Source organism: Jatrophihabitans sp., assembly GCF_036000465.1.
Lineage (GTDB): Bacteria > Actinomycetota > Actinomycetes > Mycobacteriales > Jatrophihabitantaceae > Jatrophihabitans.
The window spans coordinates 1-45,472 of the sequence record NZ_DASYFV010000025.1; the positions used below are offsets into that span (position 1 = coordinate 1).

The window sequence follows — 45,472 nt, forward strand, 5'->3', positions numbered from 1 at the left end:
ATCGAGACCTCGGCGACGGTGACCTCGATCCTCTGCGGTTCGCACGGCGACTCCGGCTTCGGCCTGGACGAGGCGCGGCGCAGCGCCCGCGCCGGGATCGGGACGAGTCATCTCAACGGCAACACCCGGCTGTGAACACGAAAGCGGGCCCGGTCACCCGGGCCCGCTCTCGTGGATGGGTTGGTCAGGAACCGGCCGGCACGTCGCCGCGCCACGATCCGGTCTCGCTGCCCCGGCTCTCGATGAACCCCTTGAAGCGGTCGAGGTCCGACTTGACCTGTCGATCGTCGAAGCCCAGCGCGGAACCGGCCTTCTCGACGACGCCTTCGGGCTCCCAGTCGATCTGGGCCGTCACCCGGGTCGTGCTCTCGCTCAGGCGATGGAACGTGACCACGCCGGCGTGGGTCGTGCCGTCGGTGCTCGTCCAGGCGATCCGCTCGTCCGGATGCTGCTCGGTGATCTTGGTGTCGAACTCGCGGTGCTGGCCGCCGATCTCGGTCACCCAGTGGGAGTGGGTGTCGTCGACCTGGGTGATCGACTCCACCCCGCCCATGAAGTGCGGGAAGGACTCGAGCTGGGTCCACTGGTTGTAAACGGTCGAGATCGGGGCCTCGACGTCGACGGACTGCGTCACAGAAGTCATGTTTTCCTCTCGGTTGTCGGTCGTGCTCTGTCGGTCGTGGCTATCGGGCCTGCTCGTCCTCGAGGGCCTGCTTGGCGCGCACCTCGGCCTGCACGCGGCGGATCTCCTCGTCGGCGAGCTCGCCGGTGAACACCTCGTCCCCCTGGGCGTCCAGGTAGGCCTCGGCCCGGTCCTGGACGCGCGTGCGGTCGAGGGTCGGACGCGACGGTGGGCGCGGGGCGAAGCGGCTCACCACGGCGTCGATCCTGCGCGCGCTGCGCACGATGACGCGGTGCGGGACCGAGTCGGAGCCGAGCACCGGGACGACCACACGGTCGAGCAGGTGCAGCGGTCGCAGGATCAGTGCGCGCTCGGCCCGGCGGGTCGCGCGAGTCAGATTTCGTTCCAGCGTCATAGCAACGCCGTACCCGCGGAACCGCATGACTATCGCGACCGCGACACGGATTACTGCTCGCGTACCGATGGGGAGCCTCATGACGTCCCCCGGTCAGCGCGAACGCGTGCACCTCACGAAAGGGTTGTCGATGCGTCTCGGAACCGCCCTCACCCTGATCGCCCTCGGAGCGATCCTCGAATTCGCCGTCGCCGTGCGCGACACGCACGGCTTCGACGTCAACCCGGCCGGCGCCATCCTCATGGTCGTCGGCATCGTGGGCCTGCTCGCCGAACTCGCCCCTGTGAGCATCCGTCGCCGCACCGACGTGATCGGACGAACGCCGGTCGCCCCGACCGCCTACGAAGCGCGTTATTGAGCGGCGGCACGATGCCTACCGCCGTGATCATCGGCGCCGGCCACAACGGTCTGGTCGGCGCCAACCTGCTGGCCGACGCCGGGTGGGACGTGCTCGTGCTGGAGAGCCAGGCGCGCGTCGGCGGCGCGGCGTTCTCCGACCGATCCGTCCACCCCGATTTCGTCACCGACTGGTACAGCGCGTTCTATCCGTTCGGCGTGGCGTCGCCCGTCCTGGCCGAACTGGATCTGGGGTCGCACGGCCTGAACTGGACGCACGCTCCCAGCGTGCTGGCGCACGTATTCCCCGACGACCGCTGCGCCGTCCTGTCGCGCGATCTCGACACGACCGCGGCCTCGCTGGACGGTTTCGCCGCGGGCGACGGGGACGTGTGGCGCGGGCTGCACCGGCAGTTCGAGGACCTGCGCGAACCGCTGCTCGACGCGCTGCTCCGGCCCTTTCCCCCGGTGCGCGCCGGCCTCAGACTGGCCCGCGCCCTCGGCACCGCCGAACTGGTGCGCTTCGCCCGGTTCGCGGTGCAGTCGGTGCGGCGGGCGGGCGACGAGCTCTTCCGCGGCGAGGGCGCGCCGATACTGCTCGCGGGCAACGCGCTGCACACCGATCTAGCGCCCGAGGCCGCCACCAGCGCTGTCTACGGTTGGTTGCTCGTCATGCTGGGGCAGAGCGTCGGCTTCCCCGTGCCCGAGGGCGGGTCGGGGCGCATCACCGAAGCCCTGGCGAGCCGCCTGGTGGCCGCGGGTGGTTCGATCCGCACCGGCGCAACGGCAGCCCGCCTCGACGTGCACGACGGCCGGGTGCGGGCGGTCGTGCTGGACGACGGCGAACGCCTGGCGGCCGACACCGTCCTCGCCGACGTGTCCGCCCCGTTCCTCTACGGAAGCCTCATCGCGGCGCAGCACCTGCCGCGGCGTCTGCTCGAGGACATCGACCGCTTCCAGTGGGACAGCCCCACGCTGAAGATCGACTGGGCGCTGGACCGGCCCCTGGGGTGGACCGCGAGCGAGGCCCGGGGCGCGGGCACCGTGCATCTCGGCGTCGATCTGGACGGCCTGACCCGCTTCGCCGGGGACCTCGCCACGCGCACCGTGCCCGAGCGGCCGTTCGTCCTCCTCGGCCAGATGACGACCGCCGACCCCACCCGCTCGCCGGCCGGCACCGAATCCGCGTGGGGCTACACGCATCTCCCCGAGGGCATCGACTGGACCCAGGACCTCGTCGACGAACACGTCGGGCGCGTCGAGGGCCTGATCGAGCGGCACGCGCCCGGTTTCGGCGCGAGCGTCTCGGCCCGTCGAGTACTGGGACCAAGCGCGCTGCAGGACTCCGACGCGAACCTCGTCGGCGGCGCCGTGGGCGGGGGCACCGCGAGCATCCACCAGCAGTTGATCTTCAGACCCGTCCCCGGGCTGGCGCGGGCCGAGACACCGATCGACGGCGTGTACCTGGCCAGCGCCTCGGCCCATCCGGGAGGTGGCGTGCACGGCGCGCCCGGCGCCAATGCCGCGGCGGCCGCCCTCGCGCGGGCACGACTCACCGGACGGCTCAAGCGGGCCGCGATCGACACCCTTCTGGGCCGGATCTACGCCGACCCCGACTCCACACCACACCGACAGCTGAGGAAGCCGACATGAGCGAGAACACGATTCACATCGACACCGAGCGCGAGACCGTCTTCGCCGTGCTGTCCGACGGCTGGAAGTACACCAACTGGGTGGTCGGCACGTCGCACATGCGAGCGGTGTCCGCCGACTGGCCGGCCCAGGGCGCCAAACTGTTCCACTCCGCCGGCGCCTGGCCGCTCATGACCCGCGACGAGACCGAGGTGCGCTCGGTCGAACCCGGGCGACGGCTCGTGCTCGAGGCGCACGGCGGACCCCTCGGCTCCGCAGTGATCGACATGGAACTCGACGACGAGGGTTCCGGGTGCCGCCTCACGCTGCGCGAGGAGCCGATCGCGGGCCCGGGCAAGTGGCTGCACAACCCGCTGGCGGAGGCCCTGCTGCACCGGCGCAACACCGAGTCGCTCGCCCGGCTGGCCGCGCTGTGCGAGCGTCGCACCGAGCCGAGCGAGTGAGCCGGTCGGACTCGTCCGTATCAGGTCCCGGACGTGTCGGTGCTGCCGGTCAGGGTCAGGAACCAGTGCCGGAGACCCGTCACGAGTCGTCCGGGCCCGACTGCTCGCGTTGCTTCATCTCGGCCTCGTACAGGTGGGGCGGCGCGTCGAACTCCGCCCGGGCGGCTGCCTCGGCCGCCCGGAACACCGACAGGTAGTTCGCGTCGTAGTCCTCGACGATCTGGAACGTCCACATGCCGCGGACGACGTCGCGCCCGACGAGGACCTCGGCGATGCGGTCGGCGAGCTGCGGGTGCCCGGCCTCCCTGAGGTCGCCGAGCGCCTCCTGCAGGCCGAGATCGGCATGCCCCGAGAGGCGATGGAAGGCATAGAGATGACCTCGGGCGTCCTCGGCGGCTTCGAGCGCCGCGCCGAGACGCCCGAGGGCGGCGACGGTGTCGTCGTCGAGGCCGTCGGGGCGCGCGTGCACGGCGGCACGATCGTGCCGGGCGGAGCCGAACCGCGCGAGCAGTCCGTCGATACGGTCCGCCGGCGGATCGGTCGGGGGTGGAACAGCGGCTTCTTGCGGGCTGGTCATGGGGGCAGCTTTCCCGGCGCTCGGGCTCGATCACGCCCGGTTGCGCCGAGTTGTGTCACTTGCCCCCTTGGCGGGTAGACCTCGACAGGGCCGACAAGACGGCCCTGCCCACCTGCGAGGACCACCGTCTTGACCACGATCGCCGACGACGTCTCCACCGCTCTCGTCCGCTTCGTCATCGCACGGCTCGACGACGACGACGAATCCCTCCGGCGACACACCGATCGCCTCCCGCCGAAGGTGGCCGAGCGGTTTCGGGCCGACGTACTGGCCAAGCGCCAGATCCTCGGCACGGCGCAGCGGCTGCTCATCCTGCACGACATGCCCCAGCAGCACGACGTGCGCACCCAGGCGATCGAGATCCTGCGGTCGCTGGCCACCTCCTACGCCGACCACCCCGCGTTCCGGGACGAGTGGCGCATGGGGCGCAAGGCACGGAATCGGGCGTCAGGCGAGTAGCACGATCGCGCAGGGGATCATGCCGACGCAGGCGACGCGCTGAACCACCGGGCCCTAGGAACCCGCTCGGCGGGCTTGCCTCCCGCCCGGGACGTGCGGTCCTTGCCGTCTCCCATCGTCGGTGTTCGAATGGGCCGGGGCTCGAGCACGGGTCCGACTTGCCTGGAAGTGGGTGCGTGATGGCCCGAAGTGTGGGCCGTTGGAACGCCGCGACGCCCGGTCGGCCGCAGGCCATGACCGCCGTGATGGAGCGTCGCGGGGTGAGTACCGACCGCCTGTTCGTCCACTACCTGTCCATCGGCGGGTCCTGCGACCACCTCGAGATCGACGCCTGGCTGCACGACGTTGCGACTCTCCCGACGTTCGAGCAGCAGCGTCTGGCCCATGCCCTCTGGGAGATCGTCGAGTTCTGACCCGAGTCGATGCCGGGCGATCAGGTGCCGAGCGAGTACGGACTCTCGCGGGGCCCGCGGGATCCGACACACCGAGGTGAGGCGAGCCGCGATCTGGGTAGCTCGTTCACGGTTGCGCTCGTCGAACAAAGGGGAAGCGCGACCGGAACCGGAAGGCACAGCCGTGACGGATGACACCACCACCCGGGACGTCGTCGACGTCCTGACCGAGGACCACCACAGCGTCCTCAACCTCATCGCCGAGATTCCCACCACCAGCGACCCGGCGGAGAAGCGAGCGATCGCCGACATCGTGATCGCGGAGATCGTTCGCCATTCGGTCGCCGAGGAGATGCACGTGTACCCCGCGATCCGCAAGCACCTGCCGGACGGCGAGAGCAAGGTGGAGCACGACGTGCAGGAGCACAAGGAACTCGAGGCGACGCTCAAGCAGTTGGAGGGCGCCGACGCGTCGGAGCCAGGCTTCGCTGAATTGGTGAGCGACGTCGAGCGGCAGTTGCGCCACCACGCGAGCGAGGAGGAGAAGACCCAGTTCCCCGAACTGCGTCAGCACCTGCCGGCCGAGGAGTTGCAGCGGCTGGGCAAGCAGGTCGAGCTGGCCGAGCAGATCGCGCCGACCCGACCCCACCCGTCGGCACCGAACGCCGCGCTCTTCCACAAGACCGTCGGGCCGGGCGTCGGGATGATCGACAAGCTGCGCGACGTCCTGTCCCGGCGTCCGACCTGACGCCGGTCACCTGACTCCGAGGTCGCCGATACACGCCGGCTCGTCGGCGACGTCGCGAGCTCCGCGACATCGCCGCCGATCTCGGGTACACGGGCGAGGAGCCGGCCCGTGCCGCGTGATCGCGGGGCCCTGCTGGAAGCGGACACGCGACTCCCGGGTGCCTATCGTCCGCGGCGACGGTCGGTGGCCGCGCCGAAGGCGCCCCGCGGCGGCGGGCGATCGAGCGATGCCGCCGATGCCCCCGAGAAGCAGAAACACCCTCCGACGATCGGAGGGTGTGACTTGTAGCCCCGACCGGATTCGAACCGGCGCTACCGCCTTGAGAGGGCGGCGTCCTGGGCCACTAGACGACGGGGCCCCAGAAACTTCACTTGTCCTGCGCTGGGGTACCAGGACTCGAACCTAGACTAACTGAACCAGAATCAGTTGGGCTGCCAATTACCCCATACCCCATGGGATGACCTGTCCGATTTTCATCGCCAGGGCCAGCGTCAGACTCTACCCGACGCCGTGGAGCAGGAACAAAACGCGGGGGGGTGCCCGGGCGCGTCAAGCGGTGCGGCCGAGCCAGATGTTGCGGGCCAGCGGCGCCGGCGCCGGGTGCACCGGCGGCACGATCTCGGCCGGCAGATCACCGCAGACCGCGCAGTCGATGCGGAAGGTGACGGTCGTGCGGGCAAGATCGCCGGTCGAGGTGGCACTCGAGTGCCAGTCGGCGTCCCCGGCACAACTCGGGCACGGAGCCGAGTAGGCCGCGCTCTGCATAGCGGTCATGACGACCTCCACGGTGCTCCGGTGCGCGGCCCGTTGCCGCGCACCCGGATCAATGCCGCAGATGTCCTGGCGAAACGCTCTCGTCGAACGAATGCGGCACAGATCTCCTACCCGCTTTCATCGGCCGCACCGGCCGAGCCGTGAGGTTCGACCAACATTCGATGCGAATGCACCATCGCCGTGCAGTTCGGGCGCACCGTCAGAGGAATCGCGAGATGATCTCCTTCATGATCTCGTTGGTGCCGCCGTAGATCTTCTGGATGCGCGAGTCGGTGTACATCTTCGAGATCGGGTACTCCTGCATGTATCCGTAGCCCCCGAACAGCTGCAGGCATTCGTCGGCGACATCGCACTGCATCTGCGTCGTCCACCACTTCGCCATGGACGCGGTCGGGATGTCGAGCTCGCCGTTGATGTGCTTCACGATGCAGTCGTCGAGGAAGACGCGCGCGATCTTGGCCGTGGTGGCCACTTCGGCCAGCTTGAACTTGGTGTTCTGGAAGTTGAAGACGGGCTTGCCGAACGCGTGCCGGTCCTTCGTGTACTTCACCGTGTGGGCCAGGGATTCCTCGATCGCCGCGACGGCCGCGACCGCGATGGCCAGGCGCTCCTGCGGCAGCTGCTGCATGAGCTGGATGAAGCCCTGCCCCTCCTCCGTCCCGATCAGGTTGGACGCCGGAACCCGCACGCCGTCGAAGAAGAGCTCGGCCGTGTCCTGCCCGTGCTGCCCGATCTTCTTCAGCACGCGCCCGCGGCTGAACCCGTCGAGGTCATCGGTCTCGACGACGACCAGCGAGATGCCCTTGGCCGCGTTCTCGGGGTCGGTCTTGGCGACCACGATGATGAAGTTGGCCAGGTAACCGTTGGTGATGAAGGTCTTCGAGCCGTCGATGACGTACTCGTCGCCGGTGCGGATCGCCTTGGTCTTGATGCTCTGCAGGTCCGACCCGGTGCCGGGCTCGGTCATGGCGATGGCGCCGACGAGCTCGCCGCTGGCGAGGCGGGGCAGCCACTTCTGCTTCTGCTCCTCCGTGCCGTAGCCGTACACGTAGTGGGCCACGATCGTGCTGTGGACGGAGGTGCCGAGGCTGGGCGCCATGGTGCGGGTCTGCTCCTCCATCAGCACCGCCTCGTGCGCGAACGTGCCGCCGCCGCCGCCGTACTCGGTCGGGATCGAGGGGCACAGCAGGCCGAGCGCGCCCGCCTTGTTCCAGATCTCCCGGTCGATGTGCTGCTGCTCGCCCCAGCGCTCCTCGTGCGGCGCGCACTCCTTGGCCAGGAAGGAATGGGCGAGGTCGCGGAACGCCTCGATGTCGTCGTCACTCCAGGACGGGCGGGGGGCAGCGCACATGGGTCGGAGAGCCTCTCAGTCGGGTTACCGGGACAGTATGTCTCGACAACCCGGGCGCCGCGGTGTGACGCGGGCTACTCACGCGGTCGCAGCGTGCTCCCCGGTGTCCGACTCGCGCCGATCGTGCAGGAACGGGACCACCTGCGACAACAGGGCGTCGGGCTGGTCGATCTGCGGGCAGTGGCCGCAGCCGGGCAGTACCACCGCTCCCCCGGGCCGGCCGATGCGGCGCATCACCCGGGCCGGGGTCAGCACGTCGCGCGAGCCGAACACCAGCAAGGCCGGCGCCGCCAGCTCACCGACGCGTGTACCGAGCCGCGCGGTGCGCAGCTCGGCGAGCAACTCGCGACCGATGGGCAGCAACGCGGTGACGCTTGCAGGGGCGGCGTAGGGCGTCGAGAAGCCGAGCCGCGCGGCCGGATCCAGCTTGCGCGGATCGGCGGCGGCGATGCGGCTGTAGGCCCATCCCAGACCCACCTGGGCCGCCCGGTCGGGGACGAAGCGCAGCGCCGCCTTCAGGCCCAGCTCGGCCGGGCGCGACATCGCGAACCGCCACACGCGCGGCACCGAGTGCAGCCCCGGCATGTCGATGAGCACGACCCGATCGGTGCGGTGCGGATGCCGGGCCGCGAACAGCGTCGACACGACCGCACCCATCGAGTTGCCCATCAACGTGACGGGATGGTTCACGCCCTCGGCGCTGAGCACCCGCCGCACGACGTCGACGTACCCCGGCAGCAGCGGACGGTGCCAGGGGCGGGTCGATCGACCGAAGCCCGGCAGGTCGATGGCGATCACCCGGTGACTCACGGCCAGCCGCGGAACGACGCGGTCCCACGTCGTCAGATTGTCGGAGAAGCCGTGCAGCAGGACGATCGTCTGCGGCCCGGCGCCGGTGACCGTGTAGTGGATGCCGTCGATGCCCGCCTGGGCAGCGCTCGGACGCGCGTGATGCATCCCCTATCCATACCCGGGAGTACGGCGCATCGAACAGAAGCAATCGAACCGTGATGTCGACCTACGATGGCACCGTGGTCCTTCCGTCCAACTCACGCCGACCGTCCCCCGGAAGCTGGATCTCCTCGTGGCTGTTGCAGCGTCGGCATCCGGACGCGTTCGGCTGCGGCGTGCGGGTCGTCGAAGGTGCTGTCGCGGGCGAGTCGTCGCGCTGGCGTTTCCGGGACAGCGCGATCGACCGGCACGCCTCGGGCGAGGTCATCGCCCTCAACCACGGCAGCAAGGTCTCGTTGCGGCTGCGCGTCGGCGAACCGCTCGACCTGCGCACCCGTCCGAACCACGTCGTGCTGTCGGCGGTCGAGGTGACGGCGGGCGCGCTCGTGCAGATCAGCGTGCCGTTGGGCGAACTCGCGACCTTCGGCATCGATATCTGAGCAATCGTTGGGCGTTCGGGCGAATAAAGAACGGCCAGGATCGAAAGGCAGGGCCCGATGACTGCAGAGAACTCAGCTCGACCGGAGTCGGGCCTGACCGACGGCGACTTCGCACCCGGCTGGGCCGACGACGACCGGCCGCGGATCCCGCGCGTGGCGGGTGAGCGCGAGGCGCTCGCGGCCTACCTGGAGTACTACCGCGCGACGGTCGCGATGAAGTGCCGCGGCGTGTCCGCCGACCAGGCCAGGACGCGGTCGATGCCGCCGTCGACGATGTCGCTGCACGGCCTCGTCCGACACCTCGCCGGCGTCGAGCGCTGGTGGTTCCAGCAGAACTTCGAGCGCCGTGACGTGCCGTTCCTGTTCTTCACCGCGGACAACCCCGACCTCGACTTCGACCCGCCCGCGGACGCCGATTTCGGCGACGACCTCGAGACGTGGCGAGCGGAGTGCGCGATGTCCCGCGAGATCTACGCCGCCCACCACCTGGACGACACCGCGCGGCCGTTGGACTGGCAGGAAGACGTCGATCTCCGCTGGCTGGTGCTCCGGATGATCACCGAGTACGCCCAGCACTGCGGGCACCTCGACCTCCTCCGCGAGGGCATCGACGGCAGTACCGGCAGCTGAACCGCGGAAACCGGGTGACTGCGGGTGGCTGGGGCAGCAGGATGGGCGGATGGCGTCCGACGACCTGCGGGTTGACAGCTCGATCGACCGCGTCGATTGGGATCGCGCGAAGGCCGACCTGGTGGCCGACGACTTCGACAACGGGCGCTCGGCGGCGGCCCTTCGGCGCTCGTTCGAGCAGTCGCAGCACGTCGCGTTCGCCTGGTCGGACGGCGAGCTCGTCGGCATGGCGCGCCTGCTGTCCGACGGGGTGTGCAACGCCTACCTGATCGATGTGTGGACCCGCTCCGACGTCCGGCGCCGCGGCGCCGGGAGAGCGATGGTCGAGCACCTGGCGGCGCAGGTTCCCGGCCAGCACATCGGGCTGCAGACCGATGACGCGCAGGAGTTCTACGCGCGCCTCGGCTTCCGACCCCAGCCGGAGTTCCTGAGCCGGGTCGTCGGGAAGTGGCTCGACAACGACGCCAACCGCTAGGCGATCCCCGCGGCGGTGGTGAGCGCCCGCCGGGTGAGCAACCGGGCCAGGTGCCGGCGGTACTCGGCGTCGGCGTGCATGTCGGCGACCGGTTCGGTGCCCTCGGCGGCCAGGTCGGCGGCCTCGGCGACGGACGCTCCGGAGGCGAGCGCCTCCTCGGTGGCGCCGGCCCGCAGCGGCACGCTGCCCATGTTCGCGAGCGCCACCCGGTTGCCCGCGACGGCAACCGCGACGATGGCCCAGTCGTTGGCCCGGCGCACGAACTTCTCGTAGGCCCAGCCGGCGCCGTCACCGCGCGGGATGCGGATCTCGACCAGCATCTCGTCGGGCTGCAGGGCCGTCTCGAAGTAGCTCGTGAAGAAGTCGGCGGCGTCGATGCGACGCCGACCGTCGGGCCCCTGCACGACCAGCACGGCGTCGAGCGCGCGCACGGCGGTCGGCAGGTCGGCAGCGGGGTCGGAGTGCACCAGGGAGCCGCCGATCGTGCCGCGGTGGCGCACCTGCCGATCGCCGACGAGCCGGGCCACATGCGGCAGCAGCGGCGCCTCTCGGCGCAGCTCCGCCGAGCGGGCCAGCGTCTCGTGCCGCGTGAGCGCGCCGATCGCGACCTCGTCGCCCTCGACCCGCGTGTAGGAGAGATCGCGCAGGCCGCCGATGTCGACGAGGACGGACGGGACGGCGAGGCGCAGCTTCATCATCGGCAGCAGCGAGTGGCCGCCGGCCAGCAGCTTGGCGTCGTCGCCGTGCTCGGCGAGCGCGGCGACGGCGCTGTCGGCGTCGGTCGCGCGGACGTAGTCGAACGCGGCGGGGATCACGCGGAGGCCTCCGCCGCGGCCAGCACGGCGCGCACGATGTTGTGGTAACCGGTGCAGCGGCACAGGTTGCCCTCGAGCCCCTCACGCACCTCGGTCTCGGTCGGTTTCGGGTTGTCGCGGATCAGTGCCGCCGCGGCCATCACCATGCCCGGGGTGCAGAACCCGCACTGCAGGCCGTGCTCGGCGCGGAACGCCTCCTGCACCGGGTGCATCTTCCCCTCGACGCCGTCGGACAGGCCCTCGAGCGTGACGACATCGGCCCCCTCGGCCTGCACTGTCAGCACGGTGCACGACTTCACCGACTCACCGTCGACGTGCACGGTGCAGGCGCCGCACGAGGTGGTGTCGCAGCCGATGTTGGTGGCCTTGAGCCCCACGGTGTCGCGCAGGTAGTGCGCGAGCAGCAGCCGCGGCTCGACGTCGTCCTCACGGGGTTGGCCGTTGACGTTCAGGGTGACGCGCATCAGTTTTCGGCTCCTCGGGCGGCAGCGGTCTGGATCGCCTTCCACACCCGGTGCGGGGTGGTGGGCATGTCGATGTGTCGCACGCCGAGATGGGCGACGGCATCGATCACCGCGCTCTGCACGGCCGGGGTGGCGCCGATGGTGCCGGCCTCGCCGATGCCCTTCGCCCCGAGCGGGTTGTACGACGTCGGCGTCGCCATGTCGACGAGTTCGAAGCTCGGCACCTCGGTGGCCGACAGGAAGCCGTAGTCGGCGAGCGTCGCCGTGGTGGGGTTGCCGTCCTCGTCGTAGAGGACCTCTTCGAGCAGGGCCTGCGCCGCGCCCTGCGCCAGCCCGCCGTGCCGCTGTCCCTCGGCGAGCAGCGGATTGAGCACCGTGCCGGCGTCGTCGACCGCGACCAGGCGGGTGAGCACCGCCTTGCCCGACTCGACATCGACCTCGGCCACCGCCACGTGGGCGCCGAACGGGTAGGTGGCGCCGGGCGCGCTGAAGACCGACTGCACCAGCAGCGGTTCCCGCTCGGCGAGCTGGGCGAAGCTGATGCCGGTGTCGGGCACGCCGGCCACGACGAGACCGGCCCGCTCGGTGTCGAGCACGAGGTCGCCCGGGTCGACCTCCAGCACCGCCGCCGCGCGTTCCTTGGCGAGCTCGACGAGCTCCTGCGACGCCTGCTGCACCGCCGCGCCGCCCTGCTGCAGGCTGCGCGACCCGCCGGTGCCGCCGCCCTTCGGCACGAGGTCGGTGTCGCCCCACTTGACCGTGATCCGGTCCATCGGGATACCGAGCTCCTCGCTCGCGAGCATCGCCCACACCGTCTGGTGGCCCTGCCCGTGCGGCGACGTACCGGTGAGGATGGTGGCCGATCCGTCGGGGTGCACCTCGACGGTCGCGTTCTCGTTCGGCGGCCCCGACTCGTCGCCGCCGCCGGTGATCTCGACGTAGGTGCAGACACCGATGCCGAGCTGCACCGGGTCGCCGCTCTCGCGTCGCTTCGCCTGCTCGGCCCGCAGATCGGCGTAGCCGGCGGCGGCGAGCGCGCGGTCGAGCGCCTCCTCGTACGCGCCGCTGTCGTACTTGGCGCCGGTGACCGTGGTGAGCGGCTCGGTGAACGGCGGGCGCAGGTTCACCCGCCGCACCTCGGCCGGGTCGAGTCCCAGCTCGGCTGCGAACAGGTCCATGGCCCGCTCGATCGCCGCGGTGGCCTCGGGCCGCCCGGCGCCGCGGTAGGCGCCCATCGGCGTGGTGTTCGTGACGACGCTGCGGGCGCTGACCTCGATGCGCTCGATGTCGTAGACGCCGGGTGCCATCAACGCGGTCAGGGACGGCAGCAGCGTGCCGATGCGGGCGTACGCTCCGGCCTCCTGGAGCACGCCGAGCCGGTACGCCGCGACCCGGCCGTCGCGGTTGCCGCCGATCGACACCGTCTGCACCTGACCCCGACCGTGGGTCATCGCCAGCATGTTCTCCGAGCGGGTCTCGACCCAGCGCACGGGCCGGCCCACCTTGCGGGCGGCCAGCGCCACCACCGAGTGCTCGGGGTCGACGCCGAACTTCGCGCCGAACGCGCCCCCGACGTCGGGCGTGATGATGCGGACGAGGTCGGGCTCGAGCCCGAGCGCGCGGGCGAGGCCGGCCTTCGACCCCTGCGCCCCCTGGTTGGGGCACCACATGGTCAGCCGGCCGTCGATCCACACGGCCGCGCCGGCGCGCACCTCGAGCGGCGCGACGGCCACCCGCTGGTTGACGATCTCGTGCTCGACCACGACCGCGCAGCCGTCGAAGAAGGTGTCACTCGATTCTACCGGGACGGTGAACGCCACGTTGGTGCCCGCGTCGGGGAACAGCAGCGTCTCGTCCCGGAGCGCCTCGCGCGGGTCGACGACCGCGGGCAGCGGGTCGTAGTCGACCTCGACCTGTTCGGCGGCGTCCTCGCCCTGGTACTTCTCCTCGGTGATCACGACGGCCACGGCCTCGCCCACGTAGCGCACCGTGCCGATCGCGAGCAGCGGTTGGGCCATCGCCGCCGGGAACATCGGGAACTGGGGCTTCTGGGCCGGGGCGTCGTCAGCGAGGTCGGCCGCGGTGAAGACGGCGACGACGCCGGGCGCACTCGCGGCCGCCGCGGTGTCGATCGAGCTGATCTTCGCGTGGGCGATCGGCGAGCGGACGAACGTCACGTGCAGCGCGCCCGCCAGGCGGTCGTCGACGACGTCCTCGGTGTAGGTCGCGCCGCGGGTCAGGAACCCCGGATCCTCAGTACGGACTACTCGGGTACCGAGAATGCTCATCGACCGTGCTCCCCTTCGTCGCGACCTGATTGCGACGCTAGCACCGGGTCTGTCGGCTCTACCCCGCGGTGATCGCAGCGCGCAGCCGGGCCAGCGACCGCTCGCGGCCGAGGATCTCCATCGACTCGAACAGCGGCGGCGAGACGGTGCTGCCGGTGATCGCCACGCGGACCGGTCCGAAGGCGAACTTGGGTTTCAGGCCCAGGCCCTCGACGAGGGAGTCGCGCAGCGCCTGCTCGATCGCCGCGGCGCTCCACGCCGGCAGCGCCTCGAGCGCGGCGAGCGCGGTCGTGACCGTCGGCTGCTGGTCCGGCGCGAGCTGCTTGGCCGCGGCCGCCTCGTCCACCGCGAATTCGTCGTCACCCGCCACGAGGAACGACAGCATCGCCGCGCCCTGGGCCAGGGTGTCGGTGCGCTCCTGCACCAGCGGCGCACCGGCGCGCAGCAGCGCGACGGCATCCGCGGCGATCTCCCGCTCGCGGGCCACGAACTCGACGACGCGGTCGGCGAACTCGTCGACGGACAGCGCACGGATGTAGTGGCCGTTGAGCCAGTCCAGCTTCTTCAGGTCGAAGACCGGCCCGACGGTGTTCACCCGCGACCACTCGAAGCTCGCGCTGAACTCGGCGAAGGGGAAGATCTCGGACTCGCCCGGCTGGCCGTAGCCCAGCAGCGCCAGGAAGTTGAGCAGCGCCTCGGGCAGGTAGCCCTGCTCGCGGAACCAGGTGAGCCGCGCTGCCGGGTTCTTGCGCTTGGAGATCTTGGACTTGTCGGTGTTGCGCAGCAGCGGCATGTGCGCAAAGGCCGGCTCGTCCAGCCCGAGCCAGCGGTAGAGCAGCACGTGCTTCGGCGTGGACGAGATCCACTCCTCGCCGCGCACGACGTGGGTGATGCCCATCAGGTGGTCGTCGACGACGACGGCCAGGTGATACGTCGGGAAGCCGTCGGCCTTGAGGATCACCTGGTCGTCCGGACGCGGCGCCGACACCTCGCCGCGGATGACGTCGGTGAACGTCAGTGGCGGGTCGTCGGGGATCAGCATGCGCACGACGGGCGTGTCGGTGGCGCCGCCGAGCGCCTGCCGCTCCTCGGCCGTCTTGCCGACGCAGAGGCGGTCGTACCCGGTCGGCAGCTTCTCGGCCCGCTGCTTCTCGCGCATCTCGGCCAGCCGCTCCGAGCTGCACCAGCAGTGGTAGGCATGGCCGTCGGCCAGCAGTTGGTCGACGAACGGCCGGTAGGTGTCGAGCCGCTCGGACTGCCGGTAGGGCGCGTACGGGCCGCCGACCTCGGGTCCCTCGTCCCACTGCAGATCCAGCCAGCGCAGCATGTCGAAGATCTGCTGCTCGCTGTCGGCGCGGAAGCGCGCGCGGTCGGTGTCCTCGATGCGCAGCACGAACTGCCCGCCGTGACGGCGCGCGAAGCCGAGGTTGAACAGCGACATGTAGGCGGTGCCGACGTGCGGATCACCCGTCGGCGACGGCGCGACGCGCACGCGAGGGGTCTTCATTTCTTGGCCGCCGCGACCGGGTTCGTCAGCGTGCCGATGCCTTCGATCTCGACGCTGACGGTGTCGCCGGCGACGATGGGGCCGACCCCCGCCGGCGTGCCGGTGAGGATCACGTCGCCCGGCAACAGCGTCATGATCCCGGAGACGAACGCGATCTGCGTCGCCAGGTCGTGGATCATCTGGCTGGTGCGGCCGTCCTGCTTGATCTGGCCGTTGACGCGGGTGACGACGCGCAGGTCGGCGGCGTCGAGCACGGTCTCGACCCACGGGCCGAGCGGGCAGAACGAGTCGTAGCTCTTCGCCCGGGTGAACTGGACGTCGGCGCGCTGCTGGTCGCGCGCGGTGACGTCGTTCGCGGCGCAGTAGCCGAACACGTGCTGCAGCGCGTTCTCGCGGGTGACGTTGCGGGCCGGAGTGCCGATCACGACAGCGAGCTCGCCCTCGTAGTGCACCTCCTCGCTCGACGCGGGCAGCCGGATCGCGTCGCCCTCGCCGATGACCGAGGTCGACGGCTTGATGAAGATCAGCGGCGTGGTCGGAGCCTCGCCCCCCATTTCGGCCGCGTGGTCGGCGTAGTTCTTGCCGAACGCCACGACCTTGCTGGGCAGGAACGGCGACAGCAGCCGGACGTCGCCGAAGGCCCACCGGTCACCGGTGAAGGTGAGCGGGCCGAAGGGGTGGCCCTCGATGGCCGCGACGGTCAGCGAGTCGGGTCCCGCGCCGGGCGGGCCCTCGACGGTGCCCCAGGCGACTCCGCCAGGAGTGTTGGCCGAACCGGGATGGACGAAACGAGCGATGCGCACGAAGTCCGAGGCTACTCGGACGCCCGGGACGTCCCGAACCACCGCGGAACCGTGCGCGGTGCCACACACCGGGTCACGGTCGAGTCGTCAGCCGGGAGGCCCGTCGCGCATAATTCGACGTGTGTCCTCCTCGCTCTCCGGAATCGCTGTAGAGAAGCGCCGCCAGGTCGCGGCGACCCTCGGCCTGTTCGCGATGCTGTTCATCGCGGTGGGCGCGGTGGCCGCCACCGGGCCGGGCACGGCCGTCATCCACGCCTTCGTCATCGTGTCGCTGCTGGTCGCGCTCCTGCTCGCTCTGCTGGCCTGGGGCGTGCTGCAGTCGGTGCGCAACGACGTCGCCGAGAGCCGGCTCGACGCCGTGATCGAGGACGCCGTCAAGGCGCAGGGCGGGTCGATGTGCGACTGCGGCCACGAGCACGACCCGACCGAGTTGCACGTGCCCGACGACCCGTGCGAGCGCGACGGCCACGGTGACGGCTGCACGCACTCCTGCGACACGTGCGTCCTGGCGATGATGCGCAAGGCGACCCGCGAACCCGAGCCCGCCGTCGCGGCCGCTCGCCCGTCGCCGCGGCCGCGGCCCGACGAGTCCGGCCGCCGTCCCTCCCCCGTTCCGCGGGGCTAGACGCTCTTACCGCCGAGCAGGCCGTACCGCACGGCGTCGTGCAACGCCAGCCAGGACGCTTCGATGACGTTGCCGTGCACGCCGACGGTCGTCCATTCGCGCTGGTGGTCGGTGGTCTCGATGAGCACGCGGGTGACGGCGTCGGTACCGTGCCGCCCGGGCATGATGCGCACCTTGTAGTCGGTCAGCTCCATCTTGGCCAGCTGCGGGTAGGTCCGTTCGAGAGCCCGGCGCAGGGCGCGGTCGAGCGCGTTGACCGGACCGTTGCCCTCCTCGGTCGAGATGACCCGGCGGCCGCCGGCCGAGAGCCGCACGGTCGCCTCGGACACCATCGCGCCGTCCTCGCGGCGGTCGACGATCACCCGGTACGACTCGACGATGAACGGGGCGGGCCGCTCCCCCTCGGCGAGCTCGTCGCGCAGCAGCAGCTCGAAGGACGCGTCGGCCGCCTCGTAGGACCAGCCGTCCGCCTCGCGCTGCTTCACCCGCTCGACGACCCGGGAGACGACCTCGGGGCGGCCCGACACGTCGACGCCGAGCTCCTGCGACTTCAGCTCGACCGACGCGCGGCCGGCCATCTCGGTGACCAGGATGCGCTGGTCGTTGCCGACCACCGAGGGGTCCAGGTGGTTGTACAGCTCGGGTGACACCTTGATCGCCGACGCGTGCAGGCCCGCCTTGTGGGCGAAGGCCGAGGCGCCCACGTAGGGGGCGTGGGTATCGGGCGCGAGGTTGGCGATCTCGGCGATGGCGTGGGCAACCCGCATCATCTCGGACAGGCAGCCCTCGGGCAGCACGTCGCGCCCCATCTTCGTCACCAGCCCGCCGATGACCGAGAAGATGTTGGCGTTGCCGGCCCGCTCGCCGTAGCCGTTGGCCGTCCCCTGCACGTGCGTCGCGCCGGCATCCACAGCGGCCAGGGTGTTGGCCACCGCGCAACCCGTGTCGTCCTGGGTGTGGATTCCGAGCCGGATGCCGGCGCGACGACGCACATCGGAGACGACGTCATGCACGCCCATCGGGAGCATGCCGCCGTTCGTATCGCACAGGACCCCGACATCGGCGCCGGCCGAGGCCGCCGCGTCGAGGACCCGGACACCGTAGTCGGGGTCGTGCTTGTAACCGTCGAAGAAGTGCTCGCAGTCGACGAAGACGCGGCGCCCCTCCGCCCGCAGGAAGGCCACCGTGTCGCGCACCATCGCGAGGTTCTCCTCGAGCGTGGTGCGCAGCGCCTGCTCGACGTGGAAGACGTCGGACTTCGCGACGAGGGTGACGACCGGGGCGCGCGAGTCGAGCAGCGCCCGCACCTGCAGGTCGTCCTCGACGCGCACGCCCGCCTTGCGGGTGGCGCCGAACGCGACGAGCCGGGCGTGCCGCAGGGCGAGCTCGCCGTTCGCCGCGCGGGCGAAGAACTCGGTGTCCTTCGGCATCGCGCCGGGCCAGCCGCCCTCGATGAAACCGACGCCGATCTGGTCGAGCAGTCGTGCCACGGCGAGCTTGTCGGCCACCGAGTAGGTGATGCCCTCGCGCTGGGCGCCGTCGCGCAGCGTCGTGTCGAAGACATGGAAGTCGTCGGTCTGCATCTGCTTCGTCCTTCGGTCGGGCGGCGTTCGGCAAACAAAAAACCCCCCGCATGGGATGCGGAGGGTTGCGCGTCGGTGTCTGGCTGGGACCGACGCGCTAACTGATAATCACGGTGAAACGCACGGACGCAGTGTGCCACAGACCGGCAGCCCCGCGCGAGGCTCAGCCGGCGGCGGCCTTGGCCAGCCGCTCACCGATCTCGCTCGTCGAGCCGGGCTGCTTCGGATCGCGCTCGGCGAGGTCGGCGGCGACCGCGGCCTCGACGCGCGCCGCGGCGTCGTGCTCGCCGAGGTGCTCGAGCAGCATCGCCACCGACAGCACCGCGGCCGTCGGGTCGGCCTTGCCCTGGCCGGCGATGTCGGGCGCCGAGCCGTGCACCGGTTCGAACATCGACGGGTTGGTGCGGCTGACGTCGAGGTTGCCGCTCGCGGCCAGCCCGATGCCACCGGCGATCGCGGCGGCGAGGTCGGTGATGATGTCGCCGAACAGGTTGTCGGTGACGATCACGTCGTAGCGACCCGGGTCGTTGACCAGGTAGATCGTCGCGGCGTCGACGTGGTTGTAGGCCACGGTGACGTCGGGGAACTCCTCGCCCACCCGCGCGACCGTGCGGAACCACAGGTCGCCCGCGTTGGTGAGCACGTTGTTCTTGTGCACCAGGGTCAGGTGCTTGCGCGGACGAGCCTGGGCCCGGCCGAACGCGTCGCGCACGACCCGCTCGACGCCGAAGGCGGTGTTGACGCTGACCTCGGTGGCGATCTCGTGCGGGGTGCCCTTGCGCAGGACGCCGCCGTTGCCCGTGTACGGCCCCTCGGTGCCCTCTCGGACCACGACGAAGTCGATGGCCGGCTCGCCCGCCAGCGGCGTCGTCACGCCCGGGTAGAGCTTCGCCGGCCGCAGGTTCACGTGGTGGTCGAGCGCGAAGCGCAGCTTGAGCAGCAGGCCCCGCTCGAGCACACCGGCGGGGACGTTCGGGTCACCGACGGCACCGAGCAGGATCGCGTCGTGGCCGCGGATCTCCTCGAGCACCGAGTCGGGCAGCACCTCGCCGGTGCGGTGCCAGCGGGCGGCCCCCAGGTCGTAGGTCGTGGGGGCGACCCCGGGATGCACCGCGTCGAGCACGCGCAGCGCCTGCTCGGTGACCTCGATACCGATTCCGTCGCCCGGGACGACCGCAAGTCTCATGGCGCGAGGGTATCCGACGACCCGACGTCACTCCCAACAGGTGGGCACTGCGTCCCACCTGTTGGGAGGAAGGGTCAGCGCGCGGCGGTGCCCTCGGTGTAGTCGTCGTCGGAGGTCACCCAGGACATGAGACCGCGCAGCTTGCGCCCGGTCTCCTCGATCGGGTGGGTCTCGCCCTTCTTGCGCAGCTCGGCGAACTCGGGCGCGCCGGCGTCCTGGTCGGCGATGAAGCGCTCGGCGAACTTGCCGGACTGGATGTCGGCGAGCACCGCCTTCATGTTCTCCTTCACGTGCGGGTCGATGACCCGCGGGCCGGAGACGTAGTCGCCGTACTCGGCGGTGTCCGAGATCGACCAGCGCTGCTTGGCGATGCCGCCCTCGTACATGAGGTCGACGATCAGCTTGAGCTCGTGCAGGCACTCGAAGTAGGCGATCTCCGGCGCGTAGCCGGCCTCGATGAGCGTCTCGAACCCGTACATGACGAGCTGCGACGCGCCGCCGCAGAGCACGGCCTGCTCGCCGAAGAGGTCGGTCTCGGTCTCCTCGGTGAAGGTGGTCTTGATCGCGCCGGCGCGGGTGCCGCCGATGGCCTTGGCGTAGGACAGCGCGAGCGCCTGCGCCTTGCCCGTGGCGTCCTGCTCGACGGCGATGAGCACCGGCACGCCCTTGCCGTCGACGAACTGGCGGCGGACGAGGTGACCCGGGCCCTTCGGCGCCACCATCGCGACGTCGACGTTGGCCGGCGGCTTGATGTAACCGAAGCGGATGTTGAAGCCGTGACCGAAGAAGATGGCGTCGCCGTCGTTCAGGTTCGGCTCGATCGCCTCGGCGTAGAGCTTGCGCTGGGCCGGGTCGGGGGCCAGCACCATGATGAGGTCGGCCTCGGCCGACGCCTCGGCCGGAGTCAGGACGCGCAGCCCCTCCTCCTCGGCCTTGGCCCGGCTCTTCGAGCCCTCGGGCAGACCGACCCGGACGTCGACGCCGGAGTCCCGCAGCGACAGCGCGTGCGCGTGCCCCTGGCTGCCGTACCCGAGCACGGCCACCTTGCGGCCCTGCACGATCGACAGATCGGCATCGTCGTCGTAAAAGATCTCCACGGCCATTGCTACGTCTTCCTCTTCTCTGGACTTGCTGGGTTGGGTGTTGGTCAGGCGGTGCGCTCGACGGAGCGCAGCGCGGCTAGCGTCATCGAGCGGTTGCCGCGCCCGAGCGCGACCATGCCCGACTGCACCATCTCGCGGATGCCGTACGGCTCGAGCATCCGCAGCATGGCCTCGAGCTTGTCCGGACGGCCGGTGAGCTCGACGGTGACGGCCTCGGGTCCGACGTCGGCGACCTTGGCCTTGAACAGGTCGACGATCTGCAGGACGTCGCGCCGGTTCGTCTCGTCGGCGCGCACCTTCACCAGCAGCAGCTCGCGCTGGACGGCCTGGCCCTGCTCGAGCTCGACGATCTTGAGCACGTTGACGAGCTTGTTGAGCTGCTTGGTCACCTGCTCCAGCGCGGCACCCTCGACGCTCACCAGAATCGTGATGCGCGAGATCTCCGGGTGCTCGGTGGGTCCGACGGCGAGGGACTCGATGTTGAAGCCGCGGCGCGCGAAGAGGCCGGCGACGCGGGTGAGGACCCCCGGCTTGTTCTCGACGAGGACGGACAGCGTGTGCGTGCTCATAGCGGGTCAGTCCCCTTCGAAGACCGGGCGCATGTCGCGCGCGGCCTGGATGTCGTCGTTGCTCGCCCCGGCGGCCACCATCGGCCACACCATCGCATCCTTGCCGACGGTGAAGTCGACGACGACGGGCTGGTCGTTGATCGCCATGGCCTTCTCGATGGTCGAGTCGACGTCGGCCTTGGTCTCGCAGCGCAGCCCCACGCAGCCGAGCGCGTCGGCGAGCTTCACGAAGTCGGGGATGCGGTGCTTGTGGGTGCCGAGCTCGGTCTGGCTGTAGCGCTCCTCGTAGAACAGCGTCTGCCACTGGCGCACCATGCCGAGGTTGCCGTTGTTGATGACGGCCACCTTGATCGGGATGCCCTCGATGGCGCAGGTGGCGAGCTCCTGGTTCGTCATCTGGAAGCAGCCGTCGCCGTCGATGGCCCAGACCAGCTTGTCCGGGCAGCCGACCTTGGCCCCCATCGCGGCCGGCACCGAGTAACCCATCGTCCCGGCCCCGCCCGAGTTCAGCCAGGTGTAGGGGTTCTCGTACTTGATGAACTGTGCGGCCCACATCTGGTGCTGGCCGACGCCCGCGGCGTAGATGGCTTCGGGGCCGGCGATCTCGCCCAGCCGCTCGATCACGTACTGCGGCGCGAGCGTGCCGTCGGCCGGCTCCTCGTAGCCGAGCGGGTAGGTCTCGCGCCACTGGTCGACCTGGCGCCACCAGCCGGTGAGGTCGGCCCGGTGACCGGCGTCGAACTCGATCTGCAGTGCCGGCACGAGCTCCTGCAGCACCTCGCGCACGTCACCCACGATCGGGACGTCGGCCGCGCGGTTCTTGCCGATCTCGGCCGGGTCGATGTCGGCGTGGATGATCTGCGCGAGCGGTGCGAAGGTGTCGAGTTTGCCGGTCACGCGGTCGTCGAAGCGGGTGCCGAGGGCGATCAGCAGATCGGCCTTCTGCAGCGCGGTGACGGCCGAGACCGAACCGTGCATGCCGGGCATGCCGAGGTGCTGCGGGTGGCTGTCGGGGAAGGCGCCCCGGGCCATCAGCGTGGTGACGACCGGGATGCCGGTGAGCTCGGCCAGTTGGCGCAGCTCGGCGGTGGCCCGGCCCTTGAGCACGCCGCCGCCGACGTAGAGCACCGGGCGCCGCGAACCCGCGATGAGGCGGGCCGCCTCGCGGATCTGCTTGCCGTGCGGGCGGGTGACGGGCCGGTAGCCCGGCAGGTCGAACTTCGGCGGCCAGGCGAACCGCATGCTCTCCTGCAGCACGTCCTTCGGCAGGTCGACGAGCACCGGCCCCGGACGCCCGGTCGCCGCGAGATGGAACGCCTCCGCGATCGCGCGCGGGATCTCCTCGGCCGACTGCACCAGGAAGCTGTGCTTGGTGATCGGCAGGGTGATGCCGGAGATGTCGGCCTCCTGGAAGGCGTCCGTCCCGATCATCGGACGTCCGACCTGGCCGGTGATGGCGACCATGGGCACGGAGTCCATGTAGGCGTCGGCGATCGGGGTGACGAGGTTGGTCGCCCCCGGACCGGACGTCGCCATGCAGACGCCGACCTTGCCGGTCGCCTGCGCGTAGCCCTCTGCGGCGTGACCCGCGCCCTGCTCGTGGCGGACGAGGATGTGCCGGACCTTCGTGGAGTCGTACAGAGGGTCGTAGGCGGGCAGGATCGCACCACCCGGGATACCGAATACGATGTCGGCGCCGACCTGCTCGAGCGAACGGACCAATGCCTGCGCCCCGGTCATGGACGCTTCCGTCCGACCCCCCGGCGTGTTCCCGCTGGTCATGTCGACTGCCCTTCCCTGCTGGTTGGTGCTGGTGTGACTCGCGTGCGTCATAGCAACAAAAAACCCCCCGTGCCGAATGCACGAAGGGGTGGCGCGCCGCGAGGATCTGGGACAGACCTACGCGACGCGCTCGATAACGAGTACGAGACGCAGCACGACACGGACGCTACACGCTGGCCGAAGCCTGATTCAACCTGGCGGGACAGTTGTCTCACTGGCCGGGACGCAGTGATCGAACCGGGACATTGGTCCCGGATTCGGGAAACTTTCGCCTGCTCAGGACTTGTGAAGCAGACATGAGGTCGGGTTTACTAGCTGGAGTCGTTCCGTGGGGATACGGAACTGCAGCATCGGGGACCAGGGGACCACCGCACATCGTGCGGAACTGAATACGCGGGGAAACGCGGGGATTCACGCAACCCAGCTATCCCGGACGGTGCCTCCCATGTCCCACCCCACTGACGTCACGCCTGCCCGCTCGCGCCGGCGCTTCGTGCCGTTGATCGTCGCCGCCCTCGCGGCCGTCCTCGTCTCGCCGCTGGCCGCGTCCAGCCCGGCCGCGGCCACGACGGGCCTGCCGACCCGGACCTACTACGAGAACTACATCGGCCGGGTCATCCTCAACACGGTCAACCACGAGCGGGCGATGCACCGCCTCGCCCCCGTCTCGATGAGCTCGCAGCTCGCCCTGTCGGCCCGCCGCCACAACGTCACCATGGCCCGCTTCAACACGATGTCGCACCAGCTGCCGGGCGAGCCCTACTTCACCCAGCGCATCGACGCCACCGGTTACCGCTGGACCTGGGCCGGCGAGAACATCGGCTGGAACTCGCGCATCTCGACCGCGGCCGTCGTCCAGCTCGAACTGATGATGTACAACGAGGTCGCTCCGAACGACGGGCACCGCCAGAACATCCTCAACTCGCACTACAAGAACGTCGGCGTGGACGTCTACTGGGACCACACCCACCACAAGATCTGGCTGACCACCGACTTCGGTCGGCTGTAACCGCACTCGGCCCGCGAACGGGGTCGTCACGCGGCTGGCATCGCTCAGTCGCAGACGGCCCCGTTCGCCGCGCTTCCGACCAGCTTCGCGTACTTGCGCAGCACGCCGAAGTCGAACTGCGGCTCGATCGGCTTCCACTCGGACCGGCGCCGCTCGAGCTCGGCCTCGTCGACGACGAGATCGAGGGTGCGCGCCGCCATGTCGAGGCGGACGATGTCGCCGTCCTCGATGAAGGCGATCGGGCCGCCCACCGCCGCCTCGGGCGCGATGTGCCCGATGCACGGTCCGGTGGTGCCGCCGGAGAAGCGCCCGTCGGTGAGCAGCAGAACGTCCTTGCCCAGGCCGGCGCCCTTGATGGCCCCGGTGATCTGCAGCATCTCGCGCATGCCGGGGCCGCCCTTCGGACCCTCCCAGCGGATGACGATGACGTCGCCCTTCTGGAGCTTCCCGGCGCCGAGGGCCTCCATCGCCGCCTGCTCGCGGTCGAAGACGCGCGCCTTGCCCTCGAACACCTCGTAGTCGAGGCCGGCGCTCTTCACGACGGCGCCGTCGGCGGCGAGCGAACCCTTGAGGATCGTGAGTCCGCCGGTGCGGTGGATCGGGTCGCTCATCGCGTGGATGATCTTGCCGTCGGGGTCGGGCGGGGCGATGTCGTGCAGGTTCTCGGCCACGGTCTTGCCGGTGACGGTCAGGCAGTCACCGTGCAGCAGCCCGGCGTCGAGCAGCGCCTTCATGACGACCGGAACTCCGCCGATGCGGTCGATGTCGGTCATGACGTACTCGCCGAAGGGCTTCACGTCGGCCAGGTGCGGCACGTGGTCGCCGATGCGGTTGAAGTCGTCGAGGGTCAGCTCCACCTTGGCCTCGCGGGCGATCGCCAGTAGGTGCAGCACGGCGTTGGTCGAGCCGCCGAGGGCCATGACCACGGTGATGGCGTTCTCGAGCGACTTCTTGGTGATGATGTCGCGGGTCGTGATGTCGGCGTCGACGAGGTGGACGACAGCCTCGCCCGAACGCTCGGCGTAGTGGTCGCGGCGGGCGTCCGGGGCGGGTGGGGCGGCGCTGCCGGGCAGGGACATGCCCATCGCCTCGGCCGCGCTGGCCATCGTGTTGGCGGTGTACATGCCGCCGCACGCGCCCTCCCCCGGGCAGATCGCGCGCTCGACGGCGTCGACCTCCTCGCGGGTGATGCGGCCGGCGAGACATGCCCCGACGGCCTCGAAGGCGTCGATGATCGTCACGGTCCTGTCGCCGAGCTTCCCCGGCAGCGTCGAACCGGCGTAGAGGAACACCGCCGCGACGTCGAGGCGGGCCGCGGCCATCAGCATGCCGGGCAGCGACTTGTCACAGCCGGCCAGCAGCACGCCGCCGTCGAGCTGCTCGGCCCGGAACACCGTCTCGACCGAGTCGGCGATGACCTCGCGCGAGACCAGCGAGTAGTGCATGCCGCTGTGGCCCATCGAGATGCCGTCGGACACCGAGATCGTGCCGAACTCGAGCGGGAAGCCGTCGGCACCGCGGACGCCGATCTTCGCCTTCTTGGCGAGACGGTCGAGGGACAGGTTGCACGGCGTGATCTCGTTCCAGGACGACGCGACGCCGATCTGGGGCTTGCGCCAATCGTCGTCGCCCATGCCCACGGCGCGCAGCATGCCGCGGGCGGCGGCGCGCTCGAGGCCGTCGGTGACGATGCTGCTGTGCGGCTTGCGGTGCTGCTTACCGGGTCTCTGCTGTTCGGTCACGCCACGAGGCTACGGGGCGCACCGGCGCTACGGGTACCGTTTCGCCGTGTCCGCACCGCCACAGAACGTCCGCGTCTTCCGACTGCCCGCCTTGACCTACCTGGTGGTCCTTTTCCTGTTCTTCGGGGCTTTTCCGCTGGCCTTCGCCGGCTTCGACGGCCCGACCGCCCGCATCCGAATCGGGTGGCACACCCTGATCCTGCTCGTTCCGCTCGTCGCGGCGTTCATGGTCGCGCGCACGGCCACGGTGGTGACGGCCCGCGGCATCGTGGTGCGCGCGGTGTTCGGACGTCGGGCCCTGCCGTGGGATCGCATCCGCGGCCTGTCGGTCACCGGCCGGGGCGTCTACGCGGTGCTCGAGGACGGCTCGGTGCGGCTGCCCTGCGTCCGGGTCGCGAACCTCGCCGACGTCGCCCGGGCCAGTGAGGGCCGGCTGCCCGACATCGCCGACGCGAAGCCGAAGTACGCCCCCTCGCGCCGCCGGCGCCGCTGATCGGATCGGATTCGATCTTCACCCTTCCCAACCCGCACCCGGCCCGGTCATAGTTCCGGCATGCGTCGACACCGGCTGATCACCCTCGCCCTCTTCGCCGGGCCGGGTGCGGTGGTGGGCGGCGCCGTGGCCGTCGTCGCGCACTACGTCGCGGCGCCGTCCGAGGTGCGGACCAGCTTCGGCTGGTACAGCTACGAGCCGACGCCGACGCGGTACGCCGACTTCCTGCCCCGAACCCCCACCACCGACTGGTTCGGGTTGCTCGGCACGTCCGTAGGTATCGGCCTGGCCGTCGGGGTCGCGCTCGCCGCCGTCCTGCTCATGAGCGGCCGCACCGTCGTGCTGGCCCGGACGGACGCTCAGTAGCCCGCGGTCACCTGGTTCTCGAGGTCCGCGCCCGCGTGCAGGCGCAGGATCTGGTCGCGCACGAGTGAGTAGGCGCGGCGCTCCCAGCCGCGGGTGCCGCCGCCGACGTGCGGGGTCAGGATCAGGTTCGGCGCGCTCCACAGCGGGTGCGACTCCGGCAGCGGTTCGGGGTCGGTGACGTCGAGGAACGCGTGTAGCCGCCGCGCCTGCAGCTCGCTCAGCAGCGCCTCGGTGTCGACGATCGACCCGCGAGCGATGTTCACGAGGACGCCCCCGTCGGGCATCGCGGCGAGAAAGGCCGCGTCGACGAGCCGGTGCGTGTCGGGCGTGTGCGGCACGGCGAGCACGACGACGTCGTGCGCGGGCAGCAGGTCGGGCAGGTCGCCGATGGCCCGCACGCCCTCGCGCTCGTGCCGGGCGACGAGCGTGGTCTCGGCGTCGAAGGCCCTGGCGGCGGCGGCGATCCGCTCGCCGATGTCGCCGGCCCCGACGACCAGTACCCGGCGACCGGTGAGCCCGGCGGTGTCGCGATCGGGATCCCAGCGCCGTTCTGCCTGGGCCGCCAGGAAGCGCGGCAGTTTGCGGACGATCGCGAGCAGGCCGGCGACGGCGAGCTCGGCGGTCGACGCCCCGTGCACGCCGCGGCCGTTGCAGAGCAGGACGCCGTCGGGCACGACGGGCAGCCAGGGCTCGACGCCGGCGGACACCAGCTGCACGACCCGCAGCTGGGGCAGGCCGGCAAGGGCCTCGGCCGGGGCGGGCGGGGCGTTGTAGCGGCCGACGAACAGCTCGATCTTCTCCGCGCCGGGGGGCCGCTCCCCCGTCCCGTCCCAGATCACGATCGAGACGTCGTCGGGCAACTCACCCACGTGCGGGCGGGCGTCGGGGGTCGGCAGGCTGACGGTGATCACGCGTTCGAGCCTAGGACCCCGCCGGCCCGGTCCGGGAGGTACCGGGCGCGGGCACAGCTCGGCCAGGCAGACTGGACCGATGCGTCCTGCCCGGAGTCGAGGCCTGCTGGTCGGCGGTCTCGCCGTCCTGCTCGCGGGCTGCTCGTCGGCGGCGGGCTCGGACGTCCCGAACTGGCAGGCCAGTCCCAGCGGTCCCGGCATCGAGGGCAACAACGGCGCCCACCTGACGCCGATCCTGCCCATCCCGTCGCTTCCCGGCGACACCGGCGGCCCCGGCGGCCCCCCACCGAGCAGCTCGGGCCCGAGCAGCAGCAAGCCCGTCACCCAGGACCCGCTCGTGGTGGCCACGCACCTGAGCGCGCCGGTCGGGCTGACCCTGCTCGCCGACGGCAGCGCGCTGGTCGGCGAGCGCACCACGGGCCGCATCGTGCGGGTGCAGCCGCAGCCCGGGCGCCCGGTGCCCACGGTCCGCACGCTGCCCGGCCTCGACACGTCCGGCGACGGCGGGCTGCTCGATCTGGCGATCTCGCCGACCTACGACCAGGACAACCTCATCTACGCCTACGTGACCACGCCGAAGGACAACCGCGTCGTGGACTTCACGCTGTCCGGCCCGGTGACCCCGGTGCTCACCGGCATCCCGAAGGGGCGCACCGGCAACACCGGCCGGCTCCTGTTCGGGCCCGACGGCAGCCTCTACGTCGGTACGGGCGACGCCGGCACGCCGTCCGCGGCGGCGAACCCGACCAGCCTGGCCGGCAAGGTGCTCCGGGTCGACGACATCGGCCAGCCGGCGAGCGGCAACCCGAATCCGTCCTCGCCGGTGCTGACCACCGGGCAGCACGTCGTCGACGGGCTGTGCCGCGACGCCGGCGGCAGCACGGTGCTCGAGGCCGAGACCGGGGCGCCGGGCTACCCGGACGAGATCAACGTCATCAGCCCGGGCGACTACTACGGCTGGCCGACGCCGAACGGCATCGAGCACGACCCGGTGGCCACCCTGCCCCCGACCGGCCGGGGGCCGGGCGGCTGCGCCGTGCTGAAGAGCCGGCTCTGGGTGACCTCGCTCGACGGGCGATCCGTGCTGTCCGCCGCCCTGGGCGGCGCCGGCGACACCCTGCAGGTCGGCTCCTTCACGCCGGCGTTGACGAACCGCTACGGCCGGCTGAGGACGATCGTGGCCGCACCCGACGGGGCGCTGTGGGTGACGACCTCCAACCGCGACGGCAAGGGCAAGCCGGTGCCCGACGACGAGCGCGTCATCCGCTTCGTGCCGAGCGGTTCCGAGGGCGGCGGCGGCCGGATCGTCTAGTCAGTCCTGCCGGTCGCGCACGGCGGCGCGGATCTGGGTGATGTTGTCGCGCAGCATGTCAGACACCAGCTCGTCGGTGCGCGGGTCGGCCAGCACCTCGAGGATCACCCGCAGGGTCGCCTCGCTCACCTGGTCGATCAGGCGGTCGTGGAACGGCACCAGGTTGATCCGCCCGGCGGTCGGGTCGGACTTGATCTTCTCGGCCACCATCTCCTTGATCTCGAGGTGGTTCTCCTCGAGCGCCGACGCGATGTTGCGGGTGTAGTGGCCGGTCTGCAGCACGGCCGCGACCTCGTCGAGCACGGCGATGGTGATGGGTCGCTTGACGACGTCGACGACGCTGTCGGAGGCACGGTTGATGAGGCGGACGACGAACGGCTCACGCAGCCCGCGCCGGAGGAACAGGCGACCCAGGTAGCCGGCGATCACGGCCAGGACGACGAGGGCGCCCACGATCCAGAGCGTGATCGTCAGCGTGCTGTGCGCAGCGGCGAGGGACGTCGGCATGGGGTCATCCTGCCCGCTTCGGCAGCGGAACCGCGTACACAGCAGAGGCGAGTCCCTCGGAGTCGACCAGCAGCCGGTCGCCGTCGAAGGCGATGCCCTCGCCCTGTTGCTCGAGCGGCAGGGCGAACCGCACCGGAGCCGTGTGCAGGGCCGCGGCGAGGTCGCCGCGGCGCACCCGCCACAGGTAGGCGTCGGTGTAGGTGCGCACGACGAACAGCGAGCCGTCGCGGGAGAAGTCGGCGCCCGTCGCGGCGCCGCCCAGCAGCCCCGGGTCGAAGGTGACCGCGGCGACGAACGTGACCGGTCGGAGGTGGCCGGGGTCGGGTCGGGGCGGGATGCGGTAGACGCGCGACCTCCCGTCCTCGGACTTGGTGACGATGTAGCCGACGCCCTGCGGCGTGACCGCGAACGACTCCGCGTTGTGCGGGCCGTCCGGATAGCGCAACAGCCAGGTGTCGGGCGCGGGCGCCCGCATCCGGCGGCCCCGGTCGCCCGGACGGACGACCGGCTCGTCGACCCGGTAGACCTCGATGCGACTGCGCTCGCTGGTGTTGTCGCCGATGTCGGCCAGCCAGACCGACGAGTGGCCCGTGGCATCCGGGGCGACGGCGATGTCCTCCCAGTCGTGGCTGGTCGCGCCGGGCACGATGATCGTCGCGGCCGTGGCGCCGGTGCGCTCGTCCAGCGCGAAGAATCGGGCCGAGTCACCACTGTCGTTGTGCACGTAGACGACGCCGGGCGACCTGCGCCCGGCCGCGATGCCGCTCGCCTCGTCGATGCGCGGGTCGCGGATGCGGAAGAGCTCGCTGACCTTCGGCGTCGCGGTCGGCGCGGGCGTCGCGGTCGGCGCGGGCGTCGTGGTCGGCGTGGTCGGCGTTGCGCTGGGCGACGGGGGCGGCGCCGACGGCGACGTCGTGCACGCGGCGCAGAGCAGGACCAGCGCGGCGGCGAGCCGCCTCACCTCACCGCCCGGTACGGGTGGCGGCGGCGGCCAGGCCGACGGCCAGGACGTCCTCGGTCAGCGCGCCGGGCAGGTCGGAGCCGAACCGGGCGGCCGCCGCGGCCCGGGCGGGCGGGCCGGCGAAGGTGGTGCCGGCGGCGGCGAGCAGGCCGACGACCGCGGGCAGAGCGGGCCGCTCGCCGCGGCGGGTGGCGAGGAGGCCGGCCGTGGCGGCGCCGAGCGCCAGCCGGGCGCCGAGGCCGGGCGGCTCGGTACGGCTGGGCGCGACCGGCAGCTTGTCGCCGACGAGTTCGCCCGCCGCGCCGTACAGGACACTGCGTCGCACGGAGGGCCGGTGCAGCCATCGGTCGAGCCGCGTCGACCCGGGCCGCGTGAGCACGCAGGCGGCGAGCACCGCCTGGCTGCGGGATCCGGAGGCGGCCCCGGCCAGCGCGGCGCGGAGCAGGGTCGAGGTGCGTGGCGGCATGGGTCCATGCCTACCAGGTCGATGCGCCGGTGCCACGGCGACACATACCGGTCAAGGCCGGGCCGCGATCAGGACCTCCATGCGGAACGGCTCGATCACGAGCCCGTCCGGGTGCAGCGCGAGGATCGCCTCCCGGGCCTCGGCGGCGAACGCCGCCGCGCGATCGCCGAAGAGCTCGGGCGTGCTGAACGAGTAGGTGAACTGCAGCCCGACCGCCGCGTCGACGGTCAAGTCCCTTGTCCATTCCCACGTGACGCTGTCGAGGTTCGAGAAGGCCGAGGCGGCGAGCACGCGGCGGTGGGTCTCGGGCGCCTTGCGGTAGGTCTCGGTGACGTCGTCGCCGAGATACCCGCGGCGCACCTCGTTGACCGCTTCGGCCCAGTCGGGGTCCTCCTCGTCGTCGAGCGTGCTGTTGATGACGACGATCGACCCGTCGGCGGCGAGCACCCGGTCGAGGGCGCGCGTGACGGCCGCCCGATCGGTCCAGTGGAAGGACGCGGCGAAGGTCGCGGCCCGCGTGCCGGGCGGTACCAGCCGCTCGAGGTCGGTCGCGTCGCCGAGTTCCCAGACGATGTTGCCGACGCCCGCGGCAGCCGCGCGGCCGGCGTCGAGCATCTCGGCCACCGGATCGATGGCGATCACCGTGCCGGCGTGGCGCGCCAGGGGCCGGGCGAGCTGGCCGGTGCCGCAACCGACGTCGGCAACGGTCGCCGTCCGGTCGAGGCCGAGCCGCTCGGCCAGCGCCGCGACCTCGGTCGCCGGGTAGCCGGTGCGGTAACGGGCGTACTGCGCCACAGCCGAGCGGAACAGATGCTGCGGCACGACGTCCATCAGCCGGCGAGCCAGTCGATCGTGTGGCCGTGCGGGCCGGTCAGCGCCACCGGGAGACCGTCGCGGGCGAGCACGAACCGGCGGTGCTCGCCCGGCCGTTCGGTACCCGCGACCACGCCGGGCGCCTCGTTCGACACCCACACCGTCGGGCGCTGCTCGGCCAGCCGTCGCACGAGATCGGCGAAGGCGAGGCGCCCGTCCCGATCGACGTAGGCGAGCACGGCCGAGTGGAACACCACCAGCGTCGCGCCGGGCGGGGCCTCGGCGGCGAGCGGGGTCAGGTCGGTCAGCAGGTCGCCCGCCACGATGCGGGGTGGGTCGCGGCGGGCGATCGTCACGGCATCGCGCAGCAGCCCGAAGCGGTCGGTCTGCTCGGGCCAGATGAGCGCCTCGAGCCACCGGACGTCCTCGTCGTCGCGTACGTCGAGCGGGTTCAGGTCGAGCCCGGCCCGCCAGGCGACCGTCGGCACCGCCGCCGGCAGCGGCACCGCACCGGTGGTCCGGCAGTCGAGCCGGGGCCCGTCGCCGAGGGCGTGGGTCCCGATGTCGGACTCGTAGCGGTAGCCGTAGCGATCGGGGTAGAGGCACAGCCCGGCCGACGCGCCGACCTCGAGCAGGGCGAGCGGCCCGGGGAGGCCGGCCAGCACCGGGAGCAGCGTGGCGCAGCGGCGCGGCTCGTTGGTCTGGGTTCGCTTGACCGCCATCGTGGCCGTGACGTCGTCCCAGCGGTCGAGCGCGAACGCCCGGAAGGCCGGCCAGGACTCGACCGGGCCGCCGAGGAAGCGCACCGCACCGAGCAGCAGGTTGGGTTGCCGCTTCGGCCGGGGCAGGGCGTCGAGCCGGCGCAGCATCTCGGCGTCGTCGGCGATGCCGAGGCAGATCGCCTCGTAGCGCGGCGAGATGCCGTGCACCTGGCTCTCGCCGAACAGCCGGTACCGCGTTGCCGTGGAGTCGTCCTCGGCCCCGGTCCAGTCGGGCACGACCTACTCGCTGACCCCGAGGCGCGCGAGCAGGATCTGCTTCACCGCGGCCGCGTCGGCCTGCCCCCGCGTCGCCTTCATGACCGCGCCGACGAGCGCCCCGACGGCGGGCAGCTTGCCGCCGCGCACCTTCTCGGCGACGTCGGGGTTGGCCGCGATGGCGTCGTCGGCCGCCTGCTCCAGGGCACCGGTGTCGGACACGACGGCGAGGCCGCGCTCGGCGACGACGGTGTCGACGTCGGCGCCGGTCTCGAGGATGCCGTCGACGACCTGGCGGGCCAGCGCGGTCGAGAGCGAGCCGTCGGCGACGAGCGCGACGAGCCGGGCCACGTGGGCCGGCGTCACGCCGAGATCGGCTGGGTCGACCTCGCGCTCGTTCGCCTTCTGGGCGAGGTAGCCGAGCCACCAGTTCCGCGCCTCGCCGACCGGCGCGCCGGCCTCGACCGTCGCGCCGACGAGATCGACGACCCCGGCGTTGGTCAGGTGCACCATGTCGTCGGCGCTGACGCCGAGAACGTCACGCATGCGGGCGCGGCGGGCGGCCGGCAGCTCGGGCAGCGTGTCCTTGAGGGTCGCCACCCAGGCCGGGTCGGGGGCCATGGGGACGAGGTCGGGCTCGGGGAAGTAGCGGTAGTCGGTCGCCTCCTCCTTGCTGCGGCCGCGCCGGGTGTCGCCCGTCGTCTCCTGGAAGTGCCGCGTCTCCTGGACGATCCGGCCGCCGGCGTCGAGCACCTCGGCCTGGCGCAGGATCTCCGAGCGCACCGCCCGCTCGACGCTGCGCAGCGAGTTCACGTTCTTCGTCTCGGTGCGGGTACCCCACTCGGCGCCCGGGAGGTTGAGCGAGGTGTTGACGTCGCAGCGCAGCGAGCCCTGCTCCATGCGCACGTCGCTGACATCGAGCGTGCGCAGGATGTCGCGCAGCGCGGTGACGTAGGCCTTCGCGACCTCGGGGGCCAGCGCCCCCGTGCCGGGCACCGGCTTGGTCACGATCTCCACCAGCGGGATGCCGGCGCGGTTGTAGTCGACCAGCGAGTAGTCGGCGCCGTGGATGCGTCCGGACGTGCCGACGTGGGTGTTCTTGCCGGTGTCCTCCTCGAGGTGCACCCGCTCGATGCCGACGCGGTACGTCTCGCCGTCGACCTCCACATCCAGGTAGCCCTCGACGCACAGCGGCTCGTCGTACTGCGAGGTCTGGAAGTTCTTCGGCATGTCCGGGTAGAAGTAGTTCTTCCGCGCGAAGCGGCACCACTCGGCGATCGAGCAGTTCAGCGCCAGGCCGATGCGGATCGTCGACTCGATGGCCTTCTCGTTCGCCACCGGCAGCGCACCGGGCAGGCCGAGGCACACCGGGCAGGTGTGCGTGTTGGGGTCGCCGCCGAACTCGGTCGAGCAGCCGCAGAACATCTTCGACACGGTGCCGAGCTCGACGTGCGTCTCGAGGCCGATGACCGGCTCGTACTTCGCGATGACGTCCTCGTACGCGGTCATGCCAGAACTCCAGCCGGAGGGGCGATGCGTTCGACGGCCGACTCGAAGGCGGCGGCGACGCGGTAGCAGCGGTCGTCGGCCTGGGCCGGCGCCATGATCTGCAGCCCGACCGGCAGTCCCTCGGACAGCCCACACGGCACCGAGATCGCCGGCGTACCCGCGAGCGACGCCGGCAGCGTGCAGAGGTCGTTGATGTACATCGCCATCGGGTCGTCGACGCGCTCGCCGATGCCGAACGCGACGAACGGCGAGGTCGGCGAGACGAGCACGTCGGCCTGCCCGAACGCCGCCTCGAAGTCGCGCGCGATGAGCGTGCGCACCTTCTGGGCCTGGCCGTAGTAGGCGTCGTAGTAGCCCGACGACAGCGCGTAGGTGCCGATCATGATGCGGCGCTTCACCTCGGGGCCGAAGCCGGCCTCGCGGGTCAGCGACATGACGTCCTCGAGCGAGTTCGCGCCGTCGTCGCCCACCCGCAGGCCGTAGCGCACGGCGTCGAAGCGGGCCAGGTTGGACGAGCACTCGCTCGGCGCGATCAGGTAGTAGGCGGCGAGCGCGTAGCCGAAGTTGGGACAGCTGACCTCGACGATCTCGGCGCCCAGCGCACGCAGGGTCTCGACCGCCGCCTCGAACGATTCGAGGACGCCGGCCTGGTAGCCCTCGCCGCCGAGCTCGCGCACCACGCCGACCCGCAGGCCGGCCAGGTTGCCCTCGGCCCCCTCGCGCGCGGCCGTGACGACCGGCGGCACCGGCGCGTTGATCGACGTCGAGTCGAGCGGGTCGTGCCCGGCAAGCACCTCGTGCAGCAGGGCGGTGTCGAGCACGGTGCGGGCGAACGGCCCGGCCTGGTCGAGCGAGGACGAGAACGCGATGAGCCCGTAGCGCGACACCGCGCCGTACGTGGGCTTGTGCCCGACGATGCCGGTGACGGCGGCGGGCTGGCGGATCGAACCGCCGGTGTCGGTTCCGATCGACAGCGGCGCCTCGTAGGCGGCGACCGCGGCCGACGAGCCACCGGACGAGCCACCGGGGATGCGGCTGAGGTCCCAGGGGTTGTGGGTGGGGCCGTAGGCCGAGTTCTCGGTCGAGCTGCCCATGGCGAACTCGTCCATGTTGGTCTTGCCGAGCATCACGATGCCGGCGTCCTTGATGCGGCGGGTGATCGTCGCGTCGTACGGCGGGCGCCAGCCCTCGAGGATCTTCGACCCGGCGGTCGTCGGTAGCCCCTCGGTGACGACGACGTCCTTCATCGCGAGCGGGACGCCGGCCAGCGGGCCGAGCACGTCACCGGCGGCGCGGCGCTCGTCGACGGCACGAGCGGCGGCCATCGCGCCCTCGGTGTCGACGTGCAGGAATGCGTGGACCGATCCGTCGACCTCGGCGATACGGGCCAGGTGCGCCTGGGCCACCTCGACCGCGGCGACCTCACCGGCGGCGATCAGCCCGGCCAGCTCGGCCGCCGACATGCTCGTGAGTTCGCTCATCAGCCTTTTCTCGCTTCGCTCGGTGCGGCTGCCGAAGGACTTCTGAGCGGCCGGATCGCTCCGCAAGCCTCGCTCATCACGCGTCCTCGGCCAGGATGCGCGGGACCCGGAACTTGTCGTCCTCGACCACCGGGGCCCCGGCCAGCACGGAATCACGCGGCAGCGACGGGGTCACCTCGTCGGCGCGGTAGACGTTGGTCATCGGCACGGCGTGGCTCATCGGCGGGATGTCGGCGGCCGCGACCTCGCCGACGCGGGCGACCGCGCCGAGGATGACGTCCAGCTGGCCGGCGAACACGTCGAGCTCGTCGTCGGTGACGGCGAGCCGGGCCAGGCGGGCGAGGTGGGCTACGTCGGCGCGGGTGATGTGGCTGCCGTCGAGGGATGCATCGGACACGACCCCGGAGTCTACGGACGTCGCTCCCGGCGGCGCACCGCACTTCCGCGACGGGTGCGTGTAACGGCCCTGACACGTCGATGAGGCAGGCTGTCCGGGTGTCCTACCTGTTGCGTCTCACGCTGCCCGACCGTCCGGGCGCGCTCGGTGCGGTCGCCAGCGCCCTCGGCACGGTGGGCGCCGACATCCTCAGCGTGGACGTGATCGAGCGCTCCCCCGGCAGCGCGATCGACGACTTCGTGGTCGAACTGCCGCCGGACAAGCTGGCCGACTCGCTGGTGTCGGCCGCCGCGACCGTGGAAGGCGTACAGGTCGAGTCGATCCGTCCCTACGCCGGCCAGATCGACCCGCACCGCGAGCTCGAGCTGCTCGAGCGTCTCGGCCGCAATCCCGAGGCCTCGCTGTCGTTGCTGGCCGACGGTGTCGCGCGCGTGTTCCGGGCCGGTTGGGCCCTCGTGCTCGCGGCCCCGATCGGCGGTCAGGGCGAGGTGCTGGCCGCGGGCGGCGCGGCGCCGGAGGTCGCGTCGCTGCCCGTGCCGTGGTGGCCGCCGGCCCCGAGCCGCTGCCTCGAGCCCGACGACGACTGGGCACCGTCCGACTGGGGTCGCCTCGGCACCGAGCTCGCGGTCACTGCCCTGGGCGACGCCGCGCTGCTGATCGGCCGGCCCGCTCTGCGCTGGGCGCCGTCGGAACTGGTGCGCCTGCAGCACCTGGCCGCGATCGCGGCTACGGTCGCCGCGGCGCACGTCGAAGCGGCGTCCTAGAGTGCGCGGCATGACCTCCTGGACCGCTGCCGAGATCCCCGACCAGACCGGGCGCACGATTGTCGTCACCGGCGCGAACAGCGGCCTGGGGGCCGCCACTGCGCGGGCGCTGGCGGCGCGGGGCGCGACCGTCGTGCTGGCCTGCCGCAACACCGAGAAGGGCACGGCCGCGGCGGCGACGATGAGCGGTGACGTCACGGTCTCCGCGCTCGACCTCGCCGATCTCGCGTCGGTACGGGCCTTCGCCGAGGCCACCGGGCCGATCGACGTGCTCGTCAACAACGCCGGCGTCATGGCCATCCCCCAGCAGCGCACCGCCGACGGCTTCGAGATGCAGCTCGGCACGAACTTCCTGGGTCACTTCGCGCTGACCGGGCTGCTGCTGCCGCGTATCGGCGACCGGGTCGTCACGCTGTCGAGCGGCATGCACCGGGCCGGGCGCATAGCCCTGGACGACCTGAACTGGGAGCGGCGCCGTTACCGGCGCTGGGGCGCCTACGGCCAGTCGAAGCTGGCCGACCTGATGTTCGCCTACGAGCTGCACCGCCGCCTGACGGCCGCCGGATCGTCGGTGCGTTCGCTCGCGGCGCACCCGGGCTACGCCGCCACCGAACTGCAGTCGCACACCGAATCGGTGCAGGACCGGCTGATGGCAGTGGCGAACCGGGTCATCGCGCAGGACGCCGAGCACGGGGCCCTGCCGACGTTGTACGCCGCGACGATGCCCGGGGTGCTGGGCGGGGCGTTCTACGGGCCGGACGGGATCGGCGAGTTGCGCGGGTTCCCGCGGGTGGTCGGTTCGTCCCGCGCGTCGAAGGACATCATCGTGGCGGCGAAGCTGTGGGACGAGGCGGCCGGGCTGACCGGCGTCACCTTCCCCTGAACCGCACTGCGGCCGGGCGCGTAACGGCGCCCGCCCGACCGGAAGGCCGGGGTGACCGCCGGCGACTCCGACCGACCGGCGCGACGGCGCTCGACGGCCGCGCGGGCGCGCGCGAGCAGGGTGTCGACCCACCGCTCGGCCGTCGGCATGATCCACGGCAGGGTCAGCAGCACGAGTCCGCCGGCGATCCAGCCGCCGACCACGTCGCTGAACCAGTGGGTGTCGAGATACACGGTGCCCGCGCCGATCGTGACCGACAGGAACACCGCGGCCACGATGACGGCGCGCCGATGGCTGACCACGATCATCGCCATCAGGCCGTAGAGCACGACCGCGTTCGACACGTGCCCGGACGGGAAGATGTTGCCGCCGACGAACACGTCGTGGGCCTGGTGGGTGCGCAGCGGGCCGAGCCGGCCGATGGCCAGCTTCACCACCCCCACGCTGAGGTTCAGCACCAGCAGGGCGGCGCCGAGCATCACCAGCGGGCGCAGGCTACGGCGACGCCACGCCATCCAGGCGAACCAGGGCAGGAAGAAGAGGGTGGCCGGACCGCGCTGCCCGAGGACGACGTAGAAGGAAATCCACTTCTTCCACTCGGGGTAGTGGTGGCGCAGGTCGAGCTTGAGCAGATCGGTGTCGATGGTCAGGACCGGCGAGCGGAAGATGACGCCCAGGCTCAGCAGCAGGTACAGCACCAGCAGGACGCCGGTGACGACGACCTGCCAGGAGGTCCAGTGCGGCCTCTTGGTCGTCGGCGCGTGTGCCTCGACAGCAGTTCCCACGATCTCTTTCTTTCCACAACTACCTGTGAACTACCTCTTTGAGACCCTTGATACCCCAGTTCCTGTGCGGGAGAACACTCGGATCAAGCTGCCGCACAGGTGTCAGGCGGGCTCGGTCGCGTCGACGGGAGGCGGACCGTCGGAGAGCAGGCGACGGAAGCCGTCCTCGTCGAGAACGGGCACGCCGAGCTGCTCGGCCTTCTCGGCCTTGGTGCCGGCGTTCTCGCCGACGACCACGAAGTCGGTCTTCTTCGACACCGAGCCGGCCGCCTTGCCGCCGCGGGCGACGATGGCCTCCTTGGCCCCGTCGCGGGAGAAGCCGGCGAGCGAGCCGGTGACGACGACGGTCAGCCCGGTGAGGGTCTTCGGGACCGACTCGTCGACGTCGTCGGCGGTGCGGACACCGGCGGCGGCCCACTTGTCGGCGATGGCGACGTGCCAGTCGACGGTGAACCACTCGAGCACGGCCTCGGCGATGACGCCGCCGACCCCTTCGGCATCGGCGAGCTGCTCGGCGGTGGCGGCCCGGATGGCGTCGAGGTCACCGAAATGCGTGGCCAGCGCCCGGGCCGCGGTCGGGCCGACGTGGCGGATGGACAGGGCGACGAGGACGCGCCACAGCGGCCGGGTCTTCGCCTGGGCGAGGTTCGCGATGAGCTTCTCGCCGTTGGCCGAGAGCACCCGGCCGTCGCGCACGAGTTCGGCCGCATCGGTCTTCTTGGCCGCGCGCGTGTACTGCGGCACGCGGGCCAGCAGGTCGCGGGCCGCGGTGTCGTCGCCGTCGGCATCCGGGGCCAGCGTGAAGAGGTCACCCTCGTCGGTGATGACACCGGCGTCGAGCAGCGCGACCGCACCCTCGTAGCCGAGCGCCTCGATGTCGAGGGCCGAGCGGGAGGCGAGGCTGAACAGCCGCTCGCGCAGCTGGGCCGGGCAGGTACGCGAGTTCGGGCAGCGGTAGTCCTTGTCGCCCTCCTTCTCCGGTTTCAGCTCGGTGCCGCAGGCCGGGCAGTGCGTCGGCATCACCCACGGTGTCGCGTCGTCAGGCCGCAGCGCGGTGACCGGGGCGACGATCTCGGGGATGACGTCGCCGGCCTTGCGCAGCACCACGGTGTCGCCGACCCGGACGTCCTTGCGGGCGACCTCCCACTGGTTGTGCAGGGTGGCGTTGACGACGGTGGAGCCCGCGACCCTGACCGGTTCCATGATCCCGAACGGGGTGGCCCGGCCGGTGCGGCCGATGTTCACCTCGATGCCGATCAGCTTGGTGTTGACCTCTTCCGGCGGGTACTTGTAGGCGATCGCCCACCGGGGCGCGCGGCTGGTGGAGCCGAGCCGGCGCTGCAGCGACAGGTCGTCGACCTTCACCACGACGCCGTCGATCTCGTGCTCGACGGCATGGCGGTGCTCGCCGTAGTGAACGATGAACTGCTGCACCGCGGCGAGGTCGGGCACGACCGATGCCCGCTCGGACGTCGGCAGTCCCCACCCGGCGAGGTGGGCGTACCAGTCGGACTGTGACGAGACCTCCGGCCCACCTTCGACCCGCCCGACGCCGTGCACGACCATCGCCAGGTTGCGGCTCGCGGTGACGCGGGCGTCCTTCTGGCGCAGCGACCCGGCCGCGGTGTTGCGCGGGTTGGCGAACGGGGTCTTGCCCGCCTCGACGAGGGAGGCGTTGAGCTCCTCGAAGCGCGCGACCGGGAAGAACACCTCGCCGCGCACCTCGAGCGTCGTCGGGAGGTCGTCGCCCACGAGCTGGTCCGGGACGTTGGTGATCGTGCGCACGTTCGGGGTGACGTCCTCGCCGGTGCGGCCGTCGCCGCGGGTGGCGCCCCGGGTGAGCCGGCCGTTCTCGTACAGCAGATTGACGGCCAGGCCGTCGACCTTGAGCTCGCAGAGGTAGGCCGGCGACTCCCCCGCGTCACGCTCGACCCGGGCCACCCAGGCCGCCATGTCCTCGGCGCTGAAGGCGTTGTCGAGGCTGAGCATGCGCTCGAGGTGGTCGACCGCGGTGAACAGCGTCGAGTAGGTGCCCGCCACCCGCTGGGTGGGCGACTGCGGGGTGCGCAGGTCGGGGAACTCGTCCTCGAGTTCGCGCAGCCGCTTGAGCACCGAGTCGTACTCGGCGTCACTGACCGTCGGGTCGTCGAGGATGTAGTAGCGGTACGACGCGTCGTCGGCCTGTTGCGACAGCCGTGCGTGTTCGTCCCGGGCGCCTGCGGGCGTCTCGCTCACCTCGGTCACGGGATCAACCTATCGAGCGGGTCGGACAACGCGAGCGGCGTCAGTCGTCGCCGTCGGCGAGCCAGCGGCCGCAGTCGCGCAGCACGGCCAGCGTGCGGCGCACCCGCGCGGGTGACGCCCCGGCGAGCCCGCACGCCGGGGTCGGCACGACGCTCGACGCGAGCTGTTCGGCCGGGAAGCCCAGCTCGCTCCACAGCCCGCGGATGCGCTGCCGGGCCCGGCCGAGATCGGGCTCGGGGCCACTGGTCGGCACGACGCCGAGCCAGAGCGACAGGCCGGCGTCGATCGCCGTCCCCAGATCGTCGTAGTGGCGCGGTCCGAGCAGCGCGGCGTCCAGGGCCAGGGCATCGGCCCCGCACCCGCGCAGCAGGCCGAGGGGGGCGTCCGGGGCACAGCAGTGCACGACCCGGGCGCCCGCGGGAGCGACCGACAGCACGTCCCCGAGGGCCTGCTCGACGAGGTTGGCCTCGACCGCTCGCACGGTGCCGTAGCCCGAGGGCGTCGGCACCCGGCCGCCGAGCACCGCGGGCAGCGACGGCTCGTCCAGTTGGAGCAGCGGGGTCGCGCCCGGCACGCGGGCGGCGACATCGGCGAGATGGATGCGCGCACCCTCGGCCAGCGAGGAGACGAGATCGCGCACGGCGCCGTGGTCGGAGACGAGCTTGTGGCCGGAGGCGAGTTCGAGCGAGGCGGCGAGGGTCCACGGACCGGTCAGCTGCAGCTTCAACGGGCCGACGTACCCGACGGCCTGCTCCTCGAGGGCGTCGAGGTCGCGGGCGAGGTGGTCGCGGGCGCGCCGCAGGTCCCGGCCGGTGTGCGCGGCCATCCGCCAGCCGGTCGGCACGATCTCGACCGGAAGCTCGACGAGCAGCGCCGCGCCGCGGCCGACCATCGCCGCGCCCGGGCCGCGGTCGGGCAGCTCGGGCAGGTGCGGCAGATCAGGCAGCTCGCCGAAGACGAGGGCGGCGGCATCGACCGGGTCGGTGCCGGGCAGCGACCCGATCCCGGTGGCCGCGCCCCTCGCCCAGATCGCGCTCACGTCGTGACGTCGGCGGTGCGGCGTGCGCGGGTGATCGTCGCGGACCCGAGCACCCTGTCGTCCGCGTACATCACGAGCGCCTGGCCGGCGGCGACGCCGACCTGGGGCTCGACGAGTTCGGCCGTCACCTCTCGGCCGTCGACCCGGACCGTGGCGCGGCTCGTCATGCCGTGCGCGCGCAGCTGGACGGCGCAGTCGAACGGCTGCGCCGGCGCGGCGCCGGACGTCCACACCACCGACCCGGCCTCGATGACGTCGGCCTCGAGCATGGCCCGCGAGCCGACCACGACGGTGTTGTCGACCGGACGGATGGAGAGCACGTAGCGCGGGTCTCCCGCCGGCGTAGGGCGCTGCAGGTTCAGGCCGCGGCGCTGCCCGACGGTGAAGCCGAACGAGCCGCCGTGCGTGCCGACGACCTCGCCGCTCTCGGCGTCGACGATCGGGCCGTCCTGCGCGCCGAGCCGCTTCGCCAGGAAGCCACGGGTGTCGCCGTCGGCGATGAAGCAGATGTCGTGCGAGTCGGGCTTGTCGGCGACGGCGAGACCGCGGGCCGCGGCCTCCTCGCGCACCTGCGTCTTCGTCGAGTCCCCCAGGGGGAACATCGCGTGCGCGAGCTGCCGCTCGGTGCACACGGCGAGGACGTAGGACTGGTCCTTCGCGGCGTCGGCCGAGCGGGAGAGCACGCCGTCGACGAGGCGCGCGTGGTGACCGGTGACGACCGCGTCGAAGCCGAGCGCCAGCGCCTTGTCGAGCACGGCCGCGAACTTGATCTTCTCGTTGCAGCGCAGGCAGGGGTTGGGGGTGCGGCCGGCGGCGTACTCGCTGACGAAGTCGTCGATGACGTCGGCGCGGAACCGCTCGGCGAGATCCCAGATGTAGAAGGGGATACCGAGCACGTCGGCGGCCCGCCGGGCATCGTTCGCGTCCTCGGCGGTGCAGCAGCCGCGGGCGCCGTGGCGCAGGGTCGCGGGCGCGGCCGACAGCGCGAGGTGCACGCCGGTGACGTCGTGGCCGGCCTCCACGGCGCGGGCGGCGGCGACGGCCGAGTCGACCCCACCGCTCATCGCGGCGAGGACCTTCATGACACGACCGAGGTCAGCCCGGCGCGGCGGGCCCGCTCGACCGCCGGCACGATCGCGGCGACGGCGGCCTCGACGTCGGCCGTGGTGGAGTCGTGCCCGAGCGAGAAGCGCAGCGAGCCGCGGGCCTCGGCCGGGCTCGCGCCCAGCGCGATCAGCACGTGCGACGGTTGCGCCACGCCGGCCGAGCACGCCGAGCCGGTCGAGCACTCGATGCCCTTGGCGTCGAGCAGCATCAGCAGGGCGTCGCCCTCGCAGCCCGGGAAGGTGAGGTTGGCGATGCCGGGCAGGCGCCGGGTCGGGTGCCCGTGCAGCCGGGCGTCGGGGACGGCGGCCAGCACCCCGGCCACGAGTTCATCGCGCAGGGCGGCGATGCGGACGGCGGCGACCTCACGACGCTGCACCGCGAGCGACGCCGCAGTGGCCAGGCCGACCGCGCCGGGGACGTCGAGGGTGCCCGAACGGACCTCGCGCTCCTGACCGCCGCCGTGCTGCAGCGGCACGCAGCCGACCTCGCGGCGCAGCAGCAGGGCGCCGGCCGCGGGCGGCCCGCCGAGCTTGTGGCCGGTCATCGTCAGGGCGTCGACCCCGCACGCCGCGAAGTCGACCGGCACGGCACCGACGGCCTGCACCGCGTCGGTGTGCATCGGGATGTCGTACTCGTGCGCGACCGCGGCCAACTCGGCGATCGGGTTGACCGTGCCCACCTCGTTGTTGGCCCACATGACGCTCACGAGAGCCACCGAGTCGGGATCGGCGGCGATGGCGGCCCGCAGGTCGAACGCCGCCACCATTCCGGTGCGATCGACCGGCAGCAGCGTGAGGGCAGCGCCCTCGTGATCGGCCAGCCACTCGGCGGCGTCCATGACGGCGTGGTGCTCGACCGCGCTGACGATCACCCGCCGTCGGCGCGGATCGCTGCCCCGCCGGGACCAGAAGATGCCCTTCACCGCGAGGTTGTCCGACTCGGTGCCACCGGCGGTGAGGATCACCTCGGACGGACGCGCGCCGAGCGCGGCGGCCAGCAGTTCGCGGGACTCCTCGATGCGGCGACGGGCTACGCGACCCGCACCGTGCAGGGACGAGGGGTTGCCCACCTGACCCAGTGCTTCGGTGACGGCCGAGATCGCCTCGGGAAGCATGGGTGTCGTCGCGGCGTGGTCCAGGTAGGGCATCGCTGCCGAGTTTACGGCGGCGTCCGCGACCTGCGGCGCCGAACCGTCCGGGCCCCTCTCAGCGAGCGGGTTCGGGCACGGCCACGAGGGCCGGTTCGGGCGCCGGACGGGCGCGGCCGGCGACGCTCAGGCCGACGGCCGCCACCGCGCACATGAGCAGGTCGAGGGTGACGAACGCCGCGGTGTAGCCGATCGCGCCCCGAACCGCGGCCGCGACCAGCACGCCGGCGATGACCGTGGTGAAGGCGCTGGTCGTCGCGTCGGACAGTTGCAGGGCGGCGGAGTCGCGGCCGCGCGTCGCCTCGGTGGTGTAACGCAGCACCAGCACGCCGACCGAGGACATCGTCAGCCCGGCGCCGAGCCCGGCCACGAGCCACGACGGGTAGCCGAGCCAGCCGGGCGCGGCCGGCCAGGCCGTGACCGCCATGCCGACCGCGCCGAGCATCATGCAGGTGAACCCGGCCCGGATCAGGCCGATGCGCCGGTCCGGCCCGTCGTCACCGACGTCGCGGCCCTGCCACCACGACCCGACCGCCCAGCTCACGCCGGACGCGGCGAGCGGCAGCCCCGCCGCGGTCGGGCTGAAGCCGTGCTGCACGGTCAGCGACAGCGGCACCATGCACTCGACCCCGAAGAAGGCTCCGGCCAGCAGCCCGCGCAGGGCGATCGGCGCGGCGACCCCGGGCCGCACCGTGGCCGTCCCCGGCGGCAGCAGCCGGCGCAGGCCCCACACCACCGCGGAGATGCCGGCGACCGATGCGACGAGGACGAGGACCGACGGGTGCTGGCCGGCCTGCGCGAGCACGGCGATGCCGCCCGCCACGACGACGGCGGGCAGCAGGCGCCGGCCGCCGGGCTCGGGTGCGCCCGGTTCGGGCGAGCGCAGCGTGCGCAGGGCCGGCACCATCAGCCCGCCGCCGATCACCATGAACGGCACGAGCCCGAGGAAGACCCAGCGCCAGCTGGCGTGCTGTGCGAGCAGCCCGGACACGACCGGCCCGACGAGCGAGGGCACCACCCAGGCCGAGGAGATGGCGGCGAACAGCGGCGGCCGCAGCCGGTCGGAGTATGCCTCCCCCATCACCACGTAGATGGCGGTGATCATCAGCCCGCCGCCGAGCCCCTGCACGCAGCGCCCGGCCACGAGCTGGGCCATGGTGGTGGCGGTGCCGGCGAGCACCAACCCGATCAGGAACGCGCCGAGCCCGGCCACGAGCGGCAGCCGCGGTCCGCGGGCGTCGCTGAGCTGGCCCGAGGCCACCATGCCGATGACGTTGGCGACGAGGAAGCCGGTGAAGGCCCAGCCGTAGCTGCCGAGCCCGTGCACCTCGCGCGCGGCCGTCGGCAGCGCGGCCGACACCGCCATCGCCTCGAACGCGATCAGCGTGATGAGGATGAGCAGGCCGATCGTGGTGGCCCGGACGGCCGGCGCGAAGATGGTATTCGGCTCGTCGTCCGGCTGCGTCACCCGTCCAGCATGCAACCTGAACCGCGCTTCACGTCAAACCGGCCCACCCACAGGCTTGCCCCTCCCCTGCGGTTGAGTGGCGAGTTCCTACGTTGAGTGG

The 45,472-nt window shown here is 71.7% G+C and carries 47 protein-coding genes, 2 tRNA genes and 1 pseudogene; 16 read left to right on the forward strand and 34 right to left on the reverse strand.

From position 1 onward, the window contains the following. Positions 1 to 184 precede the first annotated feature (184 nt). Positions 185 to 643, reverse strand: a complete 459-nt coding sequence (locus VGN18_RS08935; protein ID WP_327539327.1) for an SRPBCC family protein — start codon at positions 641 to 643, stop codon at positions 185 to 187. A 40-nt stretch (positions 644 to 683) separates the two neighbouring features. Next, on the reverse strand, positions 684 to 1,037 hold the full coding sequence (locus VGN18_RS08940) for a hypothetical protein (protein WP_327539328.1): 354 nt from the start codon (positions 1,035 to 1,037) through the stop codon (positions 684 to 686). Between the two features lie 130 nt (positions 1,038 to 1,167). On the opposite strand from VGN18_RS08940, the gene VGN18_RS08945 reads away from it, so the two are divergent. Genes VGN18_RS08945 through VGN18_RS08955 form a run of 3 tightly spaced genes read left to right on the forward strand, consistent with a single transcriptional unit; the run spans position 1,168 to position 3,469 of the window. Further along, positions 1,168 to 1,395 carry a hypothetical protein gene (locus tag VGN18_RS08945; protein WP_327539329.1) on the forward strand — a complete coding sequence of 76 codons (228 nt, stop codon included), beginning with the start codon at positions 1,168 to 1,170 and terminating at the stop codon, positions 1,393 to 1,395. Between the two features lie 11 nt (positions 1,396 to 1,406). Next, positions 1,407 to 3,026 (forward strand): NAD(P)/FAD-dependent oxidoreductase, encoded by a 1,620-nt coding sequence (locus VGN18_RS08950; protein WP_327539330.1) that lies wholly within the window; start codon positions 1,407 to 1,409, stop codon positions 3,024 to 3,026. Beyond that, positions 3,023 to 3,469: an SRPBCC family protein gene (locus tag VGN18_RS08955; protein ID WP_327539331.1), complete on the forward strand. Its 447-nt coding sequence runs from the start codon at positions 3,023 to 3,025 to the stop codon at positions 3,467 to 3,469. Before VGN18_RS08950 ends, VGN18_RS08955 begins: the two co-directional genes overlap by 4 nt. A 79-nt stretch (positions 3,470 to 3,548) precedes the next feature. Here VGN18_RS08955 and VGN18_RS08960 read toward each other — a convergent pair whose 3' ends face one another. Further along, complete coding sequence (locus VGN18_RS08960; protein WP_327539332.1) at positions 3,549 to 3,938, reverse strand: hypothetical protein; 390 nt, start codon at positions 3,936 to 3,938, stop codon at positions 3,549 to 3,551. 237 nt (positions 3,939 to 4,175) lie between these two features. Here VGN18_RS08960 and VGN18_RS08965 point away from each other — a divergent pair, with 237 nt between their 5' ends. From VGN18_RS08965 to VGN18_RS08975, 3 genes are all read left to right on the forward strand, one after another. Further along, complete coding sequence (locus VGN18_RS08965) at positions 4,176 to 4,505, forward strand: DUF6221 family protein (RefSeq protein ID WP_327539333.1); 330 nt, start codon at positions 4,176 to 4,178, stop codon at positions 4,503 to 4,505. A 260-nt stretch (positions 4,506 to 4,765) separates the two neighbouring features. Continuing rightward, positions 4,766 to 4,918 carry a hypothetical protein gene (locus VGN18_RS08970; RefSeq protein ID WP_327539334.1) on the forward strand — a complete coding sequence of 51 codons (153 nt, stop codon included), beginning with the start codon at positions 4,766 to 4,768 and terminating at the stop codon, positions 4,916 to 4,918. A gap of 163 nt (positions 4,919 to 5,081) precedes the next feature. Beyond that, positions 5,082 to 5,645: a hemerythrin domain-containing protein gene (locus VGN18_RS08975; RefSeq protein ID WP_327539335.1), complete on the forward strand. Its 564-nt coding sequence runs from the start codon at positions 5,082 to 5,084 to the stop codon at positions 5,643 to 5,645. 285 nt (positions 5,646 to 5,930) lie between these two features. On the opposite strand, the gene VGN18_RS08980 is transcribed toward VGN18_RS08975, so the two are convergent. The 5 genes from VGN18_RS08980 to VGN18_RS09000 form a co-directional block, all read right to left on the reverse strand. Beyond that, positions 5,931 to 6,003: transfer RNA gene (locus tag VGN18_RS08980), tRNA-Glu, on the reverse strand. A gap of 23 nt (positions 6,004 to 6,026) precedes the next feature. Continuing rightward, positions 6,027 to 6,098: transfer RNA gene (locus VGN18_RS08985), tRNA-Gln, on the reverse strand. A 96-nt stretch (positions 6,099 to 6,194) separates the two neighbouring features. Continuing rightward, entirely contained in the window at positions 6,195 to 6,419 is a 225-nt protein-coding gene (locus VGN18_RS08990; protein WP_327539336.1) for a hypothetical protein, read from the reverse strand. A 199-nt stretch (positions 6,420 to 6,618) separates the two neighbouring features. After that, a complete protein-coding gene (locus tag VGN18_RS08995) occupies positions 6,619 to 7,770 on the reverse strand; it encodes an acyl-CoA dehydrogenase family protein (protein WP_327539337.1) in 1,152 nt (383 codons plus the stop codon). 78 nt (positions 7,771 to 7,848) lie between these two features. Beyond that, positions 7,849 to 8,727 (reverse strand): alpha/beta hydrolase, encoded by an 879-nt coding sequence (locus VGN18_RS09000; RefSeq protein WP_327539338.1) that lies wholly within the window; start codon positions 8,725 to 8,727, stop codon positions 7,849 to 7,851. A 74-nt stretch (positions 8,728 to 8,801) separates the two neighbouring features. On the opposite strand from VGN18_RS09000, the gene VGN18_RS09005 reads away from it, so the two are divergent. The 3 genes from VGN18_RS09005 to VGN18_RS09015 are packed head-to-tail and all read left to right on the forward strand — an operon-like array spanning position 8,802 to position 10,266. Next, positions 8,802 to 9,161, forward strand: coding sequence for a hypothetical protein (locus tag VGN18_RS09005; protein ID WP_327539339.1), 360 nt, complete (start codon positions 8,802 to 8,804; stop codon positions 9,159 to 9,161). A gap of 57 nt (positions 9,162 to 9,218) precedes the next feature. Continuing rightward, positions 9,219 to 9,791: a DinB family protein gene (locus tag VGN18_RS09010; RefSeq protein WP_327539340.1), complete on the forward strand. Its 573-nt coding sequence runs from the start codon at positions 9,219 to 9,221 to the stop codon at positions 9,789 to 9,791. Positions 9,792 to 9,840: 49 nt separating this feature from the next. Next, complete coding sequence (locus VGN18_RS09015) at positions 9,841 to 10,266, forward strand: GNAT family N-acetyltransferase (RefSeq protein ID WP_327539341.1); 426 nt, start codon at positions 9,841 to 9,843, stop codon at positions 10,264 to 10,266. Here the strand turns inward: VGN18_RS09015 and VGN18_RS09020 are convergent. The 5 genes from VGN18_RS09020 to VGN18_RS09040 are packed head-to-tail and all read right to left on the reverse strand — an operon-like array spanning position 10,263 to position 16,143. Then, on the reverse strand, positions 10,263 to 11,081 hold the full coding sequence (locus tag VGN18_RS09020) for a xanthine dehydrogenase family protein subunit M (RefSeq protein WP_327539342.1): 819 nt from the start codon (positions 11,079 to 11,081) through the stop codon (positions 10,263 to 10,265). The genes VGN18_RS09015 and VGN18_RS09020 overlap by 4 nt on opposite strands. Then, entirely contained in the window at positions 11,078 to 11,545 is a 468-nt protein-coding gene (locus tag VGN18_RS09025; protein ID WP_327539343.1) for a (2Fe-2S)-binding protein, read from the reverse strand. The genes VGN18_RS09020 and VGN18_RS09025 overlap by 4 nt, the downstream gene beginning before the upstream one ends. Further along, entirely contained in the window at positions 11,545 to 13,833 is a 2,289-nt protein-coding gene (locus tag VGN18_RS09030; RefSeq protein WP_327539344.1) for a xanthine dehydrogenase family protein molybdopterin-binding subunit, read from the reverse strand. Before VGN18_RS09030 ends, VGN18_RS09025 begins: the two co-directional genes overlap by 1 nt. Positions 13,834 to 13,891: 58 nt before the next feature. Next, on the reverse strand, positions 13,892 to 15,340 hold the full coding sequence (gene gltX / locus VGN18_RS09035; protein WP_327539345.1) for a glutamate--tRNA ligase: 1,449 nt from the start codon (positions 15,338 to 15,340) through the stop codon (positions 13,892 to 13,894). Then, entirely contained in the window at positions 15,337 to 16,143 is an 807-nt protein-coding gene (locus VGN18_RS09040) for a fumarylacetoacetate hydrolase family protein (protein ID WP_327539346.1), read from the reverse strand. Before VGN18_RS09040 ends, gltX begins: the two co-directional genes overlap by 4 nt. A 121-nt stretch (positions 16,144 to 16,264) precedes the next feature. Here VGN18_RS09040 and VGN18_RS09045 point away from each other — a divergent pair, with 121 nt between their 5' ends. After that, entirely contained in the window at positions 16,265 to 16,768 is a 504-nt protein-coding gene (locus VGN18_RS09045; protein WP_327539347.1) for a hypothetical protein, read from the forward strand. On the opposite strand, the gene cimA is transcribed toward VGN18_RS09045, so the two are convergent. The 5 genes from cimA to VGN18_RS09070 all read right to left on the reverse strand — a co-directional run bounded on the left by cimA (position 16,765) and on the right by VGN18_RS09070 (position 23,042). After that, positions 16,765 to 18,351: a citramalate synthase gene (cimA, locus tag VGN18_RS09050; protein WP_327539348.1), complete on the reverse strand. Its 1,587-nt coding sequence runs from the start codon at positions 18,349 to 18,351 to the stop codon at positions 16,765 to 16,767. The two genes, VGN18_RS09045 and cimA, sit on opposite strands and share 4 nt — an antisense overlap. A gap of 163 nt (positions 18,352 to 18,514) precedes the next feature. Further along, positions 18,515 to 19,537 carry a 3-isopropylmalate dehydrogenase gene (locus VGN18_RS09055; RefSeq protein ID WP_327539349.1) on the reverse strand — a complete coding sequence of 341 codons (1,023 nt, stop codon included), beginning with the start codon at positions 19,535 to 19,537 and terminating at the stop codon, positions 18,515 to 18,517. A 74-nt stretch (positions 19,538 to 19,611) separates the two neighbouring features. Continuing rightward, positions 19,612 to 20,640 (reverse strand): ketol-acid reductoisomerase, encoded by a 1,029-nt coding sequence (ilvC, locus tag VGN18_RS09060; RefSeq protein ID WP_327539350.1) that lies wholly within the window; start codon positions 20,638 to 20,640, stop codon positions 19,612 to 19,614. Positions 20,641 to 20,684: 44 nt separating this feature from the next. Continuing rightward, positions 20,685 to 21,209 (reverse strand): acetolactate synthase small subunit, encoded by a 525-nt coding sequence (gene ilvN / locus VGN18_RS09065; RefSeq protein ID WP_327539351.1) that lies wholly within the window; start codon positions 21,207 to 21,209, stop codon positions 20,685 to 20,687. A 6-nt stretch (positions 21,210 to 21,215) separates the two neighbouring features. Continuing rightward, a complete protein-coding gene (locus VGN18_RS09070) occupies positions 21,216 to 23,042 on the reverse strand; it encodes an acetolactate synthase large subunit (RefSeq protein WP_414655032.1) in 1,827 nt (608 codons plus the stop codon). A 394-nt stretch (positions 23,043 to 23,436) separates the two neighbouring features. On the opposite strand from VGN18_RS09070, the gene VGN18_RS09075 reads away from it, so the two are divergent. Next, positions 23,437 to 24,000 carry a CAP domain-containing protein gene (locus VGN18_RS09075; protein WP_327539352.1) on the forward strand — a complete coding sequence of 188 codons (564 nt, stop codon included), beginning with the start codon at positions 23,437 to 23,439 and terminating at the stop codon, positions 23,998 to 24,000. Positions 24,001 to 24,044: 44 nt separating this feature from the next. Here the strand turns inward: VGN18_RS09075 and ilvD are convergent, their stop codons facing one another. Beyond that, entirely contained in the window at positions 24,045 to 25,742 is a 1,698-nt protein-coding gene (ilvD, locus tag VGN18_RS09080) for a dihydroxy-acid dehydratase (RefSeq protein WP_327539353.1), read from the reverse strand. A gap of 46 nt (positions 25,743 to 25,788) precedes the next feature. Between ilvD and VGN18_RS09085 the strand changes: the two genes are divergently transcribed. Next, positions 25,789 to 26,235, forward strand: coding sequence for a PH domain-containing protein (locus VGN18_RS09085; protein ID WP_327539354.1), 447 nt, complete (start codon positions 25,789 to 25,791; stop codon positions 26,233 to 26,235). Positions 26,236 to 26,295: 60 nt separating this feature from the next. Continuing rightward, positions 26,296 to 26,601 carry a hypothetical protein gene (locus tag VGN18_RS09090; protein ID WP_327539355.1) on the forward strand — a complete coding sequence of 102 codons (306 nt, stop codon included), beginning with the start codon at positions 26,296 to 26,298 and terminating at the stop codon, positions 26,599 to 26,601. Here VGN18_RS09090 and VGN18_RS09095 read toward each other — a convergent pair. After that, positions 26,595 to 27,512 carry a 2-hydroxyacid dehydrogenase gene (locus VGN18_RS09095; protein ID WP_327539356.1) on the reverse strand — a complete coding sequence of 306 codons (918 nt, stop codon included), beginning with the start codon at positions 27,510 to 27,512 and terminating at the stop codon, positions 26,595 to 26,597. The genes VGN18_RS09090 and VGN18_RS09095 overlap by 7 nt on opposite strands. Positions 27,513 to 27,591: 79 nt before the next feature. Here VGN18_RS09095 and VGN18_RS09100 point away from each other — a divergent pair, with 79 nt between their 5' ends. Beyond that, positions 27,592 to 28,824 (forward strand): PQQ-dependent sugar dehydrogenase, encoded by a 1,233-nt coding sequence (locus tag VGN18_RS09100; RefSeq protein WP_327539357.1) that lies wholly within the window; start codon positions 27,592 to 27,594, stop codon positions 28,822 to 28,824. Here the strand turns inward: VGN18_RS09100 and VGN18_RS09105 are convergent, their stop codons facing one another. From VGN18_RS09105 to gatC, 8 genes are all read right to left on the reverse strand, one after another. Beyond that, positions 28,825 to 29,331, reverse strand: coding sequence for a hypothetical protein (locus tag VGN18_RS09105; protein WP_327539358.1), 507 nt, complete (start codon positions 29,329 to 29,331; stop codon positions 28,825 to 28,827). 4 nt (positions 29,332 to 29,335) lie between these two features. Next, complete coding sequence (locus tag VGN18_RS09110; protein ID WP_327539359.1) at positions 29,336 to 30,292, reverse strand: hypothetical protein; 957 nt, start codon at positions 30,290 to 30,292, stop codon at positions 29,336 to 29,338. 1 nt (position 30,293) lies between these two features. Further along, entirely contained in the window at positions 30,294 to 30,758 is a 465-nt protein-coding gene (locus VGN18_RS09115) for a hypothetical protein (RefSeq protein WP_327539360.1), read from the reverse strand. A gap of 51 nt (positions 30,759 to 30,809) precedes the next feature. Then, on the reverse strand, positions 30,810 to 31,580 hold the full coding sequence (locus VGN18_RS09120) for a class I SAM-dependent methyltransferase (RefSeq protein WP_327539361.1): 771 nt from the start codon (positions 31,578 to 31,580) through the stop codon (positions 30,810 to 30,812). 8 nt (positions 31,581 to 31,588) lie between these two features. Continuing rightward, positions 31,589 to 32,569, reverse strand: a complete 981-nt coding sequence (locus VGN18_RS09125) for a DUF2332 domain-containing protein (protein WP_327539362.1) — start codon at positions 32,567 to 32,569, stop codon at positions 31,589 to 31,591. A 3-nt stretch (positions 32,570 to 32,572) separates the two neighbouring features. Continuing rightward, complete coding sequence (gatB, locus tag VGN18_RS09130) at positions 32,573 to 34,057, reverse strand: Asp-tRNA(Asn)/Glu-tRNA(Gln) amidotransferase subunit GatB (protein WP_327539363.1); 1,485 nt, start codon at positions 34,055 to 34,057, stop codon at positions 32,573 to 32,575. Then, a complete protein-coding gene (gene gatA / locus VGN18_RS09135) occupies positions 34,054 to 35,538 on the reverse strand; it encodes an Asp-tRNA(Asn)/Glu-tRNA(Gln) amidotransferase subunit GatA (RefSeq protein WP_327539364.1) in 1,485 nt (494 codons plus the stop codon). The genes gatB and gatA overlap by 4 nt, the downstream gene beginning before the upstream one ends. 76 nt (positions 35,539 to 35,614) lie before the next feature. Then, complete coding sequence (gene gatC, locus VGN18_RS09140; protein ID WP_349259865.1) at positions 35,615 to 35,935, reverse strand: Asp-tRNA(Asn)/Glu-tRNA(Gln) amidotransferase subunit GatC; 321 nt, start codon at positions 35,933 to 35,935, stop codon at positions 35,615 to 35,617. A 98-nt stretch (positions 35,936 to 36,033) separates the two neighbouring features. Here gatC and VGN18_RS09145 point away from each other — a divergent pair, with 98 nt between their 5' ends. Together VGN18_RS09145 and VGN18_RS09150 are read left to right on the forward strand one after the other, a co-directional pair. Continuing rightward, positions 36,034 to 36,699: an ACT domain-containing protein gene (locus tag VGN18_RS09145; RefSeq protein WP_327539365.1), complete on the forward strand. Its 666-nt coding sequence runs from the start codon at positions 36,034 to 36,036 to the stop codon at positions 36,697 to 36,699. A gap of 10 nt (positions 36,700 to 36,709) precedes the next feature. Beyond that, positions 36,710 to 37,582, forward strand: a complete 873-nt coding sequence (locus VGN18_RS09150) for an oxidoreductase (protein WP_327539366.1) — start codon at positions 36,710 to 36,712, stop codon at positions 37,580 to 37,582. A gap of 149 nt (positions 37,583 to 37,731) precedes the next feature. On the opposite strand, the pseudogene VGN18_RS09155 reads toward VGN18_RS09150, so the two are convergent. From VGN18_RS09155 to VGN18_RS09180, 6 genes and pseudogenes are all read right to left on the reverse strand, one after another. After that, positions 37,732 to 38,097: pseudogene (locus VGN18_RS09155) on the reverse strand (phosphatase PAP2 family protein); the annotation flags it as partial. Between the two features lie 372 nt (positions 38,098 to 38,469). Further along, positions 38,470 to 40,611 carry an NAD-dependent DNA ligase LigA gene (ligA, locus tag VGN18_RS09160; RefSeq protein ID WP_327539367.1) on the reverse strand — a complete coding sequence of 714 codons (2,142 nt, stop codon included), beginning with the start codon at positions 40,609 to 40,611 and terminating at the stop codon, positions 38,470 to 38,472. 40 nt (positions 40,612 to 40,651) lie between these two features. Continuing rightward, positions 40,652 to 41,650, reverse strand: coding sequence for a methionine synthase (locus tag VGN18_RS09165; RefSeq protein WP_327539368.1), 999 nt, complete (start codon positions 41,648 to 41,650; stop codon positions 40,652 to 40,654). Then, positions 41,647 to 42,732, reverse strand: a complete 1,086-nt coding sequence (gene mnmA, locus VGN18_RS09170; protein ID WP_327539369.1) for a tRNA 2-thiouridine(34) synthase MnmA — start codon at positions 42,730 to 42,732, stop codon at positions 41,647 to 41,649. The genes VGN18_RS09165 and mnmA overlap by 4 nt, the downstream gene beginning before the upstream one ends. After that, a complete protein-coding gene (locus VGN18_RS09175) occupies positions 42,729 to 43,904 on the reverse strand; it encodes a cysteine desulfurase family protein (protein ID WP_327539370.1) in 1,176 nt (391 codons plus the stop codon). The genes mnmA and VGN18_RS09175 overlap by 4 nt, the downstream gene beginning before the upstream one ends. 58 nt (positions 43,905 to 43,962) lie before the next feature. Beyond that, positions 43,963 to 45,372, reverse strand: a complete 1,410-nt coding sequence (locus VGN18_RS09180; protein ID WP_327539371.1) for an MFS transporter — start codon at positions 45,370 to 45,372, stop codon at positions 43,963 to 43,965. Between the last annotated feature and the right edge of the window lie 100 nt (positions 45,373 to 45,472).

Bases quoted from the DNA above. Each gene is read 5' to 3' on its own strand.
- VGN18_RS08935 (WP_327539327.1), bottom strand. From the start codon at position 643: ATGACTTCTGTGACGCAGTCCGTCGACGTCGAGGCCCCGATCTCGACC.
- VGN18_RS08940 (WP_327539328.1), bottom strand. From the start codon at position 1,037: ATGACGCTGGAACGAAATCTGACTCGCGCGACCCGCCGGGCCGAGCGC.
- VGN18_RS08945 (WP_327539329.1), top strand. From the start codon at position 1,168: ATGCGTCTCGGAACCGCCCTCACCCTGATCGCCCTCGGAGCGATCCTC.
- VGN18_RS08950 (WP_327539330.1), top strand. From the start codon at position 1,407: ATGCCTACCGCCGTGATCATCGGCGCCGGCCACAACGGTCTGGTCGGC.
- VGN18_RS08955 (WP_327539331.1), top strand. From the start codon at position 3,023: ATGAGCGAGAACACGATTCACATCGACACCGAGCGCGAGACCGTCTTC.
- VGN18_RS08990 (WP_327539336.1), bottom strand. From the start codon at position 6,419: ATGACCGCTATGCAGAGCGCGGCCTACTCGGCTCCGTGCCCGAGTTGT.
- VGN18_RS08995 (WP_327539337.1), bottom strand. From the start codon at position 7,770: ATGTGCGCTGCCCCCCGCCCGTCCTGGAGTGACGACGACATCGAGGCG.
- VGN18_RS09000 (WP_327539338.1), bottom strand. From the start codon at position 8,727: ATGCATCACGCGCGTCCGAGCGCTGCCCAGGCGGGCATCGACGGCATC.
- VGN18_RS09010 (WP_327539340.1), top strand. From the start codon at position 9,219: ATGACTGCAGAGAACTCAGCTCGACCGGAGTCGGGCCTGACCGACGGC.
- VGN18_RS09015 (WP_327539341.1), top strand. From the start codon at position 9,841: ATGGCGTCCGACGACCTGCGGGTTGACAGCTCGATCGACCGCGTCGAT.
- VGN18_RS09025 (WP_327539343.1), bottom strand. From the start codon at position 11,545: ATGCGCGTCACCCTGAACGTCAACGGCCAACCCCGTGAGGACGACGTC.
- VGN18_RS09030 (WP_327539344.1), bottom strand. From the start codon at position 13,833: ATGAGCATTCTCGGTACCCGAGTAGTCCGTACTGAGGATCCGGGGTTC.
- gltX (WP_327539345.1), bottom strand. From the start codon at position 15,340: ATGAAGACCCCTCGCGTGCGCGTCGCGCCGTCGCCGACGGGTGATCCG.
- cimA (WP_327539348.1), bottom strand. From the start codon at position 18,351: ATGCAGACCGACGACTTCCATGTCTTCGACACGACGCTGCGCGACGGC.
- VGN18_RS09055 (WP_327539349.1), bottom strand. From the start codon at position 19,537: ATGAGACTTGCGGTCGTCCCGGGCGACGGAATCGGTATCGAGGTCACC.
- ilvC (WP_327539350.1), bottom strand. From the start codon at position 20,640: ATGGCCGTGGAGATCTTTTACGACGACGATGCCGATCTGTCGATCGTG.
- ilvN (WP_327539351.1), bottom strand. From the start codon at position 21,209: ATGAGCACGCACACGCTGTCCGTCCTCGTCGAGAACAAGCCGGGGGTC.
- VGN18_RS09070 (WP_414655032.1), bottom strand. From the start codon at position 23,042: ATGACGCACGCGAGTCACACCAGCACCAACCAGCAGGGAAGGGCAGTC.
- VGN18_RS09075 (WP_327539352.1), top strand. From the start codon at position 23,437: ATGTCCCACCCCACTGACGTCACGCCTGCCCGCTCGCGCCGGCGCTTC.
- VGN18_RS09090 (WP_327539355.1), top strand. From the start codon at position 26,296: ATGCGTCGACACCGGCTGATCACCCTCGCCCTCTTCGCCGGGCCGGGT.
- VGN18_RS09100 (WP_327539357.1), top strand. From the start codon at position 27,592: ATGCGTCCTGCCCGGAGTCGAGGCCTGCTGGTCGGCGGTCTCGCCGTC.
- VGN18_RS09105 (WP_327539358.1), bottom strand. From the start codon at position 29,331: ATGCCGACGTCCCTCGCCGCTGCGCACAGCACGCTGACGATCACGCTC.
- VGN18_RS09115 (WP_327539360.1), bottom strand. From the start codon at position 30,758: ATGCCGCCACGCACCTCGACCCTGCTCCGCGCCGCGCTGGCCGGGGCC.
- gatB (WP_327539363.1), bottom strand. From the start codon at position 34,057: ATGACCGCGTACGAGGACGTCATCGCGAAGTACGAGCCGGTCATCGGC.
- gatA (WP_327539364.1), bottom strand. From the start codon at position 35,538: ATGAGCGAACTCACGAGCATGTCGGCGGCCGAGCTGGCCGGGCTGATC.
- VGN18_RS09150 (WP_327539366.1), top strand. From the start codon at position 36,710: ATGACCTCCTGGACCGCTGCCGAGATCCCCGACCAGACCGGGCGCACG.
- mnmA (WP_327539369.1), bottom strand. From the start codon at position 42,732: ATGAAGGTCCTCGCCGCGATGAGCGGTGGGGTCGACTCGGCCGTCGCC.
- VGN18_RS09175 (WP_327539370.1), bottom strand. From the start codon at position 43,904: ATGCCCTACCTGGACCACGCCGCGACGACACCCATGCTTCCCGAGGCG.